71 protein-coding genes (1 of these 71 only partly in view) are annotated in these 54345 nt (G+C 73.7%); 60 read left to right on the top strand and 11 right to left on the bottom strand.

Annotated features, from left to right (window positions below; genetic code table 11):
* Window positions 1-2680 carry the 3' portion of a DNA-directed RNA polymerase subunit beta' gene (locus tag ACI79X_RS09165; RefSeq protein ID WP_457025094.1) on the top strand. It extends 1226 nt beyond the left edge of the window, so 2680 of the gene's 3906 nt are visible here — the last part of the coding sequence; its start codon lies beyond the left edge, outside the window; the stop codon is at window positions 2678-2680.
* 261 nt (window positions 2681-2941) lie between these two features.
* Here the strand turns inward: ACI79X_RS09165 and ACI79X_RS09160 are convergent, their stop codons facing one another.
* The 3 genes from ACI79X_RS09160 to ACI79X_RS09150 form a co-directional block, all read right to left on the bottom strand.
* Window positions 2942-3985, bottom strand: coding sequence for an LLM class F420-dependent oxidoreductase (locus ACI79X_RS09160; RefSeq protein WP_457025093.1), 1044 nt, complete (start codon window positions 3983-3985; stop codon window positions 2942-2944).
* Window positions 3986-4062: 77 nt separating this feature from the next.
* Complete coding sequence (locus ACI79X_RS09155; protein WP_457025092.1) at window positions 4063-4293, bottom strand: hypothetical protein; 231 nt, start codon at window positions 4291-4293, stop codon at window positions 4063-4065.
* A 135-nt stretch (window positions 4294-4428) separates the two neighbouring features.
* Window positions 4429-5406, bottom strand: a complete 978-nt coding sequence (locus ACI79X_RS09150; protein ID WP_457025091.1) for a hypothetical protein — start codon at window positions 5404-5406, stop codon at window positions 4429-4431.
* A 601-nt stretch (window positions 5407-6007) separates the two neighbouring features.
* On the opposite strand from ACI79X_RS09150, the gene rpsL reads away from it, so the two are divergent.
* The 37 genes from rpsL (at window position 6008) to truA (ending at window position 29115) form a co-directional block, all read left to right on the top strand.
* Window positions 6008-6382, top strand: a complete 375-nt coding sequence (gene rpsL / locus ACI79X_RS09145; RefSeq protein ID WP_012950487.1) for a 30S ribosomal protein S12 — start codon at window positions 6008-6010, stop codon at window positions 6380-6382.
* A gap of 1 nt (window position 6383) precedes the next feature.
* Entirely contained in the window at window positions 6384-6854 is a 471-nt protein-coding gene (gene rpsG / locus ACI79X_RS09140) for a 30S ribosomal protein S7 (RefSeq protein WP_117375616.1), read from the top strand.
* 106 nt (window positions 6855-6960) lie between these two features.
* Entirely contained in the window at window positions 6961-9060 is a 2100-nt protein-coding gene (gene fusA, locus ACI79X_RS09135) for an elongation factor G (protein ID WP_457025090.1), read from the top strand.
* A gap of 92 nt (window positions 9061-9152) precedes the next feature.
* Complete coding sequence (gene tuf, locus ACI79X_RS09130; RefSeq protein ID WP_457025089.1) at window positions 9153-10346, top strand: elongation factor Tu; 1194 nt, start codon at window positions 9153-9155, stop codon at window positions 10344-10346.
* 168 nt (window positions 10347-10514) lie between these two features.
* The gene (rpsJ, locus tag ACI79X_RS09125; RefSeq protein WP_014742859.1) at window positions 10515-10820 is read left to right on the top strand and encodes a 30S ribosomal protein S10; all 306 of its coding nucleotides are present in this window, start codon (window positions 10515-10517) and stop codon (window positions 10818-10820) included.
* A 16-nt stretch (window positions 10821-10836) separates the two neighbouring features.
* Entirely contained in the window at window positions 10837-11502 is a 666-nt protein-coding gene (rplC, locus tag ACI79X_RS09120) for a 50S ribosomal protein L3 (RefSeq protein WP_457025088.1), read from the top strand.
* Complete coding sequence (rplD, locus tag ACI79X_RS09115) at window positions 11499-12308, top strand: 50S ribosomal protein L4 (protein ID WP_457025087.1); 810 nt, start codon at window positions 11499-11501, stop codon at window positions 12306-12308. The genes rplC and rplD overlap by 4 nt, the downstream gene beginning before the upstream one ends.
* Entirely contained in the window at window positions 12305-12607 is a 303-nt protein-coding gene (rplW, locus tag ACI79X_RS09110; protein WP_456890277.1) for a 50S ribosomal protein L23, read from the top strand. The genes rplD and rplW overlap by 4 nt, the downstream gene beginning before the upstream one ends.
* A 44-nt stretch (window positions 12608-12651) precedes the next feature.
* Entirely contained in the window at window positions 12652-13485 is an 834-nt protein-coding gene (gene rplB / locus ACI79X_RS09105) for a 50S ribosomal protein L2 (RefSeq protein WP_073421345.1), read from the top strand.
* Window positions 13486-13508: 23 nt separating this feature from the next.
* Window positions 13509-13790, top strand: a complete 282-nt coding sequence (gene rpsS, locus ACI79X_RS09100; protein WP_089402109.1) for a 30S ribosomal protein S19 — start codon at window positions 13509-13511, stop codon at window positions 13788-13790.
* Between the two features lie 27 nt (window positions 13791-13817).
* Window positions 13818-14297, top strand: coding sequence for a 50S ribosomal protein L22 (gene rplV / locus ACI79X_RS09095; protein WP_457025086.1), 480 nt, complete (start codon window positions 13818-13820; stop codon window positions 14295-14297).
* Window positions 14297-15208, top strand: coding sequence for a 30S ribosomal protein S3 (gene rpsC, locus ACI79X_RS09090; protein WP_457025085.1), 912 nt, complete (start codon window positions 14297-14299; stop codon window positions 15206-15208). The genes rplV and rpsC overlap by 1 nt, the downstream gene beginning before the upstream one ends.
* Window positions 15209-15211: 3 nt before the next feature.
* Window positions 15212-15628, top strand: a complete 417-nt coding sequence (rplP, locus tag ACI79X_RS09085; protein ID WP_073421352.1) for a 50S ribosomal protein L16 — start codon at window positions 15212-15214, stop codon at window positions 15626-15628.
* Window positions 15628-15861 carry a 50S ribosomal protein L29 gene (gene rpmC / locus ACI79X_RS09080; RefSeq protein WP_073421354.1) on the top strand — a complete coding sequence of 78 codons (234 nt, stop codon included), beginning with the start codon at window positions 15628-15630 and terminating at the stop codon, window positions 15859-15861. Before rplP ends, rpmC begins: the two co-directional genes overlap by 1 nt.
* Complete coding sequence (rpsQ, locus tag ACI79X_RS09075) at window positions 15858-16157, top strand: 30S ribosomal protein S17 (protein ID WP_457025084.1); 300 nt, start codon at window positions 15858-15860, stop codon at window positions 16155-16157. Before rpmC ends, rpsQ begins: the two co-directional genes overlap by 4 nt.
* A 222-nt stretch (window positions 16158-16379) precedes the next feature.
* On the top strand, window positions 16380-16748 hold the full coding sequence (gene rplN, locus ACI79X_RS09070) for a 50S ribosomal protein L14 (RefSeq protein WP_073421359.1): 369 nt from the start codon (window positions 16380-16382) through the stop codon (window positions 16746-16748).
* Between the two features lie 2 nt (window positions 16749-16750).
* The gene (gene rplX, locus ACI79X_RS09065; protein ID WP_457025083.1) at window positions 16751-17110 is read left to right on the top strand and encodes a 50S ribosomal protein L24; all 360 of its coding nucleotides are present in this window, start codon (window positions 16751-16753) and stop codon (window positions 17108-17110) included.
* A 2-nt stretch (window positions 17111-17112) separates the two neighbouring features.
* Entirely contained in the window at window positions 17113-17697 is a 585-nt protein-coding gene (gene rplE, locus ACI79X_RS09060) for a 50S ribosomal protein L5 (protein WP_457025082.1), read from the top strand.
* Window positions 17698-17719: 22 nt separating this feature from the next.
* Window positions 17720-17905: a type Z 30S ribosomal protein S14 gene (locus tag ACI79X_RS09055; RefSeq protein WP_012950469.1), complete on the top strand. Its 186-nt coding sequence runs from the start codon at window positions 17720-17722 to the stop codon at window positions 17903-17905.
* A gap of 122 nt (window positions 17906-18027) precedes the next feature.
* Window positions 18028-18432 (top strand): 30S ribosomal protein S8, encoded by a 405-nt coding sequence (gene rpsH / locus ACI79X_RS09050; protein WP_457025081.1) that lies wholly within the window; start codon window positions 18028-18030, stop codon window positions 18430-18432.
* Window positions 18433-18446: 14 nt separating this feature from the next.
* The gene (gene rplF / locus ACI79X_RS09045) at window positions 18447-18986 is read left to right on the top strand and encodes a 50S ribosomal protein L6 (RefSeq protein ID WP_457025080.1); all 540 of its coding nucleotides are present in this window, start codon (window positions 18447-18449) and stop codon (window positions 18984-18986) included.
* Complete coding sequence (gene rplR, locus ACI79X_RS09040) at window positions 18986-19393, top strand: 50S ribosomal protein L18 (RefSeq protein WP_457025079.1); 408 nt, start codon at window positions 18986-18988, stop codon at window positions 19391-19393. The genes rplF and rplR overlap by 1 nt, the downstream gene beginning before the upstream one ends.
* Window positions 19394-19433: 40 nt before the next feature.
* Complete coding sequence (rpsE, locus tag ACI79X_RS09035) at window positions 19434-20048, top strand: 30S ribosomal protein S5 (protein ID WP_457025078.1); 615 nt, start codon at window positions 19434-19436, stop codon at window positions 20046-20048.
* A gap of 1 nt (window position 20049) precedes the next feature.
* Window positions 20050-20229: a 50S ribosomal protein L30 gene (gene rpmD, locus ACI79X_RS09030; RefSeq protein WP_457025077.1), complete on the top strand. Its 180-nt coding sequence runs from the start codon at window positions 20050-20052 to the stop codon at window positions 20227-20229.
* A 13-nt stretch (window positions 20230-20242) separates the two neighbouring features.
* Entirely contained in the window at window positions 20243-20686 is a 444-nt protein-coding gene (gene rplO / locus ACI79X_RS09025) for a 50S ribosomal protein L15 (protein ID WP_457025076.1), read from the top strand.
* 197 nt (window positions 20687-20883) lie between these two features.
* Window positions 20884-22194 carry a preprotein translocase subunit SecY gene (gene secY / locus ACI79X_RS09020; RefSeq protein WP_457025075.1) on the top strand — a complete coding sequence of 437 codons (1311 nt, stop codon included), beginning with the start codon at window positions 20884-20886 and terminating at the stop codon, window positions 22192-22194.
* The gene (locus ACI79X_RS09015; protein WP_457025074.1) at window positions 22194-22793 is read left to right on the top strand and encodes an adenylate kinase; all 600 of its coding nucleotides are present in this window, start codon (window positions 22194-22196) and stop codon (window positions 22791-22793) included. Before secY ends, ACI79X_RS09015 begins: the two co-directional genes overlap by 1 nt.
* 70 nt (window positions 22794-22863) lie before the next feature.
* Window positions 22864-23667, top strand: coding sequence for a type I methionyl aminopeptidase (gene map / locus ACI79X_RS09010; RefSeq protein ID WP_457025073.1), 804 nt, complete (start codon window positions 22864-22866; stop codon window positions 23665-23667).
* Window positions 23668-23927: 260 nt separating this feature from the next.
* Window positions 23928-24149, top strand: a complete 222-nt coding sequence (gene infA / locus ACI79X_RS09005) for a translation initiation factor IF-1 (protein ID WP_012950459.1) — start codon at window positions 23928-23930, stop codon at window positions 24147-24149.
* Between the two features lie 73 nt (window positions 24150-24222).
* Window positions 24223-24336 (top strand): 50S ribosomal protein L36, encoded by a 114-nt coding sequence (rpmJ, locus tag ACI79X_RS09000; RefSeq protein WP_012950458.1) that lies wholly within the window; start codon window positions 24223-24225, stop codon window positions 24334-24336.
* Between the two features lie 15 nt (window positions 24337-24351).
* Window positions 24352-24732, top strand: a complete 381-nt coding sequence (rpsM, locus tag ACI79X_RS08995; RefSeq protein ID WP_448626859.1) for a 30S ribosomal protein S13 — start codon at window positions 24352-24354, stop codon at window positions 24730-24732.
* A 100-nt stretch (window positions 24733-24832) separates the two neighbouring features.
* The gene (rpsK, locus tag ACI79X_RS08990) at window positions 24833-25240 is read left to right on the top strand and encodes a 30S ribosomal protein S11 (RefSeq protein WP_012950456.1); all 408 of its coding nucleotides are present in this window, start codon (window positions 24833-24835) and stop codon (window positions 25238-25240) included.
* Between the two features lie 35 nt (window positions 25241-25275).
* Window positions 25276-25902 (top strand): 30S ribosomal protein S4, encoded by a 627-nt coding sequence (gene rpsD, locus ACI79X_RS08985; RefSeq protein ID WP_457025072.1) that lies wholly within the window; start codon window positions 25276-25278, stop codon window positions 25900-25902.
* A gap of 131 nt (window positions 25903-26033) precedes the next feature.
* Window positions 26034-27110, top strand: a complete 1077-nt coding sequence (locus ACI79X_RS08980) for a DNA-directed RNA polymerase subunit alpha (protein ID WP_457025071.1) — start codon at window positions 26034-26036, stop codon at window positions 27108-27110.
* A gap of 134 nt (window positions 27111-27244) precedes the next feature.
* Window positions 27245-27886 (top strand): 50S ribosomal protein L17, encoded by a 642-nt coding sequence (gene rplQ / locus ACI79X_RS08975; RefSeq protein WP_457025070.1) that lies wholly within the window; start codon window positions 27245-27247, stop codon window positions 27884-27886.
* Complete coding sequence (locus tag ACI79X_RS08970) at window positions 27883-28260, top strand: hypothetical protein (RefSeq protein WP_457025069.1); 378 nt, start codon at window positions 27883-27885, stop codon at window positions 28258-28260. Before rplQ ends, ACI79X_RS08970 begins: the two co-directional genes overlap by 4 nt.
* Before the next feature lie 6 nt (window positions 28261-28266).
* Window positions 28267-29115, top strand: coding sequence for a tRNA pseudouridine(38-40) synthase TruA (truA, locus tag ACI79X_RS08965; RefSeq protein ID WP_457025210.1), 849 nt, complete (start codon window positions 28267-28269; stop codon window positions 29113-29115).
* A 4-nt stretch (window positions 29116-29119) separates the two neighbouring features.
* Here the strand turns inward: truA and ACI79X_RS08960 are convergent, their stop codons facing one another.
* Together ACI79X_RS08960 and mobA are read right to left on the bottom strand one after the other, a co-directional pair.
* Window positions 29120-29782, bottom strand: a complete 663-nt coding sequence (locus ACI79X_RS08960) for an NAD(P)H-binding protein (RefSeq protein WP_457025068.1) — start codon at window positions 29780-29782, stop codon at window positions 29120-29122.
* A gap of 29 nt (window positions 29783-29811) precedes the next feature.
* Window positions 29812-30396, bottom strand: a complete 585-nt coding sequence (gene mobA / locus ACI79X_RS08955) for a molybdenum cofactor guanylyltransferase (RefSeq protein WP_457025209.1) — start codon at window positions 30394-30396, stop codon at window positions 29812-29814.
* A 50-nt stretch (window positions 30397-30446) separates the two neighbouring features.
* Between mobA and fdhD the strand changes: the two genes are divergently transcribed.
* Window positions 30447-31274, top strand: a complete 828-nt coding sequence (gene fdhD / locus ACI79X_RS08950) for a formate dehydrogenase accessory sulfurtransferase FdhD (protein WP_457025067.1) — start codon at window positions 30447-30449, stop codon at window positions 31272-31274.
* Window positions 31275-31391: 117 nt separating this feature from the next.
* Here the strand turns inward: fdhD and ACI79X_RS08945 are convergent, their stop codons facing one another.
* From ACI79X_RS08945 to moeA, 3 genes are all read right to left on the bottom strand, one after another.
* Window positions 31392-31886: a MogA/MoaB family molybdenum cofactor biosynthesis protein gene (locus ACI79X_RS08945; protein ID WP_457025066.1), complete on the bottom strand. Its 495-nt coding sequence runs from the start codon at window positions 31884-31886 to the stop codon at window positions 31392-31394.
* Entirely contained in the window at window positions 31883-32353 is a 471-nt protein-coding gene (gene moaC / locus ACI79X_RS08940) for a cyclic pyranopterin monophosphate synthase MoaC (RefSeq protein ID WP_457025065.1), read from the bottom strand. The genes ACI79X_RS08945 and moaC overlap by 4 nt, the downstream gene beginning before the upstream one ends.
* Before the next feature lie 73 nt (window positions 32354-32426).
* Window positions 32427-33620, bottom strand: coding sequence for a molybdopterin molybdotransferase MoeA (moeA, locus tag ACI79X_RS08935; protein ID WP_457025064.1), 1194 nt, complete (start codon window positions 33618-33620; stop codon window positions 32427-32429).
* Between the two features lie 132 nt (window positions 33621-33752).
* Between moeA and ACI79X_RS08930 the strand changes: the two genes are divergently transcribed.
* The 11 genes from ACI79X_RS08930 to ACI79X_RS08880 all read left to right on the top strand — a co-directional run bounded on the left by ACI79X_RS08930 (window position 33753) and on the right by ACI79X_RS08880 (window position 44998).
* On the top strand, window positions 33753-34244 hold the full coding sequence (locus ACI79X_RS08930) for a beta-class carbonic anhydrase (RefSeq protein WP_457025063.1): 492 nt from the start codon (window positions 33753-33755) through the stop codon (window positions 34242-34244).
* 31 nt (window positions 34245-34275) lie between these two features.
* Entirely contained in the window at window positions 34276-35478 is a 1203-nt protein-coding gene (locus ACI79X_RS08925) for a DUF7373 family lipoprotein (RefSeq protein ID WP_457025062.1), read from the top strand.
* A gap of 121 nt (window positions 35479-35599) precedes the next feature.
* Complete coding sequence (rplM, locus tag ACI79X_RS08920) at window positions 35600-36043, top strand: 50S ribosomal protein L13 (RefSeq protein ID WP_073421397.1); 444 nt, start codon at window positions 35600-35602, stop codon at window positions 36041-36043.
* On the top strand, window positions 36040-36459 hold the full coding sequence (gene rpsI, locus ACI79X_RS08915; RefSeq protein WP_457025061.1) for a 30S ribosomal protein S9: 420 nt from the start codon (window positions 36040-36042) through the stop codon (window positions 36457-36459). Before rplM ends, rpsI begins: the two co-directional genes overlap by 4 nt.
* An 11-nt stretch (window positions 36460-36470) precedes the next feature.
* Complete coding sequence (gene glmM / locus ACI79X_RS08910) at window positions 36471-37811, top strand: phosphoglucosamine mutase (protein WP_457025060.1); 1341 nt, start codon at window positions 36471-36473, stop codon at window positions 37809-37811.
* Window positions 37812-37872: 61 nt separating this feature from the next.
* The gene (locus tag ACI79X_RS08905) at window positions 37873-38712 is read left to right on the top strand and encodes a DUF427 domain-containing protein (RefSeq protein ID WP_457025059.1); all 840 of its coding nucleotides are present in this window, start codon (window positions 37873-37875) and stop codon (window positions 38710-38712) included.
* A 147-nt stretch (window positions 38713-38859) separates the two neighbouring features.
* Complete coding sequence (gene glmS, locus ACI79X_RS08900; protein ID WP_457025058.1) at window positions 38860-40734, top strand: glutamine--fructose-6-phosphate transaminase (isomerizing); 1875 nt, start codon at window positions 38860-38862, stop codon at window positions 40732-40734.
* Window positions 40735-40792: 58 nt separating this feature from the next.
* Window positions 40793-41170 (top strand): holo-ACP synthase, encoded by a 378-nt coding sequence (locus ACI79X_RS08895; RefSeq protein ID WP_457025057.1) that lies wholly within the window; start codon window positions 40793-40795, stop codon window positions 41168-41170.
* A complete protein-coding gene (locus ACI79X_RS08890; protein WP_457025056.1) occupies window positions 41167-42630 on the top strand; it encodes an NAD(P)H-hydrate dehydratase in 1464 nt (487 codons plus the stop codon). Before ACI79X_RS08895 ends, ACI79X_RS08890 begins: the two co-directional genes overlap by 4 nt.
* The gene (alr, locus tag ACI79X_RS08885) at window positions 42627-43763 is read left to right on the top strand and encodes an alanine racemase (RefSeq protein WP_457025055.1); all 1137 of its coding nucleotides are present in this window, start codon (window positions 42627-42629) and stop codon (window positions 43761-43763) included. Before ACI79X_RS08890 ends, alr begins: the two co-directional genes overlap by 4 nt.
* Window positions 43763-44998 (top strand): alpha/beta fold hydrolase, encoded by a 1236-nt coding sequence (locus ACI79X_RS08880; protein WP_457025054.1) that lies wholly within the window; start codon window positions 43763-43765, stop codon window positions 44996-44998. The genes alr and ACI79X_RS08880 overlap by 1 nt, the downstream gene beginning before the upstream one ends.
* Here the strand turns inward: ACI79X_RS08880 and ACI79X_RS08875 are convergent.
* Window positions 44995-45699 (bottom strand): TIGR04222 domain-containing membrane protein, encoded by a 705-nt coding sequence (locus ACI79X_RS08875; protein ID WP_457025053.1) that lies wholly within the window; start codon window positions 45697-45699, stop codon window positions 44995-44997. The two genes, ACI79X_RS08880 and ACI79X_RS08875, sit on opposite strands and share 4 nt — an antisense overlap.
* Between ACI79X_RS08875 and ACI79X_RS08870 the strand changes: the two genes are divergently transcribed.
* From ACI79X_RS08870 to ACI79X_RS08850, 5 genes are read left to right on the top strand one after another with little or no spacing between them, the layout of a single operon-like run.
* The gene (locus ACI79X_RS08870) at window positions 45644-46276 is read left to right on the top strand and encodes a uracil-DNA glycosylase (RefSeq protein WP_457025052.1); all 633 of its coding nucleotides are present in this window, start codon (window positions 45644-45646) and stop codon (window positions 46274-46276) included. The two genes, ACI79X_RS08875 and ACI79X_RS08870, sit on opposite strands and share 56 nt — an antisense overlap.
* Entirely contained in the window at window positions 46273-46722 is a 450-nt protein-coding gene (gene tsaE / locus ACI79X_RS08865) for a tRNA (adenosine(37)-N6)-threonylcarbamoyltransferase complex ATPase subunit type 1 TsaE (RefSeq protein ID WP_457025051.1), read from the top strand. Before ACI79X_RS08870 ends, tsaE begins: the two co-directional genes overlap by 4 nt.
* Complete coding sequence (locus ACI79X_RS08860; RefSeq protein ID WP_457025050.1) at window positions 46719-47114, top strand: HAD family hydrolase; 396 nt, start codon at window positions 46719-46721, stop codon at window positions 47112-47114. The genes tsaE and ACI79X_RS08860 overlap by 4 nt, the downstream gene beginning before the upstream one ends.
* A complete protein-coding gene (locus ACI79X_RS08855; RefSeq protein WP_457025049.1) occupies window positions 47111-47347 on the top strand; it encodes a haloacid dehalogenase-like hydrolase in 237 nt (78 codons plus the stop codon). The genes ACI79X_RS08860 and ACI79X_RS08855 overlap by 4 nt, the downstream gene beginning before the upstream one ends.
* On the top strand, window positions 47344-47853 hold the full coding sequence (locus ACI79X_RS08850) for a GNAT family N-acetyltransferase (protein ID WP_457025048.1): 510 nt from the start codon (window positions 47344-47346) through the stop codon (window positions 47851-47853). The genes ACI79X_RS08855 and ACI79X_RS08850 overlap by 4 nt, the downstream gene beginning before the upstream one ends.
* A gap of 29 nt (window positions 47854-47882) precedes the next feature.
* Here ACI79X_RS08850 and ACI79X_RS08845 read toward each other — a convergent pair whose 3' ends face one another.
* On the bottom strand, window positions 47883-48566 hold the full coding sequence (locus tag ACI79X_RS08845; protein ID WP_457025047.1) for an alpha/beta fold hydrolase: 684 nt from the start codon (window positions 48564-48566) through the stop codon (window positions 47883-47885).
* An 86-nt stretch (window positions 48567-48652) separates the two neighbouring features.
* On the opposite strand from ACI79X_RS08845, the gene tsaB reads away from it, so the two are divergent.
* From tsaB to tsaD, 3 genes are read left to right on the top strand one after another with little or no spacing between them, the layout of a single operon-like run.
* Complete coding sequence (tsaB, locus tag ACI79X_RS08840; protein ID WP_457025046.1) at window positions 48653-49306, top strand: tRNA (adenosine(37)-N6)-threonylcarbamoyltransferase complex dimerization subunit type 1 TsaB; 654 nt, start codon at window positions 48653-48655, stop codon at window positions 49304-49306.
* The gene (gene rimI / locus ACI79X_RS08835) at window positions 49303-49752 is read left to right on the top strand and encodes a ribosomal protein S18-alanine N-acetyltransferase (RefSeq protein ID WP_457025045.1); all 450 of its coding nucleotides are present in this window, start codon (window positions 49303-49305) and stop codon (window positions 49750-49752) included. Before tsaB ends, rimI begins: the two co-directional genes overlap by 4 nt.
* Window positions 49749-50783 (top strand): tRNA (adenosine(37)-N6)-threonylcarbamoyltransferase complex transferase subunit TsaD, encoded by a 1035-nt coding sequence (gene tsaD, locus ACI79X_RS08830; RefSeq protein WP_457025044.1) that lies wholly within the window; start codon window positions 49749-49751, stop codon window positions 50781-50783. Before rimI ends, tsaD begins: the two co-directional genes overlap by 4 nt.
* On the opposite strand, the gene ACI79X_RS08825 is transcribed toward tsaD, so the two are convergent.
* Window positions 50773-51981: a THUMP-like domain-containing protein gene (locus ACI79X_RS08825; RefSeq protein WP_457025043.1), complete on the bottom strand. Its 1209-nt coding sequence runs from the start codon at window positions 51979-51981 to the stop codon at window positions 50773-50775. The genes tsaD and ACI79X_RS08825 overlap by 11 nt on opposite strands.
* A 183-nt stretch (window positions 51982-52164) precedes the next feature.
* On the opposite strand from ACI79X_RS08825, the gene groES reads away from it, so the two are divergent.
* Window positions 52165-52473 carry a co-chaperone GroES gene (groES, locus tag ACI79X_RS08820; RefSeq protein WP_073421422.1) on the top strand — a complete coding sequence of 103 codons (309 nt, stop codon included), beginning with the start codon at window positions 52165-52167 and terminating at the stop codon, window positions 52471-52473.
* 106 nt (window positions 52474-52579) lie between these two features.
* Window positions 52580-54223 (top strand): chaperonin GroEL, encoded by a 1644-nt coding sequence (groL, locus tag ACI79X_RS08815; protein ID WP_457025042.1) that lies wholly within the window; start codon window positions 52580-52582, stop codon window positions 54221-54223.
* The last annotated feature ends 122 nt before the right edge of the window (window positions 54224-54345 follow it).

The following is a 54345-nucleotide window of genomic DNA, read 5'->3' as shown; positions in this document are numbered from 1 at the left end:
GCAGGGCCGGTTCCGCCAGAACCTGCTCGGCAAGCGCGTCGACTACTCCGGCCGTTCGGTCATCGTCGTCGGCCCGCAGCTGAAGCTGCACCAGTGCGGCCTGCCCAAGCAGATGGCGCTGGAGCTGTTCAAGCCCTTCGTCATGAAGCGGCTGGTCGACCTCAACCACGCGCAGAACATCAAGTCCGCCAAGCGCATGGTCGAGCGTGCCCGCCCCGTCGTGTGGGACGTGCTCGAGGAGGTCATCACCGAGCACCCGGTCCTGCTGAACCGGGCGCCGACGCTGCACCGCCTGGGCATCCAGGCCTTCGAGCCGCAGCTGGTCGAGGGCAAGGCCATCCAGATCCACCCGCTCGTCTGCACCGCGTTCAACGCGGACTTCGACGGTGACCAGATGGCCGTCCACCTGCCGCTGTCGGCCGAGGCGCAGGCCGAGGCCCGCATCCTCATGCTGTCGAGCAACAACATCCTGAGCCCGGCCGACGGTCGCCCGATCACCGCGCCGACCCAGGACATGGTGCTCGGCCTGTACCACCTGACGACCCTCGTGCCGAGCCGGTACGAGGCCGACGGTGGCCGTCCGGCGGCCTTCGGGTCGACGGCCGAGGCGATCATGGCGTTCGACAAGGGCGCCCTGGGCCTGCAGGAGCGTGCGCTGATCCGCCTCGACGAGGTGTTCGGCGTCGACAACGGCAAGGTCAACCCCGCGTGGGAGCAGCCGGAGGACTGGGCCCCGGGTGCCCCGGCGCTGGTCGAGACCAGCCTGGGCCGGGTGCTGTTCAACGAGGCCCTGCCCGAGGACTACCGCTTCGTCAACTACCAGGTGCCGAAGAAGGAGCTCGGGGCGATCGTCAACGACCTCGCCGAGCGCTACCCCAAGGTGCAGGTCGCGGCGACGCTGGACGCCCTCAAGTCGGCCGGCTTCCGCTGGGCCACCCGCTCGGGTGTCACGATCGCTATCGACGACGTCGTCACCCCGCCGGCCAAGCAGGAGATCCTGGACCGCCACGAGAACGAGGCGCGCCAGATCGAGAAGCAGTACGAGCGCGGTGTCATCACCGACGCCGAGCGCCGTGGTGAGCTCATCGAGATCTGGACCCGTGCGCGGGCCGAGGTCAGCCAGGCGATGGTGGACAACTTCCCCACCACCAACCCGGTCTGGGTCATGGTCAACTCGGGTGCCCGAGGCAACATGATGCAGATCAGCCAGATCGCCGGTATGCGTGGTCTGGTCGCCAACCCGAAGGGCGAGATCATCCCGCGGCCGATCAAGGCCAACTTCCGGGAGGGTCTGTCCGTGCTGGAGTACTTCATCTCCACGCACGGCGCGCGCAAGGGTCTGGCCGACACCGCCCTGCGGACCGCGGACTCCGGGTACCTCACCCGCCGGCTGGTCGACGTCTCCCAGGACGTCATCATCCGCGAGGAGGACTGCGGCACCGAGCGCGGCGTGATCATGCCGATCGCGACCGTCGTCGACGGTGTCCTGACCCGGGACGCGCACGTGGAGACGAGCGTCTACGCCCGCTCCCTGGCCGCCGACGTGACGGCCGAGGACGGCACGCTGGTCGCGCAGGCCGGCCAGGACCTGGGTGACGTGCTGATCGGCGAGCTGGTCGACGCCGGCATCGCCGAGGTCAAGGTCCGCTGCGTGCTCACCTGTGAGTCGCTGCTCGGCACCTGCGCCACCTGCTACGGGCGCTCGCTGGCCACCGGCAAGCTCGTCGACGTCGGCGAGGCGGTCGGCATCATCGCCGCCCAGTCGATCGGTGAGCCCGGCACCCAGCTGACGATGCGCACCTTCCACACCGGTGGTGTCGCGGGTGAGGACATCACCCACGGTCTGCCGCGTGTGGTGGAGCTCTTCGAGGCCCGCGTCCCCAAGGGCAAGGCCCCGATCGCCGAGCTGGCCGGCTCCGTCCGGATCGAGGACGGCGAGCAGTTCCGCAAGCTCACGATCACCCCGGACGACGGCTCCGACGAGGTCGTCTACGACAAGCTGTCGCGCCGGTCGCGGCTGCGGGTCGAGGACGGCGCCCACGTCGAGGTCGGCGAGCAGCTCACCGAGGGTGCGGTGGACCCGCACGAGGTGCTGCGGATCATGGGCCCGCGCGAGGTGCAGCTGCACCTGGTCCGCGAGGTCCAGGAGGTCTACCGCAGCCAGGGCGTGTCGATCCACGACAAGCACATCGAGGTGATCATCCGCCAGATGCTGAAGCGGGTGACCATCATCGACTCGGGCGCCACGGAGTTCCTCCCCGGTGCGCTGGTCGAGCGGACGCTGTTCGAGACCGAGAACCGCCGCGTCGTCGCCGAGGGCGGCGAGCCGGCCTCGGCCCGTCCGGTGCTCATGGGCATCACCAAGGCCTCGCTCGCGACCGAGTCGTGGCTGTCGGCCGCCTCCTTCCAGGAGACGACCAAGGTGCTCACCGACGCCGCGATCCAGGGCAAGAGCGACTCGCTCCTCGGCCTCAAGGAGAACGTGATCATCGGCAAGCTGATCCCGGCGGGTACGGGCATCAGCCGCTACCGGAACATCACGGTCGAGCCGACCGAGGAGGCCCGCGCCGCCGTCTACACGATGGCCGGGTACGACGACGGGCAGTACTACAGCCCCGACGTCTTCGGGTCGGGCTCCGGTGAGGCCGTGCGCCTCGAGGAGTACGACTGGCGGGGCTGATCCCCGGTAGCACGTGAGAAGGGCCCCCAGGTCATCGACCTGGGGGCCCTTCCCGTGTGTCGGGAGGCGGTGCGGGTGTCCGTCACAGTGACGGAACGGTGGCGAGGTCCGGGCTCCCCGGCCGGGGACGGCACCCGCTCGGAGTGGACCCGTCGCGGGGCCCGGAGGGTCCCCGAGGGGGACACGGGAGGGGCTCCACGGCGGCCGGGACGGCACCTGGCCGCGGTGTCGGCCGGCAGGCCGACGGTGTCATCGCGGTCCTTACCGGTCGGCCAGCTTCCGCATGGTCTCCACGGTGCGCAGCCGGCCCTCGCGGCTGTCGTCGAGCGGCTGCAGCGCGATGGTCGTGACGCCGGCCTCGGCGTAGGCGGCCACCCGCTCGGCCACGTAGGACTCCGGCCCGATCAGCGACACCTTGCGGACGAACTCCTCGGGCAGCGCCGCGGCCGCCTCGTCCTTCTTCCCGCCGAGGTACAGCTCCTGGACGGTCTCCGCCGCCTCCTCGTAGCCGTAGCGCCGCGCGAGGTCGTTGTAGAAGTTCTTGCCCTTGGCGCCCATGCCGCCGACGTAGAGCGCCAGCTGCGGCCGGACGAGGTCGTGCAGGTGGTCGACGTCCTCGCCGATGGCCACCGGGACGCCGCAGATGACCTGCAGGTCCCCGAGCTCCGCGTCCCGCTTGGCCTTCCCGGCGCGCAGCGAGTCGCCCCACACCTCGTCGGCGCGCTCGGGCATGAACCAGATCGGCTCCCACACCTCGGCGATCTCCGCCGCGAGCTCCACGTTCTTCGGGCCGAGCGCGGCCAGCATGACGGGGATGCGCTCGCGCACCGGCGTGTTGATCAGCTTGAGCGGCTTGCCCAGGCCGGTCCCCTGCTCCGCGGGCAGCGGCACGGTGTACTTGGGGCCCTCGTGCACGAGGCGCTCGCGGCGCCACACCTGGCGGCAGATCTCCACGACCTCGCGGGTGCGCTGCAGCGGGGCGTCGTAGGGGACGCCGTGCCAGCCCTCGATCACCTGCGGGCCCGAGGCGCCCAGGCCGAGCGTGAAGCGCCCGCCGGAGACGAAGTCCAGGCCGGCCGCCGTCATGGCCGTCAGCGCCGGCGTGCGGCTGTAGATGGGCAGGATGGCGCTCATGAGCTCCACCCGCTGCGTCACCGCGGCGAGGTAGCCGAGCTGGCTGACGGCGTCGAAGGTGTAGACCTCCGCGCACATCGCGAGGTCGAGGCCGGCGGCCTCCAGGTCGACGATCTCCGCCGCCGTCTCCTGGAAACCCCCGGCGTAGCTGGCCTGGATGCCGATGCGCACCTGCACTCCTCTGGTCGGCGGCGCCCGCGTCGGCGCCTCCGGCGACCGTAGCGGGTGCCCCGAGAGGGGGAGGAGGCTCAGGCGGTGCGGCTGCGCAGCGGGCGGATGACGCCCACGACCTCGGTGACGACCCGGACGCCGTCGACGTCGCGGGGCACCCGGCCGGCCGCGTCGGCGTCGGCGACGTCGACCTTCACGACGTAGCCGCTGTCGCGCCGGGCGAGGCCGATCCCCACGACACCGGGCGCGGCCGACAGCTGGGTGGCGAGGGCGCTCTTCGCGGCGCGGGCGGCGGCACGGTCGGTCACGCGGGCTCCTCGCTGGCGCCCACCGGCCGGGGTACCCGGGGCGAGGAGGCCCCGGGGAGCCGGGCGGGCTCGGTCACCTCCCCATGGTGCCTCGTCCCCGCCCGGAGCGACATCCCCCTGACCTGGGGGACGTGCTCAGGAGGCGACCCACTCCACCCCGAGCGCGGCCAGCACGGCCGACAGCGGGTTGGCGAAGGTCAGTCCGGCGCCGGTGCGCCCGCCCTGGCCGCTGCCGGCGAACAGCAGGGCGAGCGGCGCCCGGTCGCTGCTGCGCCAGATCACCGAGCCGCTGTCGCCGCCCGAGGAGAACGCCCCGGACAGCCCCTCGATCTCGATCTGGTCGTCGAAGAGGTGCACGCCGTCGTCGTACTGGACGGCGACCCCGTCCACCTCGACGGCGGTGATCCGCCCGCGGGTGTGCCCGGTGGTGCGGCCGACCTTCTCCACCACCTCGTCGGGCTCGACCTCCGGCCCGTCGGGCACGGTGGCGCCGAGCGGGCCGCCCGGGACGTCGCCCGGGTCGGCGGTCACGCCCTCGTCCAGGGTGGCGACGGCGGCGTCGACGCGGTTGGGCCCCGCGGTGAGGGGCGCGACGGCGGCCAGCGTGGCGACGCGGTCGGCCGCGGTGCCGCCGTCGGCCGGCCCGGGCTGCAGCACCGCGTCGCCGACGGCGCCCGCGGTGCCGGCGGCCAGCACGTGGTTGTTCGACAGCACGGCCAGCCGGCCGTCGAGCCGCACGAAGCCGCCGAGCGTCCCGGCGGACACCGCGGCGTGCGCCACGGACAGCCCGGGGACCAGGGGCCGGGTGCGCCGCCGCAGGTCGGCCGGGGCAGGGGAGGCCCGGTGAGCCGCCTGCGGCAGTATCGGACCGGTCACCCGGACGTCGACCTCGGCGCGGACCACGTCGTCGAGGCCGGTGAGCAGCACCCGGGCGTCGTCCTCCGCGGCCACCCGGATGGCCAGGTGCGCACGGCCGGGGCCCACGGGGGTCAGCCCGATGGCCGGCCGCGTCCAGGGCCGGCCGCCCAGGCCGCTCGCGGTGGCGAGGGGGAAGCCCTCGGCCAGCCGCGCGGACAGACGCGCCTTGAGCTCGCGCGCCGAGTCGATCAGCACGGGGACCTCCGTTGCGGTGAGTGCCTTACCTGACACCGACGGTAGGGGGAGGCACCGACAGTCGCGCGTCCTCGCGTCGGAGTGCGCAGGGATGGCGCGCGGCCCGTCGCGCGGTATGGTGCTCGCCACCCCGGAGCCGCTCGACAGGGCCCGCACGGATGGCGGGAATGCCCGTCGCCACCGCGCCGTTCTCCGTCGTGATGGGCCCCGGGGACAGGCAGGCGACCGCCCGCCGAGCGACCGGGACCCGGCTTTGACCGCCTCCGGTACCGCGGGTATCGTGGTCAGCCGTGCCCAGGGTGCCCTGGGCCTGCTCCCGTTCGCGGTGCGCCTGGGTGTCCGGAGGTCCTCCTCCTGGCCGCGGGTCCGCCCCGGTGGGCCGTCCACGGTGGACGGTGTCCGGAGGTGGCGGCGCCGAGTCGCGGGGGGCGATCCGTCCGGTCCGACCGCCGGCCGGTCCTGGGAAGGGCGACACGCCCGACCGCGGGGGCCGGTGGGTGGGGCGTGACCAGGGCAGACGGCCCCGGCAGGACCGGCACCGGCACACAGAGCAGCACCGTCCACAGCACGACCCAGCGCAGGTAGGAGATCCAGGCCACCCATGCCCACGATCAACCAGCTGGTCCGCAAGGGCCGCGAGGACAAGGTCGAGAAGACCAAGACCCCGGCGTTGAAGGGCTCCCCTCAGCGTCGTGGCGTGTGCACCCGCGTGTACACGACGACGCCGAAGAAGCCGAACTCGGCGCTGCGCAAGGTCGCTCGCGTCCGCCTCACCAGTGGCATCGAGGTGACGGCCTACATCCCGGGCGTCGGCCACAACCTGCAGGAGCACTCGATGGTGCTCGTGCGCGGCGGCCGCGTGAAGGACCTCCCGGGTGTGCGTTACAAGATCATCCGCGGCTCGCTGGACACCCAGGGCGTCCGGAACCGCAAGCAGGCTCGCAGCCGGTACGGCGCGAAGAAGGAGAAGAGCTGACATGCCGCGCAAGGGCCCCGCGCCGCGCCGGCCGCTGGTCGCCGACCCGGTCTACCAGTCGCCTCTGGTCACCCAGCTGGTGAACAAGGTCCTGGTCGACGGGAAGCGCTCCGTCGCCGAGTCGATCGTCTACGGCGCCCTCGAGGGCTGCCGCGCCAAGACCGACACCGACCCGGTCGTCACGCTCAAGCGGGCGCTGGACAACGTCAAGCCGGCCCTCGAGGTCCGCAGCCGCCGCGTCGGTGGTGCGACCTACCAGGTCCCGGTCGAGGTCCGCGCCTCGCGCAGCACCACCCTCGGCCTGCGCTGGCTGATCCAGTACAGCCGCGCGCGCCGCGAGAAGACCATGACCGAGCGCCTCATGAACGAGCTGCTCGACGCCAGCAACGGCCTCGGTGCCGCGGTCAAGCGCCGCGAGGACACGCACAAGATGGCCGAGTCGAACAAGGCCTTCGCGCACTACCGCTGGTAGTCGCACCCCGCTGGTGACACACCCCGTCCACCAGCACCCGCCGGCGGGAACGCCGGGCCACCCCCGGGCAACCCGCACGCGGACCAGAGACAAAGAGGAGAGAGAGATGGCCAGCAACGAGGCCCAGCTCCGCAAGACCCGCAACATCGGGATCATGGCGCACATCGACGCCGGCAAGACCACGACGACCGAGCGCATCCTCTTCTACACCGGTATCAACTACAAGATCGGTGAGGTCCACGACGGCGCGGCCACGATGGACTGGATGGAGCAGGAGCAGGAGCGCGGCATCACCATCACGTCCGCCGCGACCAAGTGCACCTGGAACGACCACGACATCAACATCATCGACACCCCGGGGCACGTCGACTTCACCGTCGAGGTGGAGCGGTCCCTGCGCGTGCTCGACGGTGCCGTGGCCGTCTACGACGGTGTCGCCGGCGTGGAGCCGCAGACCGAGCAGGTCTGGCGGCAGGCGGAGAAGTACGGCGTCCCGCGCATGTGCTTCGTCAACAAGCTCGACCGCACCGGGGCGAACTTCTTCCGCTGCGTCGACATGATGGTCGAGCGGCTGGGTGCCAACCCGGCCGTGCTGCAGCTGCCGATCGGTGCCGAGGCCGACTTCATCGGCGTCGTCGACCTGGTGCAGATGCGCGCGCTCACCTGGCGCGGTGAGACCAAGATGGGCGAGGACTACGCCGTCGAGGAGATCCCCGCCGAGCTCGCCGACCAGGCCGCCGAGTACCGCGACAAGCTGCTCGAGACCATCGCCGAGACCGACGACGCGATCATGGAGTCCTACCTCGGTGGCGAGGAGATCTCCGTCGAGACGCTGAAGGCCGCCATCCGCAAGGCGACCATCAACGCGCAGATCAACCCCGTCCTCACCGGCACCGCGTTCAAGAACAAGGGCGTGCAGCCCCTGCTCGACGCGGTCGTGGACTACCTGCCCAGCCCGCTGGACATCGAGGCCATCGTCGGCACCGCCCTCGACGGCGAGACCGAGGTCCTGCGGCACGCCGACGAGGACGAGCCGTTCTCCGCGCTGGCCTTCAAGATCCAGACCGACCAGCACCTCGGCAAGCTGACCTACGTCCGGGTCTACTCCGGCCGGCTCAACTCCGGGTCCCCGGTGCTCAACAGCACCAAGGACCGCAAGGAGCGGATCGGCAAGATCTACCAGATGCACGCGAACAAGCGCGAGGAGCGCGAGGGCGTGGGTGCCGGTCAGATCGTCGCCGTCGTCGGCCTGAAGCAGACGACCACGGGTGACACCCTCTGCGACCCGCAGAACCCGGTGATCCTCGAGTCGATGACCTTCCCCGCGCCGGTCATCTCGGTCGCGATCGAGCCCAAGACCAAGGGCGACCAGGAGAAGCTCGGCACGGCCATCCAGAAGCTCGCCGAGGAGGACCCGACCTTCCAGGTCCGCCTCGACGACGAGACCGGCCAGACCGTCATCTCCGGCATGGGCGAGCTCCACCTGGAGATCCTCGTCGACCGCATGCGCCGCGAGTTCCGCGTCGAGGCGAACGTCGGCAAGCCGCAGGTCGCCTACCGCGAGACCATCCGCAAGGCGATCGAGAAGGTCGACTACACCCACAAGAAGCAGACGGGTGGGTCCGGCCAGTTCGCCAAGGTGCAGGTCAGCATCGAGCCGCTCGAGGTCTCCGGCGACGGCCCGACCTACGAGTTCGTCAACGCCGTCACCGGTGGTCGCATCCCGAAGGAGTACATCCCCTCGGTCGACCAGGGCATGCAGGACGCCATGCAGTACGGCATCCTCGCCGGCTACCCGATGGTCGGGGTCAAGGCGACCCTCGTCGACGGCCAGTACCACGAGGTCGACTCCTCGGAGATGGCCTTCAAGATCGCCGGCTCGATGGTCTTCAAGGAGGCCGCGCGCAAGGCCAGCCCGGCCCTGCTCGAGCCGATGATGGCCGTCGAGGTCGTCACGCCCGAGGACTACATGGGTGACGTCATCGGCGACCTGAACTCCCGGCGCGGGATGATCCAGGCGATGGAGGAGCGCTCCGGCGCCCGCGTCGTCCGGGCACTGGTCCCGCTCTCGGAGATGTTCGGCTACGTGGGCGACCTGCGCAGCCGCACCCAGGGGCGGGCGAGCTACACCATGGTGTTCGACTCGTACGCCGAGGTCCCGCAGAACGTGGCCAAGGAGATCATCGCCAAGGCCACCGGCGAGTGACCCGCCGGCCGGGGTAGGACCCCGGCCGGCACCCCCAGCAAGCCCACCCCCAGAGTTCGCGCACGACGCGAGACCACGAGGAGAGGAACCCAGTGGCCAAGGCCAAGTTCGAGCGGACCAAGCCGCACGTCAACATCGGCACCATCGGGCACATCGACCACGGCAAGACCACGCTGACCGCGGCGATCACCAAGGTGCTGCACGACAAGTACCCGGACCTCAACGAGGCGTCGGCCTTCGACCAGATCGACAAGGCGCCCGAGGAGAAGGCCCGCGGCATCACGATCTCGATCGCCCACGTCGAGTACCAGACGGAGAACCGTCACTACGCGCACGTCGACTGCCCCGGGCACGCCGACTACATCAAGAACATGATCACCGGTGCGGCGCAGATGGACGGCGCCATCCTGGTGGTCGCCGCGACCGACGGCCCGATGCCGCAGACCAAGGAGCACGTCCTCCTGGCCCGCCAGGTCGGCGTCCCCTACATCGTCGTGGCGCTGAACAAGGCCGACATGGTCGACGACGAGGAGATCCTCGAGCTCGTCGAGCTGGAGGTCCGTGAGCTGCTGTCCGAGTACGAGTTCCCGGGCGACGACGTCCCCGTGGTCCGCGTCTCCGCGCTGAAGGCCCTCGAGGGCGACGCCGAGTGGGGCGACAAGCTCATGGAGCTCATGAACGCCGTCGACACGGCGATCCCCGAGCCGCAGCGTGAGATCGACAAGCCGTTCCTCATGCCCGTCGAGGACGTCTTCACCATCACCGGCCGCGGCACCGTCGTGACCGGTCGCGTGGAGCGCGGCATCGTCAAGGTGTCGGAGACCGTCGAGATCGTCGGCATCCGCCCCACCTCGACCCAGACGACCGTCACCGGCGTCGAGATGTTCCGCAAGCTGCTCGACCAGGGCCAGGCCGGCGACAACGTGGGCCTGCTGCTGCGCGGCATCAAGCGCGAGGACGTGGAGCGCGGCCAGGTCGTCGTGAAGCCCGGCTCGATCACCCCGCACACCAACTTCGAGGGTTCGGTCTACATCCTCTCGAAGGACGAGGGTGGCCGTCACACGCCGTTCTTCAACAACTACCGTCCGCAGTTCTACTTCCGGACGACCGACGTCACCGGCGTCGTGACCCTGCCGGCCGGCACCGAGATGGTCATGCCGGGCGACAACACCGAGATGACGGTCGAGCTGATCCAGCCGATCGCCATGGAGGAGGGCCTGCGGTTCGCCATCCGTGAGGGTGGCCGTACCGTCGGCGCCGGTCGCGTCACCAAGATCATCAAGTAACACCTCCGACGGGCGGCGGCGCACCCCTGCGCCGCCGCCCGTCCCCGGGTGGGCGTGCTGCATGTGTGCACCGCCACCCTCCCCGCTGGGGCAGCGCCGGATGACGTCCGGACGCACCCGGCGTTCCCCAGCTAGCAGAACAGCGATCGGCAGGAGCGAGAGACAGCGATGGCGGGACAGAAGATCCGCATCAGGCTGAAGGCCTACGACCACGAGGCCATCGACGCCTCGGCGCGGCGCATCGTCGACACGGTGACCAAGACCGGTGCGCGCGTCGTCGGCCCGGTGCCGCTGCCGACGGAGAAGAACGTGTACTGCGTCATCCGCTCGCCGCACAAGTACAAGGACTCGCGCGAGCACTTCGAGATGCGCACGCACAAGCGGCTCATCGACATCCTCGACCCGACGCCGAAGACGGTCGACGCGCTCATGCGCATCGACCTGCCGGCCTCGGTCGACGTGAACATCCAGTAAGGGACCGAGACCAGTCATGGCGAGTACGTTCCGCGGGCTCCTCGGCACGAAGCTGGGGATGACCCAGGTCTTCGACGAGAACAACCGCATCGTGCCGGTGACCGTCGTCAAGGCGGGCCCGAACGTGGTGACGCAGGTGCGCACCCCCGAGGTGGACGGCTACACCGCCCTCCAGCTCGGCTACGGCGAGATCGACCCCCGCAAGGTGAACAAGCCCGAGGGCGGTCACTTCGCGAAGGCGGGCGTCACGCCCCGCCGCCACGTGGTGGAGCTCCGCACCGAGGACGCCGGTCAGTACACGGTCGGCCAGGAGCTGACCGCTGACGTCTTCGACGGCGTGGCCAAGGTGGACGTCATCGGCACCAGCAAGGGCAAGGGCACCGCCGGCGTCATGAAGCGCCACGGCTTCAAGGGCCTCGGGGCGGCGCACGGCACCCAGCGCAAGCACCGCTCGCCCGGCTCGATCGGTGGCGCCTCCACCCCCGGCCGGGTGTTCAAGGGCCTCAAGATGGCCGGCCGCATGGGCGCGGTCAAGACGACGACCCTGTCGCTCACGGTCCACGCGGTGGACGTCGAGCGCGGGCTGCTGCTGATCAAGGGTGCGATCCCGGGTCCGAAGGGCGGCCTCGTGCTCGTCCGTTCGGCCGTCAAGGGCGGCCCCGTGGGGAGTGACACCAAGTGACCCAGTCGACCGCGACCGCGGCCGCACGCGCCGACCGCCAGGTCGACGTCCGTACGCCGGCGGGTGACACCGCCGGCAGCGTGACGCTGCCCGGCGACCTGTTCGACGCCAATGCCAACGTCTCGCTGATGCACCAGGTCGTCGTGGCGCAGCTCGCGGCGGCCCGCCAGGGGACGCACGCGACCAAGACGCGTGGTGCCGTCAGCGGCGGTGGCGTGAAGCCCTACCGCCAGAAGGGCACCGGCCGCGCCCGTCAGGGCTCGATCCGCGCCCCGCAGTTCTCCGGCGGTGGCACCGTCCACGGCCCGCAGCCCCGCGACTACTCGCAGCGCACGCCCAAGAAGATGAAGGCCGCCGCGCTCCGCGGCGCCCTCTCCGACCGGGCGCGTGACGGCCGCGTGCACGTCGTCACCACCTTCGTCGACGGCGACGCGCCGAAGACCAAGGCGGCGCTGGCCACGCTCGAGGCCATCACCTCGGCCAAGCGGGTGCTCGTGGTCCTCGACCGCGACGACGTCCTCAACTGGGTGAGCCTGCGCAACGAGCCGCGGGTGCACCTCATCGAGGCCGGTCAGCTCAACACCTACGACGTGCTCGTGAGCGACGAGGTGGTCTTCACCGAGACCGCGCTCGCCGAGTTCGTGGCCGGCCCGCACGGCGGCAGCACCGGCGGCACCTCGCTGACCAAGCCGGACCTGACGACGCCGGACATCCCCGGCGCGATCCCGTCGATCCAGCCGGCCGAGGGCACCACCGACCTGGACCTCGCTGACGAGGCCACCGACACCACCGAGGAGAAGGCGTGAGCGTCCGCGACCCCCGGGACGTCCTGCTGTCGCCGGTCATCTCGGAGAAGAGCTACGGGCTGCTGGACGACAACCAGTACACGTTCGTGGTCCTGCCCGAGGCGAACAAGACCCAGATCAAGATCGCCGTCGAGCAGGTCTTCAACGTCAAGGTCCTGTCGGTGAACACGATCAACCGCCAGGGCAAGCGCAAGCGCAGCCGGGGCACCCGGATGGGCAAGCGCAAGGACACCAAGCGCGCCATCGTCTCGGTGGCCCCCGGCGACCGCATCGAGATCTTCGGTGGTCCCGGCGCCTGAGGGCCCGGACCGTTCGGACCAGAGACAGAGGAACTGAGTCAGCAATGGCTATCCGCAAGTACAAGCCGACGACGCCGGGCCGCCGCGGCTCCAGCGTCGCCGACTTCGCCGAGGTCACCCGCGACCATCCCGAGAAGTCGCTGGTCCGGCCGCTGCACGGCCGCGGTGGGCGCAACGTGCACGGGAAGGTCACCGCTCGCCACCAGGGCGGCGGGCACAAGCGCGCCTACCGCGTCATCGACTTCCGTCGGGCGGACAAGGACGGCGTGCCGGCGAAGGTCGCGCACATCGAGTACGACCCGAACCGCACGTCGCGCATCGCGCTGCTGCACTTCGCCGACGGCGAGAAGCGCTACATCATCGCGCCGGCCCGCCTGAAGCAGGGCGACACGGTGGAGTGCGGCCCCGCCGCCGACATCAAGCCCGGCAACAACCTGCCGCTGCGCAACATCCCGGTCGGCACGGTGGTCCACGCCATCGAGCTGCGCCCCGGTGGCGGCGCGAAGATCGCCCGCTCGGCCGGCACGAGCGTCCAGCTCGTCGCCCGTGAGGGCCGCTTCGCCCAGCTGCGGATGCCCTCGGGCGAGATCCGCAACGTCGACGTGCGCTGCCGCGCCACCGTCGGCGAGGTCGGCAACGCCGAGCAGTCGAACATCAACTGGGGCAAGGCCGGCCGCATGCGGTGGAAGGGCAAGCGCCCGACCGTCCGTGGTGTGGCGATGAACCCGGTCGACCACCCGCACGGTGGTGGTGAGGGCAAGACCTCCGGTGGTCGTCACCCCGTCAACCCGAAGGGCAAGCCCGAGGGCCGCACGCGCAAGCGCAAGGCCAGCGACGCCCTCATCGTGCGCCGCCGGCGTACCAACAAGAAGCGCTGAGCGGGTAGAGGAGTACGACAGACATGCCACGCAGCCTGAAGAAGGGCCCGTTCGTGGACGACCACCTGCTCAAGAAGGTGGACGCCCAGAACGAGAAGGGCACCAAGACGGTCATCCGGACCTGGTCGCGGCGCTCGACGATCATCCCGGACATGCTCGGCCACACCATCGCCGTGCACGACGGGCGCAAGCACGTGCCGGTCTTCGTGACCGAGGCCATGGTCGGGCACAAGCTCGGCGAGTTCGCCCCCACCCGGACCTTCCGGGGCCACGTCAAGGACGACCGCCGGTCCCGGCGGGGCTGACGCGGACCCGGGAGAGAGAGACACGAGATGACTTCCCAGCTGGGAGAGGAGACGCAGGTCGCCCGGGCCACCGCCCGGTTCGTCCGCGTCGCCCCTATGAAGGCACGCCGGGTGGTGGACCTCATCCGCTACCTGCCCACCGACGAGGCCCTGGCCCTGCTGCGGTTCGCCCCGCAGGCCGCCAGTGAGCCGGTGGCCAAGGTCGTCGCCAGCGCCGTCGCCAACGCCGAGCACAACCTGCGGCTCGACCCCGCCGCGCTCGTCGTCAGCGCCGCGTTCGTCGACGAGGGCCCCACGCTCAAGCGGATCCGTCCGCGTGCGCAGGGCCGGGCCTACCGCATCAACAAGCGGACGAGCCACATCACCGTCGAGGTGACCGAGGTCGGCTCCAGCGCCGAGCTCGCCGGCAAGTCCCGCACCGCGCGGCGCCGCACCGGCCAGTCCGGCCCGGCGACGCAGCAGCAGGGCACGCAGCAGCGCTCCAACACGAGGGGAGGGACCCGCTAGTGGGTCAGAAGGTCAACCCGCACGGGTTCCGCCTGGGCATCACCACCGACTACAAGTCCCGGTGGTACGCCGACAAGCTCTACAAGGACTACGTCAAGGAAGACGTGGCCATCCGCAAGCTCATGACCAAGGGCATGGAGCGCGCCGGCATCTCGAAGGTGGAGATCGAGCGCACCCGTGACCGGGTCCGCGTCGACATCCACACCGCCCGGCCGGGCATCGTCATCGGCCGCCGCGGCGCGGAGGCCGACCGCATCCGTGGCGAGCTGGAGAAGCTGACCGGCAAGCAGGTGCAGCTCAACATCCTCGAGGTCAAGAACCCCGAGGCCGACGCCCAGCTGGTGGCCCAGGCGGTCGCCGAGCAGCTGTCGAGCCGCGTGAGCTTCCGCCGCGCCATGCGCAAGGCCATGCAGTCGGCCCAGCGCAGCCCGCAGGTCAAGGGCATCCGCGTGCAGTGCTCGGGCCGTCTCGGGGGCACCGAGATGAGCCGGTCGGAGTTTTACCGCGAGGGCCGGGTGCCGCTGCACACGCTCCGCGCGAACATCGACTACGGCCTGTACGAGGCCCGCACCACCTTCGGCCGCATCGGCGTGAAGGTGTGGATCTACAAGGGCGACGTCAGCGGCTCGCGTGCCGAGCGGGAGGCCCTCGAGGCCCTCGCCGCGCGGCAGCAGCGCCGTGAGCGCCCGCAGCGTCCGCGCCGGTCGGGCTCCAGCGGCACCACCGCCGGTGGCACCGAGGCCGGCCGCGCCGCCGCGTCGGGCGACTCCACGACCGGCCCCGACACCGCCGACAGCACCGTGGCCGTGACCTCCGGCGAGGTCGCGCCCGAGCAGACCGTCGCCCAGGCCGCGGGTCCCGAGGGGACCGCCGCTGCCGAGTCGACGGCGACCGAGAACACGGAGGGCTGACACGTGCTGATCCCCCGGCGCGTCAAGCACCGCAAGCAGCACCACCCGGACCGCTCCGGCCGGGCCAAGGGCGGCACCGAGATCAACTTCGGTGAGTACGCCATCCAGGCCCTCGAGCCGGCGTACGTGACCAACCGGCAGATCGAGTCCGCCCGTATCGCCATGACGCGGCACATCCGCCGTGGCGGCAAGGTGTGGATCTCGATCTACCCGGACCGTCCGCTCACCAAGAAGCCCGCCGAGACCCGCATGGGTTCCGGTAAGGGTTCGCCCGAGTGGTGGGTCGCGAACGTCAAGCCGGGCCGGGTGCTCTTCGAGCTCTCCGGTGTGGCCGAGCCGGTCGCCCGCGAGGCCATGCGTCGCGCCATCCACAAGCTGCCCATGAAGTGCCGCTTCATCACGCGTGAAGGAGAGGTGTGATGGCCGCCGGCCTGACCGCCCCGGAGCTGCGCGAGCTGTCCGCCGACGAGCTCGCCACGCGGCTGCGTGAGCACAAGGAAGAGCTGTTCAACCTGAGGTTCCAGGTGGCCACCGGCCAGCTGGACAACAACCGGCGGCTGCAGACCGTCCGCCGCGACATCGCGCGGATCTACACGATCATGCGCGAGCGCGAGCTGGGTCTCTCGGCCGCCCCGAACGAGGGTGTGGCATGACCGAGCCCGAGAACTCCGCTGTCGCCAGCGGCCCCGGCCTGGCCGGCCGTGGCTACCGCAAGGTCCGCGAGGGCCTCGTGGTCAGCGACAAGATGGACAAGACCATCGTCGTCGAGGTCGAGGACCGCGTGAAGCACGGCCTCTACGGCAAGGTCCTCCGCCGTACGAGCAAGCTCAAGGCCCACGACGAGCAGGGGATCGCCGGCATCGGCGACCGCGTGCAGATCATGGAGACCCGGCCGCTGTCGGCCACCAAGCGGTGGCGGCTGGTCGAGGTCCTCGAGAAGGCCAAGTAGGACCCGTCCGGGTGCCACCGGCTCCTTGTGACCCACGCCCTCGGGGCGGGTCGCGGGACCGGGTACCCTGGACGACTGGCGCCCCTCCGGGTGAGCGCCACATCCCGGTACCCGTGTCGGACGCACCGGCGGCATCAGTCGCCGGTGCGTCCGCACGTGGGTGCCGGACAGCCGGTTCACCGTTCCGGCCCGGCTGTCACCACTGAGATTTGGGAGTAGGACGTGATCCAGCAGGAGTCGCGGCTCCGGGTCGCCGACAACACCGGTGCGAAGGAGATCCTCTGCATCCGGGTGCTCGGCGGGTCCGGGCGGCGCTACGCGGGCATCGGCGACGTGATCGTCGGCACCGTGAAGGACGCCATCCCCGGCGCCGGCGTGAAGAAGGGCGACGTCGTCAAGGCCGTCGTCGTCCGCACCGCCAAGGAGCGTCGTCGCCCCGACGGCTCCTACATCCGCTTCGACGAGAACGCCGCTGTGATCATCCGCGACAGCGGCGACCCGCGCGGCACCCGCATCTTCGGCCCCGTGGGCCGCGAGCTGCGCGACAAGCGCTTCATGCGGATTATCTCGCTCGCCCCGGAGGTGCTCTGACCATGGCTGCTCCCAAGAAGAACGACACCAAGAAGAAGGCGCCGTCCATGAAGGTCAAGAAGGGCGACACGGTCGTCGTCCTGGCCGGCAAGGACAAGGGCGCGCGCGGTCGCGTCATCGCCGCCTTCCCCCAGCTGCAGAAGGTCCTCGTCGAGGGCGTCGGCCGCGTCAAGAAGCACACCCGCATCAGCTCGAACCAGCGGGGCGCGCAGCAGGGCGGGATCGTCACCCAGGAGGCTCCCATCCACGTGAGCAACGTGATGGTGATCGACTCCGAGGGCAAGCCGACCCGGGTCGGCCACCGCAAGGACGAGGAAGGCCGCACCATCCGGGTGTCGCGGCGGACCGGTAAGGACCTGTGACGATGACTGCCCCCACCCGCGAGCTCCCGCGCCTGCTGGCGCACTACCGCGAGTCGATCGCGCCGGCCCTGCAGGACGAGTTCGGCTACGAGAACGTCATGCAGATCCCGCGGCTGACGAAGATCGTCGTCAACATGGGCGTCGGTGAGGCCACCCGCGACGCCAAGCTGATGGACGGCGCGGTCCGCGACCTCACCGCCATCACCGGCCAGCGTCCCGCCGTCGTCCGGGCCCGCAAGTCCATCGCGCAGTTCAAGCTGCGCGAGGGCATGCCCATCGGCGCCAAGGTCACCCTCCGCGGCGACCGCATGTGGGAGTTCCTCGACCGGCTCCTGGCGCTGGCCCTGCCCCGCATCCGCGACTTCCGCGGCCTGAACGCCAAGCAGTTCGACGGCCACGGCAACTACACCTTCGGGCTGACCGAGCAGTCGATGTTCCGCGAGATCGACGTCGACAAGATCGACCGGCCGCGCGGCATGGACATCACGCTGGTCACCACCGCGACGAACGACGAGGAGGGTCGCGAGCTGCTCCGCCTCCTGGGCTTCCCGTTCGCCGGCCAGCCCGTCGTCACCACCATCCGCTGAGCCGGGCCGAGGAGACAGACAGATGGCCAAGAAGGCGCTGATCAACAAGGCGGCCCGCAAGCCCAAGTTCGCGGTCCGCGGTTACACCCGCTGCCAGCGGTGCGGTCGCCCGCACTCGGTCTTCCGCAAGTTCGGCCTGTGCCGGATCTGCCTGCGGGAGATGGCGCACGCCGGCGAGCTGCCGGGCGTGAGCAAGTCCAGCTGGTAGTCCGCAGTCCCCGCCCCGCGCGCTGACCGCGCGGGGCGGGCCCCCAGCTCCACCGTTCGCCGAGAGGCCCACGCGAGGTACGCGTGAGGAACCGCGGCGAGAGAGGCACGACACCCATGACGATGACCGATCCGATCGCGGACATGCTCACGCGGCTGCGCAACGCGAACACGGCCTACCACGACTCGACGACCATGCCGTCGTCGAAGCTGAAGACGCACATCGCCGAGATCCTCCAGCAGGAGGGTTACATCGCCGGCTGGCGTGTCGACGACGTCGAGAAGGACGGCACCACCCGCAAGGAGCTGGTGATCGACCTCAAGTACGGCCCGAACCGCGAGCGCAGCATCGCCGGCGTCCGCCGGGTGTCCAAGCCGGGCCTGCGGGTCTACGCGAAGTCGAACGCGCTGCCGAAGGTGCTCGGCGGCCTCGGGGTGGCGATCATCTCCACCTCGACCGGGCTGCTGACCGACCGGCAGGCGAACAAGAAGGGCGTGGGCGGGGAAGTCCTCGCCTACGTCTGGTAAGAGGAGCGAGCGAGATGTCACGGATCGGACGACTGCCGATTCCGGTGCCCGGTGGTGTGGACGTCACCATCGACGGCCAGACGGTCAGCGTGAAGGGCCCCAAGGGCACCCTGGCCCACACCGTCGCCGCGCCGATCACCGTCGAGAAGAGCGAGGACGGCACCCTGGCGGTGGCCCGTCCCGACGACCAGCGTGAGAGCAAGGCCCTGCACGGCCTGTCCCGCACCCTGATCGCCAACATGATCACCGGCGTCACCGAGGGGTACAGCAAGACCCTCGAGATCGTCGGTGTCGGTTACCGCGTGCAGGCGCGGGGGAGCGACCTCGAGTTCGCCCTCGGCTACAGCCACCCGGTGCCCGTGCGGGCCCCGGAGGGCATCACCTTCACGGTCGAGTCGCCCACCCGCCTGCGGGTGGCCGGCATCGACAAGCAGCAGGTCGGCCAGGTGGCCGCCAACATCCGCAAGCTGCGCCGGCCGGACCCGTACAAGGGCAAGGGCGTCCGCTACCAGGGCGAGGTCGTCAAGCGCAAGGTCGGGAAGACGGGTAAGTGATGGCACAGACCGAGAAGGCCGCTCGGGTGCACACCCCGGTCGGCACCGACATCAGCACCCGGCGCCGCGTCTCGCGGCTGCGCCGCCACAACCGGCTCCGCAAGCGGGTCGGCGGCACGGCGGAGCGCCCGCGCCTGGTGGTCAACCGCAGCTCGCGGCACATCCACGTGCAGGTCGTCGACGACACCGTCGGCCGTACGCTGGTGAGCGCCTCCACGCTGGACGCCAGCCTGCGCGGTGCCGAGGGCGACAAGTCCGCCCTGGCCCGCCGGGTCGGTGCGCTGGTCGCCGAGCGCGCCCAGGCCGCCGGGATCACCAAGGTCGTCTTCGACCGGGGTGGCAACCGCTACCAGGGCCGCATCGCCGCGCTGGCCGACGGCGCGCGTGAGGGCGGGCTGGACTTCTGATGAGCGACACCGCGAACGAGCAGATCGAGAGGGACGTCTGATGCCAGGACCACAGCGACGCGGCGGCGGCGCCGGCGGCGGCAACGACCGCCGGGACCGTCGTGACGGCGGGCGGGGGCCCGGCGGCGCGCCTGCCGAGAAGAGCCAGTACATCGAGCGCGTGGTCGCCATCAACCGCGTGTCGAAGGTCGTCAAGGGCGGTCGGCGCTTCAGCTTCACCGCGCTGGTGATCGTCGGCGACGGCGACGGCACCGTGGGTGTCGGCTACGGCAAGGCCAAGGAGGTGCCCGCGGCGATCGCCAAGGGCGTCGAGGAGGCCAAGAAGCACTTCTACAAGGTGCCGCGCATCGCCAGCACCATCCCGCACCCGGTGCAGGGTGAGGCGGCGGCGGGCGTCGTGCTGCTCAAGCCGGCCAGCCCCGGTACCGGTGTCATCGCCGGTGGCCCGGTGCGTGCCGTGCTCGAGTGCGCCGGCATCCACGACGTGCTGTCGAAGAGCCTCGGCTCCTCGAACCCGATCAACATCGTGCACGCCACCATGCAGGCGCTGAAGGAGCTCGTGCGCCCCGAGGAGATCGCCGCCCGTCGCGGGCTGCCCCTCGAGGACGTCGCTCCGGCCGCCATGCTGCGGGCGCGTGCGGGTCAGGGGGTCTGACGTGGCTCAGCTGAAGGTCACCCAGGTCCGGTCGGCGATCGGCACGAAGCCCAACCAGCGGCAGACGCTGCGGTCCCTGGGCCTCAAGCGGATCAACGACCAGGTCGTCCAGGAGGACCGTCCCGAGATCCGCGGGATGGTCGCCACGGTGACGCACCTCGTCACCGTCGAAGAGATCTGAGCGGGAACCAGTCATGACTCTCAAGGTCCACCACCTGCGTCCGGCCCCGGGCGCCCACACCCCCAAGACGCGCGTCGGCCGTGGTGAGGGCTCCAAGGGCAAGACCGCCGGTCGCGGCACCAAGGGCACCGGGGCGCGCGGCAACACCTCCGCGCGCTTCGAGGGCGGCCAGACGCCGCTGCACATGCGGCTGCCCAAGATGTCCGGCTTCAAGAACCCGAACAAGGTCGTGTTCCAGGTCGTCAACCTCGACCGGATCGCCTCCCTGTTCCCGCAGGGCGGGCACGTCGACCCCGACACGCTCGCCGACGCCGGCGCGGTCCGTCGTGGCCACCCGGTGAAGGTCCTCGGCACCGGTGACCTGGGCGGCGCCCAGGTCACCGTGCACGCGCACGCCTTCTCCGCCTCGGCGGCCGAGAAGATCGCCGCGGCCGGGGGCAGCACCACCCGCATCTGAGCGATGGACGACCCCCGGGGCCGCACGACGAGCCCCGGGGGTCGTCTGCTGTTCGGGCCCCGTCCGGCGTGGACGGGCCCGCCCGGGTCGCTCCCGCGCCGGCCGTGAGGCCGCGCCGGGGCCACCCGGAGGGGGAGGCTGTGACCGGCACGACCCCCACCGTTGCTAACCTCGTCCGACCGAGAAGGGGAGGGCACGTGCTGCAGGCGTTCGCCGCGGCGTTCCGGACGCCAGACCTCCGGCGAAAGTTGCTGTTCTCCCTGGCGATCATCGCCGTCTACCGGCTCGGCGCGGCCGTCCCGGGTCCGGGCGTCTCCGTCGAGGCGATCAACAGCTGTCTCGAGCAGGCCCAGGCCTCCGACCAGCGCGACGTCTACTCGCTGGTGAACCTGTTCTCCGGCGGGGCGCTGCTCCGGCTGTCGATCTTCGCGCTCGGCATCATGCCGTACATCACCGCGAGCATCATCGTGCAGCTGCTGGTCGTGGTGATCCCGCGGTTCGAGCAGCTGAAGAAGGAAGGGCAGTCGGGTCAGGCCAAGCTGACCCAGTACACCCGCTACCTGACGATCGCCCTGGCGATCCTGCAGAGCACCGGCATCATCGCCCTGGCCCGCAGCGGCCAGCTGTTCCCCGGCTGCCAGCAGGAGATCATCCCGTCCCAGAGCATCTGGTCGACGGTCGTCCTGGTCATCACGCTGACCGCCGGCACCGCCGTGATCATGTGGCTGGGCGAGCTGCTGACCGAGAAGGGGATCGGCAACGGCATGTCCGTGCTGATCTTCACCTCGATCGCCGCGCGCATCCCGGCCGAGGGCGGCTCGATCCTGCAGACCCGCGGCGGCGTCGTCTTCGCCGTCGTCTGCGCCTTCGCGCTCCTCATCATCGGTGCCGTCGTCTACGTCGAACAGGCGCAACGGCGCATACCCGTGCAGTACGCCAAGCGGATGGTCGGGCGCCGGATGTACGGCGGCACGTCGACCTACCTGCCGCTGAAGGTCAACCAGGCCGGCGTCATCCCGGTCATCTTCGCGTCGTCGCTGCTCTACCTGCCCCAGCTGATCACCCAGCTGCAGGGGGACGAGACCGGTCCGGTGCGGCAGTTCTTCGAGAACTACGTCATCGACCAGAGCAGCCCGGTGCACGTCGCGCTGTACTTCGGCCTGATCGTGTTCTTCACGTACTTCTACGTGTCGATCACGTTCAACCCGGAGGAGCGGGCCGACGACATGAAGCGCTACGGCGGCTTCATCCCGGGCATCCGCCCGGGCCGGCCGACGGCGGAGTACCTGCAGTACGTGCTCTCCCGGATCACCCTGCCCGGGTCGATCTACCTGGGGATCGTCGCGGTGCTGCCCAACTTCTTCCTGTCGATCACGCAGCAGGGAGCCAACCAGAACTTCCCGTTCGGCGGGACCGCAGTGCTGATCATGGTGGGAGTGGGCTTGGAGACGGTGAAGCAGATCGAGACGCAGCTGAACCAGCGCAACTACGAAGGGTTCCTGAAGTAGTGCGCGTCGTGCTGCTCGGTCCTCCCGGAGCCGGCAAGGGGACCCAGGCGCAGATCATCGCGGGCCGGCTCGGCGTGCCGGCCATCTCGACCGGCGACATCTTCCGCGCCAACGTCAGCGGCCAGACCGAGCTCGGCCTCAAGGCCAAGGTCTACATGGACGCCGGTGACCTCGTCCCCGACGAGATCACGGTCGCGATGGTCAAGGACCGCCTGGCCGAGCCCGACGCCAAGGCAGGCTTCCTGCTCGACGGCTTCCCGCGCACCATCGCCCAGGCCGAGCAGCTGCGCAGCTCCCTCGAGGAGCTCGGGCACCACCTCGACCGCGTGCTCGAGCTCGTGGTCGAGGAGGACGAGCTGGTCCGCCGGCTGTCCGGCCGGCGCATGCTCGTCGACGGCGAGTGGGTGCAGCGCGACGACGACAAGCCGGAGACCGTGCGCCACCGGCTCGAGGTCTACCGGGAACAGACCGCGCCGCTGTCGGGGTTCTACGAGGGCGAGGGGCTGCTGTCGCGCATCGACGCGATCGGCTCCATCGAGGAGGTCACCGAGCGCGTGATGACCGCCCTCGGCACCCCGGGACGCCCGGGCGACAGCTGAGGGGACGGCGCCGCGCATGTCGGCCGGGATCCTGACCCGCCTCCCGCTGCTGGCGAAGTGGAGTGGACGCATGATCCAGATCAAGACACCGCACGAGATCGAGCTCATGCGCGGCGCCGGCCTCGTCGTCGCGCGCGCCATCTCGGCCGTGCGCGCCGCCGTCCGCCCCGGGGTCTCCACCGGGGAGCTCGACGCCATCGCGGAGGACACCATCCGCTCGGCGGGGGCCATCCCGTCCTTCCTCGGCTACCACGGGTTCACCGGCAGCATCTGCGCGTCGATCAACGACGAGGTGGTGCACGGGATCCCGGACCCCGGGCGCACGCTCGCCGAGGGCGACAACATCTCGATCGACTGCGGCGCCATCCTCGAGGGCTGGCACGGCGACTCGGCGGTCACCGTGACCGTCGGCCCGCCGTCGGCGGAGGACGCGGCGCTCATCGCGGTCACCGAGCGCAGCATGTGGGCGGGCCTGGCGCGGGCGGTCGCCGGCGGGCGGCTCACCGACATCAGCGCCGCCGTCGAGGAGGCCATCACGGCCGAGGCGCACCCGTACGGGATCGTCGACCACTACGGCGGGCACGGCATCGGCACCGAGATGCACCAGGACCCGCACGTCCTGAACTACGGCCGCCCCGGCCGCGGGCCCCGGCTCGTGCCCGGGCTGGCGCTGGCCATCGAGCCGATGGTCACCGTGGGGGACCCGGCCACCGCCGAGCTCGAGGACGGCTGGACGGTCGTGACCAAGGACGGTTCGCGGGCCGCCCACTTCGAGCACACCGTCGCCATCACGCCCGAGGGCCCCTGGGTCCTGACGGCCGAGGACGGCGGCGTCGCGGGGCTCGCGCCCTTCGGCATCACCCCGCGCCAGTAGGCCGGGGGACCCCCTCCGGGCCGCCCTCCGTGTGACGGAGGGCGGGTTGGAGGGCCCCGCCGCGGCGGGGTACAGTGAACGACGGCGTTCGCGCCGTCCTGTCGTCGTGCTGTGGCCGCACGGCCCGGGACGCCCTCGCGGGAACGTCTGCACCACCTGGACTGCAACCACCACGTACGGCCTGCCGGCTCCGGCATGGTCGCACGTGACTCCAGCACCACATCAGCAAGCACCACCGAGTCAGGGAGGCCGTGTCGGGCATGGCGAAGAAGGACGGGGCCATCGAGGTCGAGGGTCGCGTCGTCGAGCCGCTGCCCAACGCGATGTTCCGGGTCGAGCTGCAGAACGGGCACCGGGTGCTCGCCCACATCAGCGGCAAGATGCGCCAGCACTACATCCGCATCCTGCCGGAGGACCGCGTCGTCGTGGAGCTCTCGCCCTACGACCTGACCCGCGGTCGCATCGTCTACCGCTACAAGTGACCGCCGCCGGCGCGGGGCACCGACTGGTGCCGCGTCCGCGGCCATCGATCGACAGGAATGAGGGGCGGCACCGGTGAAGGTCCAGCCGTCGGTGAAGAAGATCTGCGACAAGTGCAAGGTGATCCGCCGGCACGGCCGGGTCATGGTCATCTGCGACAACGCCCGCCACAAGCAGCGGCAGGGCTGAGGGAGTACCTGAGACATGGCACGACTGGCCGGCGTCGACCTGCCCCGCGAGAAGCGGATGGAGATCGCGCTCACCTACATCTACGGGATCGGCAAGGCCCACGCCAAGGAGACCCTCGCGGCGACCGGCGTGAGCCCCGACCTGCGGGTCAAGGACCTCGGCGACGAGGACCTGCTGCGACTGCGCGACTACATCGACGAGCACTTCCGCGTCGAGGGTGACCTCCGCCGCGAGGTGGCCGCCGACATCCGCCGCAAGGTGGAGATCGGCTGCTACCAGGGCCTGCGCCACCGTCGTGGGCTGCCCGTGCACGGTCAGCGCACCCGCACCAACGCGCGCTCGAGCAAGGGCCCGCGCAAGACCATCGCCGGCAAGAAGAAGGCCGGCAAGAAGTAAGCCGTGTGGCGCGCCGTCGCAGGCCCCGTGAGGGCGGGAGCGACGGCGCGCCGCTCGCGCTCATCTGGCCACTGATCGTTCAGAAGGAAACCGGAGAGACATGCCTCCCAGGGCTCGCGCCGCGGCTGGTGCCAAGAAGGTCCGCCGCAAGGAGAAGAAGAACGTCGCCCACGGCGCCGCGCACATCAAGAGCACGTTCAACAACACGATCGTGTCGATCACCGACCCCACGGGCAACGTGATCAGCTGGGCCTCCGCCGGCCACGTCGGCTTCAAGGGCTCGCGCAAGTCCACGCCGTTCGCCGCCCAGATGGCCGCCGAGAACGCCGCGCGCAAGGCCCAGGAGCACGGCATGCGCAAGGTCGACGTCTTCGTGAAGGGCCCGGGCTCGGGCCGCGAGACCGCGATCCGCTCGCTCCAGGCGACCGGCCTCGAGGTCGGCCAGATCCAGGACGTGACGCCGCAGCCGCACAACGGCTGCCGCCCGAAGAAGCGCCGCCGGGTCTGACCGGCCACTGACGAGAAGAACGAGGAGTACCTGACGTGGCCCGTTACGCCGGAGCCGACTGCCGCATGTGCCGGCGCGAGAAGATGAAGCTGTTCCTCAAGGGCAGCAAGTGCGAGTCCCCGAAGTGCCCGATCGAGATCCGGCCCTACCCGCCGGGCGAGCACGGCCGGGGTCGCAGCAAGGACAGCGAGTACCTCCTGCAGCTGCGCGAGAAGCAGAAGGCCCGCCGCATCTACGGCGTCCTCGAGAAGCAGTTCCGCGGCTACTACGAGGAGGCCAACCGCAAGACCGGCAAGACCGGTGAGGTCCTGCTGCAGATCCTCGAGTCCCGCCTGGACAACGTCGTGTACCGGGCCGGCTGGGGCGAGAGCCGCGACATGGCCCGCCAGCTGGTCAAGCACGGCCACATCCGGGTGAACGGCCGCAAGGTCGACATCCCGTCCTACCGGGTCAGCGCGAACGACATCATCGAGGTCGCCGAGAAGTCGCGGCGGATGGTGCCCTTCGAGATCGCCCAGGCCCGCGCCGGCGAGCGTCCCGTGCCGCCGTGGCTCGAGGTCATCGGCGGCCAGCTGCGCGCCGTCGTGCACAGCGTCCCGGCCCGCCAGGTGATCGACACCCCGGTCCAGGAGCAGCTGATCGTCGAGCTCTACTCCAAGTAAGGGCTCGCAGCACCACCCCGCACCACAGCACCACCCGGCCCCGGCGGGCGGACCGATGTCCGCCGGGGCCAGCACCACCCCCTCACGGCGTCATATGGCGGGCGCCGGAGGAACCGGAGGAGAACACCCCCATGCTCATCGCACAGCGTCCGACGCTGACCGAGGAGACCATCACCGAGCACCGCTCGCGGTTCGTCATCGAGCCGCTCGAGCCGGGCTTCGGCTACACCCTCGGCAACTCGCTGCGCCGCACCCTCCTGTCGTCGATCCCCGGCGCTGCTGTCACCAGCATCCGGATCGAGGGCACCCTGCACGAGTTCACCACCGTGCCCGGGGTCAAGGAGGACGTCACCGAGATCATCCTCAACCTCAAGGGCCTGGTCGTCAGCTCCGACTCCGACGAGCCGGTGACCATGTACCTGCGCAAGCAGGGCCCGGGTGAGGTCACCGCCGCCGACATCGCGCCCCCGGCCGGTGTCGAGGTGCACAACCCCGACCTGCACATCGCCACGCTCAACGGCAAGGGCCGGCTGGAGATCGAGCTCGTCGTCGAGCGCGGTCGTGGCTACGTCCCGGCCCCGCAGAACAAGCAGCCCGGTCAGGAGATCGGCCGCATCCCGGTCGACTCGATCTACTCGCCGGTCCTCAAGGTCACCTACGCCGTCGAGGCCACCCGCGTCGAGCAGCGCACCGACTTCGACCGCCTCGTCGTCGACGTGGAGACCAAGCCGTCGATCGCCCCGCGCGACGCGATCGCCTCCGCCGGCTCCACGCTGGTCGAGCTGTTCGGCCTGCTGCGCGAGCTGAACGTCGACGCCGAGGGCATCGAGGTCGGCCCGAGCCCGGCCGAGGCCGCCGACATCGCGAACTTCTCGATGCCGATCGAGGACATGGACCTCACCGTCCGGTCCTACAACTGCCTCAAGCGCGAGGGCGTGCACACCGTCGGCGAGCTGGTCACCCGCTCGGAGGCCGACCTGCTCGACATCCGCAACTTCGGGGCCAAGTCGATCGACGAGGTCAAGATGAAGCTGGCGGCCATGGGCCTCGCGCTCAAGGACAGCCCGCCCGGGTTCATCCCCACCTCCGTCGAGAGCTACGACGAGGGCTACGAGACGGACGCCTACCACGGCACCGGCGAGTACGGCGCCGAGTACGGCCAGGTCCAGTACGACGACGGCTCCTACCAGGAGACCGAGCAGCTCTGACGCTGCCACGGACGGGGGGCGGGGACACCCGCCGCCCGTCCGGGCGGGAGCGCCCGCCACACTCGATCCAGCGAACGACAGCACCACCTGGTTGCAGCCGGCAGACGCCCCCGGCCGCCTGAGGAAGGACCGACATGCCCACCCCCACCAAGGGCCCCCGTCTCGGCGGGTCCGCCTCCCACGAGCGGCTGATGCTGGCCAACCTGGCCACCTCGCTGTTCGAGCACGGGCGGATCACCACCACCGAGGCGAAGGCGAAGCGGCTGCGGCCCTTCGCCGAGAAGCTGGTGACCTTCGCCAAGCGCGGTGACCTGCACGCGCGCCGCCAGGTGATGACCGTCATCCGGGACAAGGACGTCGTCCACCACCTGTTCGCCGAGATCGGCCCCCGCTTCGAGAACCGGCCCGGTGGCTACACCCGCATCACCAAGGTCGGCCCGCGCAAGGGCGACAACGCCCCCATGGCGGTCATCGAGCTGGTCGAGGCCCTGACCGTGGCGCAGGAGGCCGTCGGCGAGGCCGAGCGCGCCCGCGGCACCCGCTTCGCCGCCGGCGCCGGCGCTGCCGCCGCCTCCGGTGAGGTCACCGCCGACGCGGTCGAGGCCGCCGACGAGACCCCCGCCGTCGACGACACCGACGCCGAGGTCACCGACGCCGAGGTCACCGACGCCGAGACCGACGCCGCCGTGGAGGCCATCGAGGCCGCCACCGACGACGCCGAGGCCACCGCGGCCGACGCGGACGCCCCGGCCGAGGACGCGGACGGCTCCAAGTGACCGAGCAGCCGGGTCGCGACGGCGACGCGGGCGCGGCCGGCGTCCGCCCCGGTGGGGGCGACCAGGGCGCCACGTTCGAGGGCGAGACCACCGGTCCCGGCGGCGACACCTCGCCGGCCGTGACCTCCGGTGAGGTCGACCCCGAGGCGCAGCAGGTCGTCACCGACGTCTTCAACCCCGACGGCGACCGCCAGGACGACGGCGCGGTGACCGAGCAGCCGAAGGCCGAGAACGTCGCCGTGGTCGAGGACCCGGCGCTGTCCCCGGACGTCGCTGCCGCCGCCGCGGCCGAGATCGAGGCCGCCGAGCTCGGCGACGCCGCCACCGCGGGCACCCACGCCCCCGGCGGCGACTCGGCGCCCGACCCCCGGTAGCCGTCGCTGGACCCCCAGGACCGCACGGACGAGCCCGCCCCCACATCCGGGGGCGGGCTCGTCCGTCTCCGCCTCGAGGTCGCCTACGACGGCACCGCCTTCTCCGGCTGGGCCCGCCAGCCGGGCCGGCGCACCGTGCAGGCCGAGCTCGAGGACGGCCTCGCCACCGTCCTGCGGCAGCCGGTCCGGCTGACCGTCGCCGGGCGCACCGACACCGGAGTGCACGCGACCGGCCAGGTGGCGCACGCCGACGTCCCCCGCGCCCTGTGGGAGGAGCACCGCGCGCGGCTGGTGCGGCGGCTGCGCGGCGTCCTCCCGCCCGACGTCGCCGTCCCCGCCGTCGCCGAGGCGCCCCCGGGCTTCGACGCGCGCTTCGCCGCGCTCGCCCGGCACTACCGCTACCGGCTCACCGACGCCGACGGCGGCCCCCCGCCGCTGCGCCGGGCCGACACCGTCGGCTGGCCCCGCCGGCTCGACGCCGCCGCGATGGACGCCGCCGCCGGGCTGCTCCTCGGGCAGCACGACTTCGCCGCGTTCTGCCGGCGCCGCGAGGGCGCGACCACCATCCGCGTGCTGCTGGACCTCGGCGTCGAGCGGGACGGCGACCTGGTGACCGTGCGGGCGTCCGCGGACGCGTTCTGCCACTCGATGGTGCGCAGCCTCGTCGGCGCGCTGCTGGCCGTGGGGGAGGGCCGCCGCGAGCCCGGCTGGCCGGCGCAGCTGCTGACCCGCCGCGTGCGGGCCGACGAGGTCGTCGTCGCCCCGCCGGGCGGCCTGACGTTGGTGCGCGTGGACTACCCGGCCGACGCCGACCTCGCCGCCCGGGTGGAGAAGACCCGGGCGCTGCGCAGCTGAGGGGTCAGGGGAGCGCGGCGACCGCCTCGTCGATCGGGGTGTCGCCGCTGACCAGCTCGACCACCTCGTCGACCTTCCCCGCGTCGAGCAGGGCCAGCAGTACCGCGGCGACGTCGTCGCGGGGCACCTCGCCGTACCCGACGCCGTGGGCGAGGGTGACGCGCCCGGTGCCGGGGTCGTCGGTGAGCCGGCCGGGCCGCACGATGACGGTGTCGAGGGCGGTGCGCGGCAGGATCTCGTCCTCCGCGCGCAGCTTGGCCTGCAGGTAGACGGCGAAGACCGGGTCCACGCCCTGCGGCGTGCCCTTCCGGGCCTGCTCGACGCCCATCGAGGAGACGAGCAGGTAGGGGCGGACCCCGGCGCGCTCGGCGGCGTGCGCGAGGAGCACGGCGGCCCCGTGGTCGACGGTGTGCTTGCGGGCCTCGCCGCTGTTCGGCCCGGCGCCGGCCGCGAAGACGACGGCGTCGGCCCCGCGCACCACCTCGGCCACCTCCTCGACCGACGCGGACTCCAGGTCCAGGACGGCGGGCTCGACGCCGTCGGCCTCGAGGTCGGCGGTGTGGTCGGGGTTGCGGACGATCCCGACGGCCGTGTCCCCGCGGCCGGCGAGGAGCCGGCCGAGGCGGCGGGCGATCTGGCCGTGGGCACCGGCGATGACGACGCGCATGCCGCCGGGCTACCCGGGGAGCGGCCCGGTCACCCGCCGGCCTGCGCGCGGGCGCGGGCGAGGTCGGCGGGGGTGTCGCAGTCGGTCCACGGGGCCGGGGCGCCGGGCTCGGGAGCGGGACGCCAGCGGGTCACCGCCAGCGCGGCCACGACGCGGCGGACCGGCGCCGGCCCTTGCGCCGCCCCGACCGCGCGGCGCAGCGCCGCCGTCCGCCAGACGCCGAGCAGGTACTGGTCGCGGCCGGCGTCGTCGACCACGAGCACGCCCTCGGCGGTCAGCCGCTCGCGCAGGCCGGTGACGACCGCGGGGGTGACGAACGGGAGGTCGCCGGCGAGCACCGCCACGACGTCGGCGTCGACGGCCGCCAGGCCCGCCCGCAGGGCCGCCACGGGCCCGCCGCCCGGCGGGTGCTCGCGGACCACGACGACGCCGTCGGCGACCGGCTGCGGCGGCCCCACGACCACCCGCTCGTCGGCGTCGGCGACGGCGTCGAGGACCCGGGCGAGGATCGGGCGGCCGCCCACCTCGAGCTGGGGCTTGGGGCGCCCGCCGAGCCGCGCCGCCCGGCCGCCGGCCAGCACCACGGCCGCGTAGGGCGGCAGCGGGGCCGGCATCTGGCTCACGAGCGCACCGTAGGGGCCCGGCGTGGGTACCGTCGCCCTTCGTGGGACGAGTCACCAGCCGCACGCCCGTGCTCCGCATCCGCGGCCCCGTCCGCACCACGCGGCCCGACACGGTGGCGTCGGAGGAGCCGCTGGAGATCCGGCTGAACGGGTCGCCGCTGGCGGTCACCATGCGCACGCCCGGCGCGGACTTCGACCTGGTGCACGGCTTCCTCGCCACCGAGGGCGTCATCGCCGGCATCGAGGACGTCGCCGGCCTGCGCTACTGCAACTCCGTGGACGACGAGGGCCGCAACACCTACAACGTCGTCGACGTCGACCTGGCCACCGGCGTCGAGCCGCCGGCCACCGCGCTGGACCGCAACTTCCTGACCTCCAGCTCCTGCGGGGTGTGCGGGAAGGCGAGCATCGAGGCGATCCGCACCCGCAGCCGCCACGACGTCGCCGCCGATCCCACCCGGCTCGACCTGGCCACCCTGCTCGCGATGCCCGACCGGCTGCGCGCGGCGCAGGAGGTGTTCAGCAAGACCGGCGGGCTGCACGCGGCGGGGCTGTTCACCGCCGATGGCGAGCTGGTGGCGCTGCGCGAGGACGTCGGCCGGCACAACGCGGTGGACAAGGTCATCGGCGACGGCGTGCGCGAGGGGCGCCTGCCGCTGGCCGGGCACGTGCTGATGGTGAGCGGGCGGGCGAGCTTCGAGCTGACGCAGAAGGCGGCCATGGCCGGGATCCCGGTGCTGGCCGCGGTGTCGGCGCCGTCGTCGCTGGCGGTGGAGCTGGCGGCGGACGCCGGGATCACCCTGGTCGGCTTCCTCCGGGGCGACGGCTGCAACGTCTACAGCAGGACGGACAGGGTGCTGCTGGACTGAGCCGCCCCGCGAGGCGGTGACCCGGTGGCGGGCCCGGAGGGTCCCCGGCGGGTCACCGGAAGGGGCTCAGCGCAGGCCGGGACGGCACCTGGCCGCGGTGTCGGCCGGAGGCCGACATCAGACATGGTCGCCGCCGCGGAGCTGGCTGACGGCGTGGGGGAGCAGCGGGCCGAGGACCGCGAGCCCGTCCCGCACCCCGCCGGTCGAGCCGGGCAGGTTCACGACCAGCGTCCGGCCCGCCGTGCCGGCGATGCCGCGGGAGAGCACCGACGTCGGCACCTGCCCCTCCCCGTAGCGGCGCACCGCCTCCGCGAGGCCCGGCGCCTCCCGCTCGACGACCGCGCGGGTGGCCTCGGGCGTGACGTCGGTGGGGGACAGGCCCGTGCCACCGGTGGTGAGGACGACGTCGGCGCCGGACGCGACCGCCTCGCGGATCACCGCGGCGAGCGCCTCGGCGTCGTCGGGGCGCACGTGCGGGCCCTCCACGGCGAAGCCCAACGCGCGGAGCCCCTCGGCCAGCGCCCGGCCGCTGCGGTCCTCGTAGACCCCCGCCGAGGCGCGGTTGGAGGCGGTGACGACGACGGCGCGCGCGTCCGCGGGCAGCTCGCTCACCGCCGCCACTCCCCGCTCTTGCCGCCGGACTTCGCGAGCAGCCGCACGTCGGTGATCGAGGCGCGCGGGTCGACGGCCTTGACCATGTCGATGACGGTCAGCCCGGCCACGGCCACCGAGGTCAGCGCCTCCATCTCCACGCCCGTGCGGTCGGCGGTGCGCGCGGTGGCGGTGATCTCGACGGCGTCGTCGGCGACGGTCACGTCCACGGTGACGCCGTGCAGGGCGATGGGGTGGCACAGCGGCACGAGGTCCGGCGTCCGCTTGGCGCCGGCGATGCCGGCGATCCGCGCGACGGCGACGGCGTCCCCCTTGGGCACGCCCTCCCCGCGCAGCAGCGCGACCACCTCGGGGCTGACGAGCACCCGGCCCGCGGCGGTGGCCTCGCGGGCGGTCACCGGCTTGGCGGAGACGTCGACCATCCGGGCGGCCCCGGACTCGTCGACGTGGGTGAAGCGGTCGGTCACGTGTCCTCCTCGCCGGCGCTCGTCGGGCTCGTGCCCGGCGGTGCCATGACTTCTGGTGAGCTCACGAGCTCGCTCACTGGAGCGCTCCCTCGATCAGGACGACGTCGACCTCGGCGCCCGCGGGCAGCTCGGTGACGCCCTCGGGCACGACGACCAGGCAGTTGGCCCGGGCCAGGTGGGCGACCAGGTGCGAGCCGGGCCCGCCCACCTGGGAGACGCGGCCGGCGTCGTAGCGGCCGCGGAGGAACTGGCGGCGCCCCGCGGGGGAGCGCAGCGGCGCGGTGAGCACCGCGGGCGCCCGCAACCGGCCCGGGGCCGCGTGGCCGAGCGCCTGCCGCAGCGCCGGGCGGACGAACACCTCGAAGGACACGAACGAGCTCACCGGGTTGCCCGGCAGGGTCACCACGGGCACCCCGTCGACGGTGCCGCAGCCCTGCGGGCCCCCCGGCTGCATCGCGACCTTGACGAACTCGACCGTGCCGAGCGTGCGGAACGCGTCCTTGACCACCTCGTAGGCGCCGGCGCTCACCCCGCCGCTGGTGACCAGCAGGTCGGCCCCGGCCAGCTCGGCGCGGACGGTGGCGAGGAACTGGTCGACGTCGTCGGGCACGAAGTGCAGCCGCCGCGCGGTCCCGCCGGCGTCCTCGACGGCCGCGCACAGCAGCAGCGAGTTGGACTCGTAGACCTGGCCGGGCAGCAGCGATTCGCCCGGCTCGACCAGCTCGCTGCCGGTGGACAGGACCAGCACCCGCGGGCGGCGGCGCACCCACAGCGTCCGGGCGCCCACCGCGGCGGCCAGGCCGAGCTGCGCGGCGCCGAGCGGGCTGCCGGCCTCCAGCGCGACGGTGCCGGCGGTGATGTCCTCCCCGGCCCGGCGCAGGTGGGTGCCGGCGGCGGGGGCGTCGCGGATCTCGACGACGTCGGTGGCCGCGTCGGTGAGCTCCACGGGGACGACGACGTCGGCACCGGGGGGCAGCAGCGCGCCGGTCATGATCCGCTGCACGGTGCCCGGGGCCAGCGGCTCGACGCCGGTGCGCCCGGCCGGCAGGTCGTCGGCGACCGGCAGCCGCACCGGCAGCGCGGTGAGGTCGGCGGCGCGGGCGGCGTAGCCGTCCATCGCCGAGTTGTCGAAGCCGGGCAGCGGGACGCCGGCGGTCACGTCGCGGGCGAGCACGCGGCCGTGCGCCGCGGCCACCGGCACCTCCTCCTCGCCGAGCGGGGCGAGCAGCGCGGCCACCGCCGCCTGGTGTTCCTCGACCGTGCGCACCGGGCCATCCTGGCCGATCCCCGCCGACCCGGCTGCCGGGCGTCCGGCCGGGGCATAGGAAGCTCTCCCTGCGTCCGCGCGCCCCGAACGTGCGGAGAGCGTCCTTGCCTGCCACCCGAGAGGAGCACGCACGTGGCCGAGTACGAGCGGATGCTGGCCGCCAACGAGGAGTGGGCCCGCGACTTCCAGGGCGCCCTGCCCGTCGCGCCGGCGCGGAAGGTCGCCGTGGTCGCCTGCATGGACAGCCGGATGCCGCTGTTCCCGCTGCTGGGGCTCGCCGTGGGCGACGCGCACGTCATCCGCAACGCCGGCGGTGTCGTCACCGACGACACCATCCGGTCGCTGACCATCTCCCAGCACCTGCTGGGCACCCGCGAGATCGTGCTCGTGCACCACACCGACTGCGGGCTGCAGAAGACCGACGACGCCGCGTTCGCCGACCTCGTCGAGGAGGCCACGGGGGTGCGCCCGCCGTGGCCGGCGCAGGCCTTCACCGACGTCGACGAGGACGTCCGGCTGTCGATCCGGAAGCTGCGCGAGAGCCCGTTCCTGCTGTCGAAGGACATCTGCGGCACCGTCTACGACGTCACGACCGGGCGACTCCACCGCGTCGAGGCCGACTGACGTCCCGTCCCCGTCACTAGGCTCGCGCCCCGTGACGGGGACGCGGAGCAGGTGGACGGCGGCCGGCGCGGTCGCGGCGGGAGTGCTGCTGGCGGGCTGCACCAGCACGGTGTCCGGGACGGCCACACCGCTGGCCAGCGCCCCGCCGACGACGAGCGAGGCACCCGACCCCGCCCCGTCGGAGCCGCCGGTCGACGTCACCCCGGCGCCGGCGCCCACGGTCGGCACGCTGCTGGAGTCCCACCGCATCGCCTCGGTCACCTCGCTGGTGCAGGCGACCTTCCCGGCCCGCACCGACACCTGCTTCCCGAGCGGGCCGTGGAGCGACGCCGGCGCCCTCGACGCCGCCTACTTCGGCAGCGGCACCGCGGGGCCGATCCTCGACCGCTGGGGCTTCGTCACCGCGTGGGGGCAGTGCAACAGCGACCCGGCCGACGGCCGCGCGACCCTGACGATGGTCGCCGAGCTGTCGGACCCGGAGTCGGCGCGGCGCGCGGCCGCCGAGCTCGCCGCCGACCAGGCCGCCGCCGGCTACGAACCCGCCGAGGCGTCCGGCGTGGACGGCGAGGTCGTGCTGCTGGAGGACGGTGGGGAGGACGTCGTCCAGGCGTTCGTGCCGGTCGGGCGGATGCTGGCCTACGCGTACCACACGGCCGCCGCCGGTCAGGGCCTCGACGACGTCGGCCGGCTGGTGACCGACCAGGTCGGGCTGCTGCAGGGGTTCACGCCGACGCCGCAGGCGCAGGTGCCCACGCTGCCCACGGACCCGGTGGGCCTGCAGTCGCTGACCCTCGACCCGCCCGGTGACTTCAACGACTTCTCCGGCCCCTACGACCTCGAGGGGTACCTGCGGCTGGCGATCGACCCGGCCCGCGAGCGCGACCTGCTGTCGGCCAACGGGTTCCGCGGCTTCTACTCCAAGCAGTCCGACGAGGACGAGCTGAGCTACGCGGTGGCGCTCTACGCCTTCCCGACGTCGGTGCAGACCAACGCCGTCTACACGGCCTTCGCCGAGCTCGAGGCCACCGAGTTCGGCGGCACCCGGTTCACGCTGCCGTCGATCCCCGACGCCCCGTGCTTCTGGTTCGCGTCGGGGGAGAGCTTCTACCAGCGCTGCTACGTCGGCTACGGCAGCTACCTGGCCAGCGTGGACGTGCTCGGCCTGGGTGCGGCCGACGACGTCGCCGCGATGGACCGCCTGCTGCCCGCCCAGCGCGACCTGATCGACGGCTGAACCGGCTGGTATCGTGGTCGGCTGGTGCGCGGCCGCCGGCTGGTGCGCGCGCGCCGTCCCGTCTCCCGTGCTCGGTGAGGCGATCCCACCAGCCGCCCCGACGACGACGGAGGACAGTGCCGTGCGCACGTACTCACCCAAGCCCGGCGAGGTCGACCGGGTCTGGCACGTCATCGACGCCACCGACGTGGTGCTCGGTCGACTCGCCAGCCAGATCGCGACCCTGCTGCGCGGCAAGCACAAGCCCCAGTTCGCACCGCACGTCGACGTCGGCGACTTCGTCGTCGTCGTGAACGCCGGCAAGGTCGCCCTGACCGGCTCCAAGCGGGACCAGAAGACCGCCTACCGGCACTCCGGCTACCCGGGCGGCCTCCGGGCGATCAACGTCGGCGACCAGCTGCGCACGCACCCCGACCGCGTCGTCGAGCGCGCCGTCAAGGGCATGCTGCCGCACAACAGCCTCGGCCGGCAGATGATCAAGAAGCTGAAGGTGTACGCGGGCCCCGAGCACCCGCACGCCGCCCAGCAGCCCCAGACCTTCGAGATCAAGCAGGTGGCCCAGTGACCTCCGCCCTGACCGTGACCGACGCCGAGGGGCGTCCCGTCCAGACCGTCGGCCGGCGCAAGGAGGCCGTCGTCCGCGTGCGGCTCGTGCCGGGCACCGGCCAGTTCCGCCTCAACGGCCGGTCGATCGAGCAGTACTTCCCCAACAAGGTCCACCAGCAGCTCATCCGCGAGCCGTTCGTGATCCTCGAGAAGGCCGAGCAGTACGACGTCATCGGCATCCTGCACGGCGGCGGCGTCAGCGGGCAGGCCGGCGCGCTGCGCCTGGCCATCGCCCGCGCCCTCGTCGAGATCGAGGCCGACGACCGTCCGGCCCTCAAGAAGGCCGGCTTCCTCACCCGTGACGCGCGCGTCACCGAGCGCAAGAAGTACGGGCTCAAGAAGGCCCGCAAGGCGCCCCAGTACTCGAAGCGCTGACCGGTACCGCCGTGGGTCGCCTCTTCGGGACCGACGGCGTCCGGGGTCGGGCCAACGCCGACCTCACGCCGGAGTTGGCCCTCTCGGTGGCCCGTGCGGCCGCCGGTGTGCTCGCCGACCGCGACGGGACCTCGCGTCCCGTCGCGGTCGTCGGCCGTGATCCCCGTGCCAGCGGGGAGATGCTCGAGGCGGCCGTCGTCGCGGGCCTGGCCAGCGCGGGCGCCGAGGTGCTCCGCGTGGGCGTGCTCCCGACGCCGGCCGTCGCCTTCCTCACCGCCGAGACCGGCGCCGACCTCGGCGTCATGATCTCGGCGAGCCACAACCCGATGCCCGACAACGGCATCAAGCTGTTCAGCCGCGGCGGCCACAAGCTGCCCGACGCCGTCGAGGCGGCGATCGAGGCCAGCGTGCAGAGCGGCACCGCCGCGCACCGGCCCACCGGCGCGGCCATCGGCCGGGTGCGCGACCTGCCCGGCGGCACCGCCGACTACGCCGACCACCTGCTGTCGACGCTGCCCGCCCCCGTCGCGGGGCTGCGCCTCGTCGTCGACTGCGCGCACGGGTCGGCCGCGAGCTGCGCGCCCGAGGTCTACCGCCGCGCCGGGGCCGACGTGACCGTCATCGGCGGCGAGCCCGACGGCTGGAACATCAACGACGGCATCGGCTCCACCCACCTGGGCCCGCTCACCGAGGCGGTCCGCGCCACCGGCGCCGACCTCGGCATCGCCCACGACGGCGACGCCGACCGCTGCCTGGCCGTGACCGCCGACGGCGAGGTCGTCGACGGCGACGCGATCCTCGCCGTCTGCGCGCTGGGCCTCAAGGAGCGCGGCGCGCTGGCGCAGGACACCGTCGTGGCCACCGTGATGAGCAACCTCGGGTTCCACCACACGATGCGCGACGCCGGCATCGCCGTGCACACCACCGCCGTCGGCGACCGCTACGTGCTGGAGGCGCTGCGCGCCCGCGGGCTGTCGCTCGGCGGCGAGCAGAGCGGCCACCTGGTGTTCCTCGACCACGCCACCACCGGCGACGGCCTGCTCACCGGCCTGTCGCTGCTGTCGCGGATGTCGGTCACCGGCACCTCCCTGGCCGAGCTCGCCTCGGTGGTGCAGCGGCTGCCGCAGGTGCTGGTCAACGTGCCGGTGCGCGACCGGATCGCCGTCGTCGAGAGCGACGCCGTCGCCGGCGCGGTCAACGCCGCCGAGGCCGAGCTCGGCGACGACGGCCGCGTGCTGCTGCGCCCGTCGGGCACCGAGCAGCTCGTGCGGGTCATGGTCGAGGCGCCCACGCAGGAGTCGGCCGACGCCATCGCCGCCCGGCTCGCGGAGGTCGTGGCCGCCGTCGGCTGAGCCCTGGACCGCCGGGCCGGAGGGGACGACGATCGTCGCCACCGACCGGCGGGAGGGCGTCATGACCGTGCGGATGAGGGACCTGGTCGGCGGCGTGGTCGGCCGGCTCCGGTACGAGCCGACGGCGAAGCGGGTCCGCGCCGAGGCCGACGGCGCCGTCGTCGCCCTGTCCGACCGGGCGCTGCTGGTGTGGGAGCCCCGCCGGGTGGTGCCCGCCTACGCCGTCCCGGTCGAGGACCTGTGCGCGGCGCCGGTGCCCGACCCCGGGACGGCGCAGGACCTGACCGCGGGTACCGGCTTCGCCGTCCCGGACGTGACCGAGCTGCGCGTGCTCGACCCGCGGGTGCCGTTCCGCGTCCGCAGCACGCCGGGGGACCCGGTGCTGGTCCCCGTCCCGGGCGGGGACCGCACGGTCGAGGGGTTCTGCCCGGCCGACCCGGCGCTGGCCGGCCACGTCGTGCTCGACTGGGCCGGCTGCGACGCCTGGTTCGAGGAGGACGAGCGCCTGCACGGGCACCCGCGCGACCCCTTCCACCGGGTCGACGTCCGGGCCGGCTCCCGCGCGGTGCGGGTGTCGGCCGGCGGGCAGCTGCTGGCGGCGTCCGCGCGCCCGACGCTGGTCTTCGAGACGCTGCTGCCGGTCCGCTGGTACCTCCCGGCCGAGGACGTCGTCGCCGACCTGGAGCCGAGCCCGACGCGGACGGAGTGCGCCTACAAGGGCGAGGCGCACTACTGGTCGGTGCGCACCGACGACGGCCTGGTGCCCGACGCCGTCTGGGGCTATCCCGACCCGCTGCCCGACGCCGCCCAGCTCACCGGGCTGCTGTGCTTCTTCGACGAGCGCTTCGACGTCGCGGTCGACGGCGTGCCGCGACCCCGGCCGGTCACCCCCTGGTCCTGAGGTCCCGTGGGGACGCAGCCGTGGGACGGCTCCTGGCCGCGGTGTCGTCCGGAGGACGACGATGTGGCTGGGACCCCTGTGACGAGGGGCGCGCGTCACGGCGTCGGAGGACGGATCGGTCCGCCACCGCCGGTACCCTCGGTCCACATGTGCGGCATCGTGGGTTACGTCGGCCCGCAGAACGCCCTGGACGTCGTCCTGGAGGGCCTGCGGCGGCTCGAGTACCGGGGCTACGACTCCGCGGGCGTGGCGGTCCGGGTCGAGCGGGACGGTGCCGGCGCGCTCGCCGCGGCCAAGAAGGCCGGCAAGCTCGCCAACCTCGAGAAGGTGCTGGCCGACGCGCCGCTGCCGGAGTCGACCATCGGCATCGGCCACACCCGGTGGGCCACCCACGGCGGGCCGACCGACCGCAACGCCCACCCGCACCTGTCCGCCGACGGCCGGGTCGCGGTGATCCACAACGGGATCATCGAGAACTTCGCCGCGTTGCGCGCCGAGTGCGAGGCCCGCGGCATCGAGTTCCGCTCCGACACGGACACCGAGGTCGTCGCGCACCTGCTCGCCGCCGCCCACCGCGACCTGCCCGAGGGTCCCGGCCGGCTGGCCGAGGCGCTGCGCGCGGTGTCCCGCCGGCTCGAGGGCGCCTTCACGCTGGTCGCCACGCACGCCGACGAGCCCGACACCCTCGTCGCCTCCCGCCGCAACAGCCCGCTGGTGGTCGGCGTCGGCGACGGCGAGTACTTCCTCGGCTCCGACGTCGCCGCCTTCATCGCGCACACCCGCGAGGCGCGCGAGCTCGGCCAGGACCAGGTCGTCGAGATCGACCGCACCCGCGGCCTGACCGTCACCGACTTCGACGGCGCCCCCGCCGAGCCGGTGGCCTACACCGTCGACTGGGACGCCGCCGCCGCCGAGAAGGGCGGCCACGACTGGTTCATGCTCAAGGAGATCGCCGAGCAGCCGCAGGCCGTCGCCGACACCCTGCTCGGCCGGCTGGGCGAGGACGGGGAGCTGGTCCTCGACGAGGTGCGCCTGTCGGACCAGGAGCTCCGCGACATCGACAAGATCTTCGTCGTCTCCTGCGGCACCTCGTTCCACGCCGGGCTGATCGCCAAGTACGCGATCGAGCACTGGACGCGCATCCCGGTCGAGGTCGAGGTGGCCAGCGAGTTCCGCTACCGCGACCCGGTGCTCGACCGCTCCACGCTGGTCGTCGTCATCAGCCAGTCCGGCGAGACGATGGACACCCTCATGGCGCTGCGGCACGCCAAGGAGCAGAAGGCCCGCACGCTGGCCATCTGCAACGTCAACGGCTCGACGATCCCGCGCGAGTCCGACGCGGTGCTCTACACGCACGCCGGCCCGGAGATCGCCGTCGCCTCGACCAAGAGCTTCCTGGCGCAGATCGTCGCCTGCTACCTCGTCGGGCTCTTCCTCGCGCAGGTGCGGGGGATCAAGTACACCGACGAGGTCGCCTCGATCGTGCACGAGCTGCAGAAGCTGCCCGAGGCCGTCGAGCGGGTGCTCACCCAGATGGAGCCGGTGCGCGAGCTCGGCCGCTCGCTGGCCGACGCCGGCACGATCCTGTTCCTGGGCCGGCACGTGGGCTTCCCCGTGGCGCTCGAGGGCGCGCTCAAGCTCAAGGAGCTCGCCTACATCCACGCCGAGGGCTTCGCCGCCGGCGAGCTCAAGCACGGCCCGATCGCCGTCATCGACCAGGGCACGCCGGTGGTCGTCGTCGCGCCGTCGCCCCGGGGCCGCAGCCTGCTCCACGGCAAGGTCGTCTCCAACATCCAGGAGATCCGCGCCCGCGGGGCGCGCACGATCGTGATCGCGGAGGAGGGCGACGAGGACGTCGTGCCCTACGCCGACCACCTGATCCGGGTGCCGCGCACGCCGACCCTGCTCGCGCCGGTGGTGACCACGGTGCCGCTGCAGATCCTCGCCTGCGAGATCGCCGACACCCGCGGCTTCGACGTCGACCAGCCGCGCAACCTGGCCAAGAGCGTCACCGTCGAGTAGCCGCACCGCGCGACCGGGCTGGACGGCGACGGCGACGGCGGCACGGCAGACTGACCCGGTGATCATCGGGGTGGGGATCGACGTGGTCCCCGTGACCCGTTTCGCCGAGTCGCTGACCCGCACGCCCGGCATCCGCGACCGGTTGTTCACCGCCTCCGAGCAGGTGACGCCGTCGGGCAACCCGCGGACGGCGGAGTCGCTGGCCGCGCGGTTCGCCGCCAAGGAGGCCGTCGCCAAGACGCTCGGCGCCCCCGGCGCGCTGCAGTGGCACGACGCCGAGGTGACCGTCGGTGAGCACGGCCGGCCGCACCTGGCGGTCCGCGGCACGGTCGCCGCGCGCGCCGCGGAGCTCGGCATCACCCGCTGGCACGTGTCCCTGAGCCACGACGGCGGGATCGCCTCGGCGGTGGTCGTCGCCGAGGGAGGACCGGCGTGATCGGGCTGTCCACGGCCGCCGAGGTCCGCGCCGCGGAGGACGTGCTGCTGGCCGCCACCCGCGAGGGGGCGCTCATGCAGCGGGCGGCCACCGGCCTGGCCGTCGTCTGCCTGCGGCTGCTCGGCCGGGCGCACGGCGCCCGCGTCACGCTGCTCGTCGGCGCCGGCAACAACGGCGGGGACGCCCTGTACGCGGGCGCGCAGCTGGCCGCGCGTGGCGCCCGGGTCACCGCCGTCCTGCTCGACACCGCACGCGCCCACCCCGCCGGGCTGGCCGCGCTGCGCCGCGCCGGCGGGCGGGTCACCGGCCCCGACGGCCCCGACGGGCTCGACCGTGCCGACCTGGTCCTCGACGGGATCGTGGGCATCGGCGGGCGCGGCGGGCTGCGCCCCGAGGCGGCGCGGCTGGCGGAGCGCGCGGCCACCGGGCCGGGGCTGACCGTCGCCGTCGACGTGCCGAGCGGCGTCGACGCCGACACCGGCGCGGTGGAGGGCGCGGCGTTCGCCGCGGTGCACACGGTCACCTTCGGCGCGGTGAAGCCCGGGCTCGTGGTGGGGGAGGGGCGCGGGTACGCCGGCACCGTGCACCTGGTCGACATCGGCCTCGCCCCGCACCTGGCCCCGGCCCGCGCGCACCAGCTCACCGACGCCGACGTCGCCGCGCACCTGCAGCCGCCGGGCCCCACCGACGACAAGTACTCCCGCGGCGTCGTCGGGGTCGTCGCGGGCTCCTCCGTCTACCCCGGGGCCGCCGTCCTGTGCACCGGGGCGGCGCTGCGCACGCGGCCGGGGCTGGTCCGGTACGCCGGCACCGCCGCCGACGGGGTCCGTGCCGCGTGGCCCGAGGCGATCGTCACCGACGGCCCCCCCGGCGACGCCGGCCGCGTGCAGGCCTGGGTGGCCGGGCCCGGCACGGGCACCGACGACGACGCCCGCAGCGTGCTCGCCGAGGTGCTGGCCACCGACCTGCCGGTGGTCGTCGACGCCGACGCGCTGACGATGGCCGCCCGCGAGCCGGACCTCGTCCGCGGCCGCACGGCTGCGACCGTGCTCACCCCGCACGACCGGGAGTTCGAGCGCTTCGGCGTGCCGGTCGGCGCCGACCGCATCGGCAGCGCCCGCCGGCTGGCCGCCGACCTCGGCGCCGTCGTCCTGCTCAAGGGCGACGCCACCGTGGTCGCCGCTCCCGACGGCACCGCCTTCGTCAACGCCACCGGCACCTCCGACCTGGCCACGGCCGGCAGCGGCGACGTCCTGTCGGGGATCCTCGGCTCGCTGCTCGCCGCCGGCACGCCCGCCGCGGAGACGGCCGCGGCCGCCGCCCACCTGCACGGCCGCGCCGGGCAGGTCGCCGCCGCGCGCGGGCCGGTCCTCGCCTCCGACCTCGTGCGGGTGCTGCCGGACACCGTCGGCCGGGTGCGCGGGGGCGGGGACGTCCTGCTGGGACACTGGGGGGCGTGAAGCAGCCAGCTCCCCGGGCCGAGGTGGTCGTCGACCTCGACGCGATCGCGGCGAACACCGCCGTGCTCCGCGAGCGGGTCGGCCGCCCGCTCATGGCGGTGGTCAAGGCCGACGGCTACGGGCACGGCCTGGTGCCGGCCGCGCGGGCGGTGCTCGCCGGCGGCGCGGACGCGCTCGGCGTCGCCGTCCTCGAGGAGGCGCTCGCGCTGCGGGCCGCCGGCGTCACCGCGCCGCTGCTGGCCTGGCTGCACGCGCCCGGCACCGACTTCGCCCCCGCCCTGGAGGCCGGCGTCGAGGTGTCGGCCAACGCCGAGTGGGGCCTGGCCGAGGTCGTCGCCGCCGCCCGCGCCACCGGCCGTCCCGCGCGGCTGCACCTGTGCGCCGACACCGGGCTGTCCCGCGAGGGCGCCACGACCGCCGACTGGCCGGCGCTGGTGGCCGCGGCGGCCCGGGCGCAGGCCGACGGCGAGGTCGAGGTGGTCGGACTGTGGAGCCACATGGCGTACGCCGACGCGCCCACCCACCCGACGATCGGCGCGCAGGTGCGGGTGTTCGAGGAGGCGGTCGGCATCGCCCGCGCTGCCGGGCTCGACGGCACCCGGCACCTGGCCAACTCCGCGGCCACCGTCGCGCTGCCCGGCACCTGGTACGACATGGTCCGCCCCGGCGTCGCCCTCTACGGCCTGGACCCGCTCGGCGGCGACCCCGCCGTCCACGGCCTGCGCCCGGCGATGAGCGTGCGCGCCCGCGTGGCGCTGACCAAGCGGGTGCCGGCCGGCGTCGGCGTCTCCTACGGGCACACCTACTCACCCGACCGGGAGACCACGCTGGCGCTGGTCCCGGTCGGCTACGCCGACGGGGTGCCGCGGGCCGCGGGCAACCGCGCCCCGGTGCTGGCCGCCGGCGCGCAGCGGACGATCGCCGGCCGCGTGTGCATGGACCAGTTCGTGCTCGACGTCGGCGACGACGCCGTCGCCGCGGGCGACGAGGTGGTCCTCTGGGGCCCCGGCGAGCGCGGCGAGCCGACCGCGCAGCAGTGGGCCGACGCGGTCGACACCATCCACTACGAGCTGGTCACCCGGGTCGGCGGACGCTTCACGCGCCGCCACGTCGGGTCCGCGGGGGCGGTCTGATGGCACAGCGGTCGGGCCCGCGCGCGCCGGCGCCGCGCACGGGGCTGGCCGGAGCGCTGGAGCGGCACCCGGCGGCCGGGGTGGCCGGTGCGGTCGTCGGCCTGGCGGCGGCAACCACCGCCGTCGGCGTCGCCGTCGCGCGGATCGCCACCCGCCGCGTGCGCGCCGAGCGGCTCAGCCCCGGCGGGGCGCTGCCGGAGGGCGCCACCGACGCCGAGCTGCGCGAGGACGACCCGCTCGGCGCCGCCGCGCGCCGGGCCGACCGGACCGCGCAGGTGACCGCCGACGACGGCGTGCTGCTCGCCGTCGAGGAGGTCGGCCCGCTCGACGCGCCGCTGACCGTCGTCTTCGTGCACGGCTACACGCTGTCGATGGCCTCCTGGACCCACCAGCGGCGGTCGCTGGGCGCGGAGCTGGCCACGGCGAACGGGCACCGGCCCACCGCGCGGCTGGTCTTCTACGACCAGCGCGGGCACGGCTCCTCCTCCCGCGGGCCGGCCGGGAACTCGACGATCGAGCAGCTGGCCCGCGACCTCGCCCGGGTGCTGGAGGAGCGGGTGCCCGAGGGGCCGGTCGTGCTGGTCGGCCACTCGATGGGCGGCATGACCGTGATGGGCCTGGCCGGCCTGCACCCGGAGCTGTTCGGCACGAAGGTGGCCGGCGTCGCGCTGGTGTCCACCTCCAGCGGCCAGCTCGCCGACCTCGACTTCGGCCTGCCCGACTTCCTCACCCGGGTCCGCGCCGCCGTGCTGCCCGTGGCGGCCTGGACGATGCGCCGCCGGCCGGCGTTCGCCGAGCGCACCCGCCGGCTGGCCGCAGACGTCGTCTCCGCCGCCACCTGGTCGCTGTCGTTCGCCTCCACCGACGTCGACCCGCGGCTGGGCCGCTACGTCGACGCCATGATCGCCGGCACCCCGGTCGACGTGATCGCCGAGTTCTACCCGGCGCTGGCCGGCCTCGACGAGACCGGCGCGCTCGCGCCGCTGCGGCGGGTGCCGACCCTCGTGCTCACCGGCGACGCCGACCGGATGATCCCGCCGGCCCACAGCGACACCCTGGTGGAGCTGCTCGGCGGCGAGGGGCCGACGGTCGAGCACGTCGTCGTCCACGACGCGGGGCACCTGGTGACGCTGGAGAAGCCGCAGGAGGTCACCCGGGCGCTGGGCGGCCTGGTGCGCCGGGTGGCCGCGGAGACCTCCGGGCTCGGCCAGGACTCCTCCCGGCCTCCTCGCTAGGGCCGGCCGTCGAGGCCCCGCGCCACCAGCGTGTCCCGCGTCCGCTGGGCCACCTCGCACCCGTCGGCGTAGGACAGCTCCCACGGCGAGGCCCCGACGCCGGGCAGCGTCGGGCGGCGCGGCGGGTCGCACACGGCCTCGCGCAGCGCGGGGTCGGCCAGCCGGTCGCGGCCCTCGAGCGCGACGTGCAGCACCGGCCCGACGTCGGCGGCGCGCGCCCGCTCGAGCACGCGCCGGCCGGCCGCGGTCGGGCCGGTGAAGCGGCCGAGCAGCCGCTGCGCGCGCAGCCGGCGGGGGAGCACCGTGACCCGCTCGTCGGACAGCGCCCGCCAGCGCACCGTCTCCACCGACCGGCGCCCGCGGCCGCCGACGGCGTCGAGGACGGCGGCCTCCACCGGGTGCCGCCGCCGCGGCTCGACCACCTGCAGCTCCCCGGGGGCCACCGCGCGCACCCGGCCGGTGACCACGAGGGCCACCAGCGCGGTGTCGACCACCCGCTGCGGCCCGCCGGCGAGACAGGCGACCTCGTAGAGGTCGGGGTGCTCGGTCATGGCGACTCCTCCCGCGGCGGGGGCCCTGTCCCACGGTGACAGGGCGCGGGCGGGCGCGGAAGCCCTCCGGCCGCGCCCGCCGTAGGGTCGGGGCGTGGCCGCTCCCCGTCCGCCCCGGTTCGACGCCGCGGCCGAGGAGGTCGCCGCCACCGCCGCCGCGGCGGCCGACTGGCCCGCGCTGGCAGCGGCCGCGACGCCCTGCGTCGCCTGCCCCGAGCTGTCGGCCACCCGGCAGCACGTCGTCGTCGGCGACCCCCCGGTGCGCGGGCGGGCGCGGTTCGCCCTCATCGGCGAGGCGCCGGGCGCGAACGAGGACGAGACCGGCCGCCCGTTCGTCGGGAGGTCGGGGCAGCTGCTCGACCAGCTGCTCGGCGAGGCCGGGCTCGACCGCGCCGAGGCAGCCGTGCTCAACATCGTCAAGTGCCGCCCGCCGGGCAACCGCACCCCGAAGACGCCGGAGGTCGCCCGCTGCAGCGGCTGGCTGCGCCGCCAGCTCGAGCTGCTCGACCCGCCGGTCGTCGTGGCGCTGGGCCTGTCGTCGGCCAAGTGGTTCCTCGGGCCGCGGACCGTGCTCGCCGCGGCCCGCGGCCGCCCGCACGACATCGGCGGGCGGGCGGTGTGGGCCACGTACCACCCGTCGGCGGCGATCCGGTTCGGCCCGAACGGCGCCCCGCGAGCGGGCCTGCTCGAGGACCTCACCTCCGTCGCCCGGAGCCTGGCGGCATGAGGCGCGAGCACGTCCTGCCCACCGTCGACGACACCCGCGCGCTCGGCGCCGCCCTCGCCGCGGTCGTGGAGCCCGGCGACCTGCTGGTGCTCACCGGGCCGCTCGGCGCCGGCAAGACCGCGCTCACCCAGGGCCTCGGCGCCGCCCTGGGGGTGACCGAGCCGGTCACCTCGCCGACCTTCGTCATCGCCCGGGTGCACCGCGGCGGGCGCCTGCCGCTGGTGCACGTGGACGCCTACCGGCTCGGCGGCGTCGCCGACGTCGACGACCTCGACCTCGACGCCTCGACCGAGGAGTCGGTCACCGTCGTCGAGTGGGGTGCCGGGCTGGTCGAGCGGCTCGCCGACGAGCACCTGGAGGTGCGGCTGGACCGGCGCGACGACGACGTCCGCACCGCCGTCCTGGTGCCCTCCGGCGCCGGCTGGGAGCGGCGGCTGCAGGCGTGACCCCGCCGGGCCGGCCGGCGGTCGTCTCCGACCTCGACGGCACGCTGGTCGCCGGGGACTCCTTCGGCGGTTTCCTCCGCCACCTGCTCACCCGGCAGCCCCCGCGGTTGGCCGCGGCGCTGCCCACGGCGCCGCTGTGGCTGCCGGCGCGGGCCACCGGACGCCTGCGGGTGCCGGCGGAGCGCCGGCTGGTCCGGCTGGCGCGGTGGGCCTCCACGCCGACGGGTTCACCGGGGCGGCGCGGGCCTTCGCCGGTCGAGCACGCCGGCCCGGCCGGCGGGCGCACCGCCGCGGCCGCGGTCGCCCGGCTCCGCGAGCACGTCGCCCGTGGCGACCGGGTGGTCGTGCCACCGCCTGCGCCCGGCCGCTGGCGGCGGAGGTGTGCCGGGTGATCGGCCTGCCGGACGTCGAGGTGGTCGCCACCGACCTGCGGCGCGGGCGCTGGGGGCCGCTCGCGCAGGCGGTCCCGGCCCGGGGCGAGGGGAAGCTCGAGGCGCTGCGGGCCGCCGGGGTGCCGCTGCCGGTGGACCACGCCTACTCCGACAGCGCCTCCGACCTGCCGCTGCTGCGGGCCGCCCTCGGCCCCGGCGTCGAGGTGCTGCGCTGGGCGGGGAGCGCCGGGTGAGCCTCCGGGTCGAGGTGATCGCCCTCCCGGTGGCGGCGTTCGCCGCGCTGGCCGCCGGCGACCTCGCCGCCGCGAACGCCGCCTCCCCGGTGCCGCTGCCGCCCGGGTTCGACGACCCCGCGTGGGCACCCGTGTGGCGCATGCGGGCGGAGCAGGTGTCCGCCGACCCGGCCGCGGCCGCGTGGGTCACCGGCGTCGTGTGGGACGCCGACCGGCGGCTGGCCGTCGGGCGCGCCGGTTTCCACGGCCCGCCCGACGGGCGCGGGATGGTCGAGATCGGCTACGCCGTGCTCCCGGAGCACCGGCGGCGCGGCTACGCGCGGGCGGCGCTGGCCGCGCTGCTCGCCCGCGCCCGCGCGGAACCGGCCGTGTCGGTCGTGCGGCTCGCGATCGCGCCGTCGAACGCCGCGTCGCAGGCGGTGGCCCGGCTGTTCGGCTTCGTCGTCGTGGGCGAGCAGGTCGACCCGGTCGACGGCGTCGAGGTCGTCTCCGAGCTGCCGGTGTGACCGTGCGCGCCGGGGCGGCGCCGGGCCGGTCAGCCGGCGCGGTCGAGGACCGGGCGCAGCAGCGCGGCCAGCTCCGCGGGGTGCGAGAGGAACGGCGAGTGCCCCGACGGCAGGCGCAGCACCTCGCCGGCCCGCGACGACATCGCCTCCTGCGCGAACACCGGGATGGCCTGGTCCTGCTCGCACACGACGTAGGTGCTCGGCACGTGCCGCCAGGCGGCGTTGGTCAGCGGCTGCTCCACCGAGGCGCGGGACTGCAGCCCGATGCGGGCCACCGCGTCGCGGGCCAGCCCGCCGGGCACCCCGTTGTAGAAGACCGCCTCGGGGTCCGTCACGCCGATCGCGTGCTCCCCGACCTCCCACCACGGCGGGGCCTGCCCGCCGACGCTGCCGAGCAGGGAGTCCCCGACGTCGAGCTGGAAGGCGCACAGGTAGACGAGGTGCGCCACGCCGCTGTCCGCGGTGACCGCCTCGGTGACCACGGCGCCGCCGTAGGAGTGGCCGAGCACGACGACCGGGCCGTCGATCCCGGCCAGCGCCTCCCGCACGGCCGCGGCGTCGGCGGACAGGTCGCCCAGCGCGGCCGGGTCCCCGCCCGCGCTGGGCAGGTCGACGGTGTGCGCCGGCACGTCCTCGCCGAGGGCCTCCAGCAGGGGCCGCCAGCACCAGGAGCCGTGCCAGGCGCCGTGCACGAGCAGCAGTGATGCGGTCATCGGCGTCCTGTCCCTCGACGGCGTGGGCCGCGCGATCCTGCCCGACCGGGCCACCGGGTGACAACGGCTGACTAACCTGGCGGATCGTGCTCGTCCTCGCCCTCGACACCGCGACCCCCACGCTGGTCGCCGGCGTCGCCCGCCGCTCCGACGACGGCGGCGTGGAGGTGCTCGCCGAGCGGGCGGTGCCCTCCGGCAACCGGCACGCCGAGCTGCTGGTCCCCGCCGTGCGCGAGGCGCTGGCCGAGGCCGGCGTCGCGCTCGCCGACGTGGGTGCCGTCGTCACCGGCCTCGGGCCCGGCCCGTTCACCGGGCTGCGGGTCGGCGTGGTCACCGCAGCCGCGCTCGCCGACGCCCGCGGCGTGCCGGCCGTGGGCGTCTGCTCGCTCGACGCCGTCGGGTCGGGGGAGCGGACGGTGGTCACCGACGCGCGGCGCAAGGAGGTCTACTGGGCCGCCTACGACGCCGCCGGCGCGCGCGTCGACGGGCCGGGTGTCGTCCGCCCCGAGGAGTTCGCCGCGCGCCGGCCCCTGGTCGGCGACCCGCGCTTCGCCGAGCGGCTCGGCGCCGCGGTGACGCCGGCCGAGGTGACCGTCGCGGGCCTGCTGCGCGCCGCGGCACCGCTGCTGGCCGACCCGTCCGCTCTGTCGTCCCCCACCCAGCCGCCGCTGGTGCCGCTGTACCTGCGCCGTCCCGACGCCGTACCGCCGACGTCGTTCAAGCCGGTGACCACCTCGTGACCGCGCGGCTGCGGCCGATGCGGCTGGCCGACCTCGACGCCGTGCTGGCGCTGGAGGAGGAGCTCTTCGCGCCCGACACCTGGACCCGCGCGATGTACCGCGACGAGCTGTCGCGCACCGACACGCGGCACTACCTGGTGGCCGAGGACGACGGCGCCGTCGTCGGGTACGCGGGCCTCATCGCCTACGACGACGAGGCGCACGTGTCCACGATCGGCGTCGCCCGGGACCGGCAGGGCGAGGGCCTCGGCGCGCTGCTGCTCGACGCGCTGCTCGCCGAGGCCGACCGGCGCAGCCCCGTCGTGCTGCTCGAGGTGCGCGCGGACAACGAGGTGGCGCAGGGGCTCTACCGGCGCCGCGGGTTCACCGAGATCGGGCGGCGCCCGCGCTACTACCAGCCGAGCGGCACCGACGCCGTCGTGATGAAGCGGGAGGTGCGGCGGTGAGCGGACCGCTGGTCCTGGGGTTCGAGACCTCGTGCGACGAGACCGGGGTCGGCCTGGTGCGCGGGCACACGCTGCTGTCGGACGCGCTGGCCACCTCGATGGCCGAGCACGAGCGCTTCGGCGGCGTGGTGCCCGAGATCGCCTCGCGGGCCCACCTGGAGGCGATGGTCCCGACCGTGCACCGCGCGCTCGCCGAGGCCGGGGTGTCGGCGTCCGACGTCGACGCCGTCGCGGTGACCGCGGGGCCCGGCCTGACCGGCGCGCTGCTGGTCGGGCTGGCCGCCGCGAAGGCGTACGCGCTGGCGCTGGACAAGCCGCTGTACGGCGTCAACCACCTCGCCGCGCACGTCGCCGTCGACGAGCTGCAGCACGGCCCGCTGGCCGAGCCGTCGCTGGCGCTGCTGGTGTCGGGCGGGCACAGCTCGCTGCTGCTCGTGCCCGACCTCGCCCGCGAGGTCACCTCGCTCGGCCGCACCATCGACGACGCCGCGGGCGAGGCGTTCGACAAGGTCGCCCGCGTGCTCGGCATGCCGTTCCCCGGCGGCCCGCCCATCGACCGCGCCGCCCGCGACGGCGACCCGGCGGCGATCGACTTCCCCCGCGGGCTCACCGGCCCGCGCGACGCGCCCTACGACTTCTCGTTCTCCGGGCTGAAGACCGCCGTCGCCCGCTGGGTCGAGGCGCGGCGGACGGCGGGGGAGCCGGTGCCGGTGGCCGACGTCGCGGCGTCGTTCCAGGAGGCGGTCGCCGACGTGCTCACCGCGAAGGCGGTGCGCGCCTGCCGCGACCACGGCGTGGACCACCTGGTGCTCGGCGGCGGAGTGGCGGCCAACTCGCGGCTGCGGGCGCTGGCCGAGGAGCGCTGCGCCGCGGCCGGGATCGTGCTCCGCGTGCCGAGCCCGCGGCTGTGCACCGACAACGGCGCGATGGTGGCCGCGCTCGGCTCCCGGCTCGTCGCGGCCGGCGTCGAGCCCTCCGCGCCGGACCTGGGTGCCGACAGCAGCCTGCCGATCGAGGTCGTCACCCGCTGACGTCGCACACCAGGGCGGTCGGGGCGCCGGCCACCCGGGTGACGACGACGGTGGCGCTCGCGGCGCCCGGCCCGCGCAGCTGCCGGGCGAGGGTCTCCGGCTCGATCGCCGACCCCCGCTTCTTCACCACCACCCGCCCGACGCCGCGGGCCCGCAGCAGCGCGCGCAGCCTCTTGAGGTTGAACGGCAGCACCTCGTCGACGCGGTACGAGGTGACCCAGGGGGAGTCGGCGGCCGCACCGGAGGTCAGGTAGGCGATCGTCGGGTCCACCAGCGTGGCGCCGAGCTGCGCGGCCGCCAGGGACACCAGCCCGGAGCGGATGACGGCGGGGTCGGGCTCGTGCAGCCACGCCCCGACCGGCCCGGCCGGCGCGGGCCCGGGATCGGCGCCGGCGGTGAGCTCGTGCACGTCGTCGCCGCGGACGACGGTGGCCCGCCGCCACACCTCGGACACCCCGCGGCCCCACAGCAGCGCCTCGACGATCGATCCGCGCACCGACACCCACTCGGCCTCCACGCCCGCCGGCACCCGCTCGTGGGCGAGGCCGGGCGCGACCTTCACGACCGCGCGCGGCACCCGGTCGAGCAGCGTCGCCACCGTCGACCAGGGCGGGGACCAGCGGTCGGGGTCGAGCTGCCGCCGCCCGCCCGCCCGCCGCGCCGGGTCGAGGACGGCGGCCGCGCAGCCGGCGACCTCCCCGCCGCGGGCGGCGTCCACCAGCTCGACGACGTCGCCCGCGACCACCCACACGTCGTCGGCGACGCCGAGCGCCTCCGCGTTGGCGGCCGTGAGCTCGCGGGCCACCGGGTCGAGGTCGACGGCGAGCACCCGCGCGCCCGCCCGGGCCAGCGCCACGGTGTCGGTGCCCGACGCGCAGCCGAGGTCGGCCGCGGAGTCGGTGCCGTCGGCGAGCAGGCGGGCGGCGCGCCGGGCGGCGAGCTCCGGGCGGCCGGCCTGTTCGAGGGTGTCGGCGGTGAGGAACAGCCGGTCGGCGTCGGCGCCGAACACCGGGCGGGCCCGCGCCCGCAGCCGGGCCAGCTCCCAGGCGGGGCCGGCCAGCTCCGGCCCGACCTCCGCGCGCAGCGCCGCGACGCCCGCCAGCACGTCGGCGCCCGCGGCCAGCAGCGCCGCGGCGCGGGCGGTCGCGGCGGCTCCCTCGGGGGTGCGCAGCAGGGCCGACGCGGCGGGATCGGGCACGGCGACCAGCCTCCCGCAGCGGCCCGTCCTCCGAGTGGTGGACCCGGTTGAGGGGCTGGCACTCTCGTGGGTAGAGTGCCAATCGACACGGGCAGGCGCCTGACCCCCGCGACGGCAGGCCCGGCCCCCGTGCCACAACGAGCCAGTCCACCAGCCGTCCGATCCCGAAGGGGGCGTCACCTCGTGACGACCGCTACCAAGGTCTCCATCAAGCCGCTCGAGGACCGCGTCGTCGTCCAGGCCAACGAGGCCGAGACCACCACCGCCTCCGGCCTGGTCATCCCGGACACCGCCAAGGAGAAGCCGCAGGAGGGCACGGTCATCGCCGTGGGCCCCGGCCGCATCGACGACAACGGCAACCGCGTCCCGCTCGACGTCAACGTCGGCGACGTCGTCATCTACTCGAAGTACGGCGGCACCGAGGTCAAGTACGCCGGCGAGGAGTACCTCGTGCTCTCCGCCCGCGACCTGCTCGCCGTCGTGGAGAAGTGACCCCACTTCCCCGCACCGCCTGACGCGACCGCCCCGGCGACCCGAACTGACCGGGTCCCGGGGCGGTCGTCGTCCCACCCCGTAGCGATCTGACCGGAAGGGCCCCATGGCCAAGATCATCAAGTTCAACGAGGACGCCCGCCGCGCGCTCGAGCGCGGCGTGGACAAGCTCGCCGACGCCGTCAAGGTGACCCTCGGCCCGCGCGGGCGCAACGTCGTCCTCGACAAGAAGTTCGGCGCCCCGACCATCACCAATGACGGCGTCACGATCGCCCGCGAGGTCGAGCTCGAGGACCCGTACGAGAACCTCGGCGCGCAGCTGGCCAAGAACGTCGCCACCAAGACCAACGACGTCGCCGGTGACGGCACCACCACCGCCACGGTGCTGGCCCAGGCGCTGGTCAAGGAGGGCATGCGCAACGTCGCCGCCGGCGCCAACCCGATGGGCCTCGGCCGCGGCATGCGCGCCGCCGTCGACGCGGTGTCGAAGGCCCTCGACGAGGTGGCCATACCCGTCGACGAGCAGTCGGCCATCGCCGGCGTCGCCACCATCTCCGCCCAGGACGCCGAGGTCGGCGCCCTGATCGGCGAGGCCATGGAGAAGGTCGGCAAGGACGGCGTCATCACCGTCGAGGAGAGCAACACCCTCTCCACCGACCTCGACGTCACCGAGGGCGTGCAGTTCGACAAGGGCTACCTCTCGCCCTACTTCGTCACCGACCAGGAGGCGATGGAGGCCGTCCTCGAGGACGCCCTCGTGCTGCTGGTGCAGGGCAAGGTCAGCGCGCTGGCCGACCTGCTCCCGCTGCTGGAGAAGGTGCTCGGCAACGGCGCCCGCCCGCTGCTGATCGTCGCCGAGGACGTCGAGGGCGAGGCGCTGTCCACGCTCGTCGTCAACTCGATCCGCAAGACGATCCGCGTCGTCGCGGTCAAGTCGCCGTACTTCGGCGACCGCCGCAAGGCCTTCATGACCGACCTCGCCATCGTCACCGGCGGCCAGGTCGTCAGCGAGGACGTCGGCCTCAAGCTCGACCAGGTCGGCCTCGAGGTGCTCGGCACCGCCCGCCGCGTGACCGTCACCAAGGACACGACGACGATCGTCGACGGCGGCGGCACGGCCGGCGCGATCTCCGACCGGGTCGCCCAGATCCGCCGCGAGATCGAGGCCACCGACTCCGACTGGGACCGCGAGAAGCTGCAGGAGCGGCTGGCCAAGCTGGCCGGCGGCATCGGCGTCATCCGGGTCGGCGCAGCCACCGAGGTCGAGCTCAAGGAGCGCAAGCACCGCATCGAGGACGCCATCGCCGCCACCCGCGCCGCGGTGGAGGAGGGCGTCGTCCCCGGTGGCGGCTCCGCGCTCGTGCACGCGGCCGCGGCCATCGACGCGCTGGACCTCTCCGGCGACGAGCTGACCGGCGCCCGCGCCGTGCGGCGCGCCCTGGAGGCCCCGCTGGCCCGCATCGCCGACAACGCCGGCTTCGAGGGCCGCGTCGTCGTCGCCAAGGTCCGCGACCTCGGCGTCGGCTCCGGCTTCAACGCCGCCACCGGCGAGTACGGCGACCTGGCCGCCCAGGGCGTCATCGACCCGGTCAAGGTCACCAAGGCCGCGCTGGGCAACGCCGCGTCGATCGCCGCGATGGTGCTCACCACCGACTCCGCCGTCGTCGAGGCGCCGGAGGAGGAGCACGACCACGCGGGCGGCGGGCACCACACCCACGGCCACTCGCACGGTCACGGCCACAGCCACTGACCCCGCGCACGATCAGCTGAGCTGATCGTGCGGCGGGGGGGGGGGGGGGCGCGGGGCGGGGGGGGGGGGGGGGGGGGGGGGGGGGGGGGGGGGGGGGGGGGGGGGGGGGGGGGGGGGGCGGC

This window comes from Geodermatophilus sp. SYSU D01119, from assembly GCF_054049975.1.
The sequence above is the reverse complement of the archived record's forward strand: the minus strand, read 5'-3'. Positions and strand labels throughout refer to the sequence as shown.

Excerpts from the sequence above, each read along its gene's own strand:
- ACI79X_RS08905 (WP_457025059.1), top strand. The coding sequence starts at position 37,873 with ATGACCGTGCGGATGAGGGACCTGGTCGGCGGCGTGGTCGGCCGGCTC.
- ACI79X_RS08960 (WP_457025068.1), bottom strand. The coding sequence starts at position 29,782 with ATGCGCGTCGTCATCGCCGGTGCCCACGGCCAGATCGCCCGCCGCCTC.
- rpsL (WP_012950487.1), top strand. The coding sequence starts at position 6,008 with ATGCCCACGATCAACCAGCTGGTCCGCAAGGGCCGCGAGGACAAGGTC.
- rpsK (WP_012950456.1), top strand. The coding sequence starts at position 24,833 with ATGCCTCCCAGGGCTCGCGCCGCGGCTGGTGCCAAGAAGGTCCGCCGC.
- rpmC (WP_073421354.1), top strand. The coding sequence starts at position 15,628 with ATGGCCGCCGGCCTGACCGCCCCGGAGCTGCGCGAGCTGTCCGCCGAC.
- infA (WP_012950459.1), top strand. The coding sequence starts at position 23,928 with ATGGCGAAGAAGGACGGGGCCATCGAGGTCGAGGGTCGCGTCGTCGAG.
- mobA (WP_457025209.1), bottom strand. The coding sequence starts at position 30,396 with ATGCCGGCCCCGCTGCCGCCCTACGCGGCCGTGGTGCTGGCCGGCGGC.
- groL (WP_457025042.1), top strand. The coding sequence starts at position 52,580 with ATGGCCAAGATCATCAAGTTCAACGAGGACGCCCGCCGCGCGCTCGAG.
- rplE (WP_457025082.1), top strand. The coding sequence starts at position 17,113 with ATGACTGCCCCCACCCGCGAGCTCCCGCGCCTGCTGGCGCACTACCGC.
- rpsE (WP_457025078.1), top strand. The coding sequence starts at position 19,434 with ATGCCAGGACCACAGCGACGCGGCGGCGGCGCCGGCGGCGGCAACGAC.
- rpsH (WP_457025081.1), top strand. The coding sequence starts at position 18,028 with ATGACCGATCCGATCGCGGACATGCTCACGCGGCTGCGCAACGCGAAC.
- rpsJ (WP_014742859.1), top strand. The coding sequence starts at position 10,515 with ATGGCGGGACAGAAGATCCGCATCAGGCTGAAGGCCTACGACCACGAG.
- ACI79X_RS08980 (WP_457025071.1), top strand. The coding sequence starts at position 26,034 with ATGCTCATCGCACAGCGTCCGACGCTGACCGAGGAGACCATCACCGAG.
- rplQ (WP_457025070.1), top strand. The coding sequence starts at position 27,245 with ATGCCCACCCCCACCAAGGGCCCCCGTCTCGGCGGGTCCGCCTCCCAC.
- map (WP_457025073.1), top strand. The coding sequence starts at position 22,864 with ATGATCCAGATCAAGACACCGCACGAGATCGAGCTCATGCGCGGCGCC.
- rplC (WP_457025088.1), top strand. The coding sequence starts at position 10,837 with ATGGCGAGTACGTTCCGCGGGCTCCTCGGCACGAAGCTGGGGATGACC.
- tsaE (WP_457025051.1), top strand. The coding sequence starts at position 46,273 with ATGAGGCGCGAGCACGTCCTGCCCACCGTCGACGACACCCGCGCGCTC.
- rpsQ (WP_457025084.1), top strand. The coding sequence starts at position 15,858 with ATGACCGAGCCCGAGAACTCCGCTGTCGCCAGCGGCCCCGGCCTGGCC.
- ACI79X_RS08845 (WP_457025047.1), bottom strand. The coding sequence starts at position 48,566 with ATGACCGCATCACTGCTGCTCGTGCACGGCGCCTGGCACGGCTCCTGG.
- rplB (WP_073421345.1), top strand. The coding sequence starts at position 12,652 with ATGGCTATCCGCAAGTACAAGCCGACGACGCCGGGCCGCCGCGGCTCC.
- rpsS (WP_089402109.1), top strand. The coding sequence starts at position 13,509 with ATGCCACGCAGCCTGAAGAAGGGCCCGTTCGTGGACGACCACCTGCTC.
- rplV (WP_457025086.1), top strand. The coding sequence starts at position 13,818 with ATGACTTCCCAGCTGGGAGAGGAGACGCAGGTCGCCCGGGCCACCGCC.
- rplF (WP_457025080.1), top strand. The coding sequence starts at position 18,447 with ATGTCACGGATCGGACGACTGCCGATTCCGGTGCCCGGTGGTGTGGAC.
- ACI79X_RS09055 (WP_012950469.1), top strand. The coding sequence starts at position 17,720 with ATGGCCAAGAAGGCGCTGATCAACAAGGCGGCCCGCAAGCCCAAGTTC.
- fusA (WP_457025090.1), top strand. The coding sequence starts at position 6,961 with ATGGCCAGCAACGAGGCCCAGCTCCGCAAGACCCGCAACATCGGGATC.
- rpsG (WP_117375616.1), top strand. The coding sequence starts at position 6,384 with ATGCCGCGCAAGGGCCCCGCGCCGCGCCGGCCGCTGGTCGCCGACCCG.
- rpsM (WP_448626859.1), top strand. The coding sequence starts at position 24,352 with ATGGCACGACTGGCCGGCGTCGACCTGCCCCGCGAGAAGCGGATGGAG.
- ACI79X_RS08880 (WP_457025054.1), top strand. The coding sequence starts at position 43,763 with ATGGCACAGCGGTCGGGCCCGCGCGCGCCGGCGCCGCGCACGGGGCTG.
- rplX (WP_457025083.1), top strand. The coding sequence starts at position 16,751 with ATGGCTGCTCCCAAGAAGAACGACACCAAGAAGAAGGCGCCGTCCATG.
- glmS (WP_457025058.1), top strand. The coding sequence starts at position 38,860 with ATGTGCGGCATCGTGGGTTACGTCGGCCCGCAGAACGCCCTGGACGTC.
- rplR (WP_457025079.1), top strand. The coding sequence starts at position 18,986 with ATGGCACAGACCGAGAAGGCCGCTCGGGTGCACACCCCGGTCGGCACC.
- rplO (WP_457025076.1), top strand. The coding sequence starts at position 20,243 with ATGACTCTCAAGGTCCACCACCTGCGTCCGGCCCCGGGCGCCCACACC.